Genomic DNA, 57,671 nt, shown 5'->3' with positions numbered 1-57,671 from the left:
AATATATAGGAGTATTGGTGCGATTTATTTGCAAGTATGGTTGTAAAGCGCCACCTGCTTAGGAAACTGGCTCCAATCGGTATGTCCGTTAATGTCAGTAAAAAAGCTGGGGCAATCTTTATAAATCAGTGCCATTTGATCTTTGTACTTTTTGCTTTGCGCCAGAACAGAGTTGGTGCCGCCTTCGGTTAAAATGTAATAGCTCAAATCTTTTCCTCCGATGAGCGTCATACCCCCAAATCCAACACTGGCATCGCTCTTAGCATTGGGGTCTTGATATACTTTTAATTTATTGTTTGCTGCGCCGGGATTTAAGCGTTGCGCTAAGAAGCTTTTATCGGAGTTGGGCATCTTTACGGTTTCATAATAAATCCAATCACAATCAATTACATCACCAATATTTTGCATTTTGCTCATATCGGTGGCAGAACGCACAATTTCAGCAATTTTTTGCATGTTTGAGGGTTTCATTTTAACCTGAATCACTTCATCTGCTTTAAAGCGTTGTTTATCACTACCATCATCCGGTGCAACTGCGAAGGACTTTAAGCGTCCATTCATTTGCATAGCCGATTTTAAGGTTCCTTTTAAAATCGTTCCGTCTGCCTTAGTCACTTCACAAGGTTGGTTTAAGGGCAATTCATTATCCGGAAAAGCCGGCACAAATTGGGCATTTGCTAAAAGGTTTCCAAGCATCATAAATGCTATTAGTGTTATTAGTTTTTTCATAGCTAGAAAATTGATTTGCATAAATGTATGCATTTTTCATTACACCGCTAGGCCTGTTTTTGGGCTATAAGAATTAAATCAATCACCGTTGGAGCATCGGCTGTTTCTATTACTTTTCGATCAAGTTTTAGGAGCTTTAAACTGTTTTTAAGCAGCGCCGCACAAAGGTAGTCGGCTTGGTGATAATGCATAAATAGTTCGTCACCCGAACTTCCCTTTTTCAATCCCGATTTTTCGTAATCGTCCTCCATGGTACTTAAATAAAGCAGGCCTCCTGTGTGAAGTAATTGAGAGGCATCCTGAATAAGCTTCAGTGCTTCAGCTTTTGAAAGATAAGGCAAACAAAAGCCACACATAATTCCATCCTGTTGCTGCGTTAGCTTTGAAATTTCACGCGCATCCAGTAGCTGAAAACGCGCGGATGGGTTATTTTCCTGCGCCAAAGCAAGCATGTTTGGAGCTAAATCAATCCCAAGAAGCGAAAAATCAGGGCGCTTTTGAAGCAGGTATTTTGTAATGTTGCCCGGTCCGCAGGCAATGTCTAAAACGCTCGCATTGGGAGTGGAAATAGTTTCGCAAAAAAAATCGAAGGTGTCGTGATAGAGGCTCACATCCATAAAGCGAGCTTGATATTCGACGGCTAACTTGTTGAAAACGGATACGGCTTTTTCGGATTTATCCATTGGCTTTGCGCTAATTTTTATGCTAAGAAAGGTGTTGAATTTAATACATAAAAGCAGTTTTTATTTCGTAGCGTTTCTCATAAAACCAAAGTACTTTTTGACTTCCAAAAACGCGAAATCCTTCTTGAGGAGCATACCACATTTCTTGAGTGGTGGCATACACAAAATTATCAGCAACTGACTTGCAATGTATTTTAACTACCTCACCCATCACACGCGTAACTTCCAACAATCGAACAGCAATGTGATTTTCTGTTGCGGTATAACGAATAAGTAGTGTACTATCGTGTTTAACAGTATCAATCCTAAAACTGTTTTTCCAGGCAGGTTTGTTGATATCTGCAAGCATTAATAGTGCGAATTCTTTGTGCCAATCTGGCTGAGTTAAAATGGTGCTATTGCGCTGCCCATCAAATAAAGTTGTTTTTTTTAATTGAGCCTTGGAGGCAGATAACTTTTGAGCTTCAGAATCATAAAAACGCTGGAGATCAAAATAGCGCAGGTCTTTATTTACAGGCTCCATTTGGGAACATCCGACCAGCAGAACAATGAATAAGGCTGGCGTTAACAACAAAAAAAAGCGGGGAGTTGAAACCCGCTTTTTTTGATGCATTTTATGATTTTTTGCGCGCAAGTGGTTTATTTAAAAATCAAATTTAATGCCTTGTGCCAAAGGTAAACTTGTGCTGTAATTGATGGTGTTTGTTTGTCGGCGCATGTAAGCTTTCCAAGCATCACTTCCGCTTTCTCTGCCACCACCGGTTTCTTTTTCTCCGCCAAAAGCACCGCCAATTTCGGCACCGGAAGTTCCAATGTTAACGTTGGCAATTCCGCAATCGCTGCCTTGTACCGAAAGAAAATTTTCCATTTCGCGCATGTTGGTAGTGAAAATTGCTGAAGATAAACCTTGTGGAACGCCATTTTGAAGGGCAATAGCTTCGTCCAATGTTTTATATTTCATCACATACAAAATAGGAGCAAAGGTTTCTTCGCACACTTTTTTGATGTTGTTTTTAACTTCAATAATGCATGGATTTACATAGCATCCCGACTCGTATCCGGCACCTTCCATAAGGTTTCCGCCACAGAGCACTTTTCCTCCATCTTTTTTTGCATCTTCAATAGCAGCAGTAAAATCAGCCACAGCTGCTTTGTCGATTAAGGGACCCACGTGATTTTTTTCATCTAAGGGATTGCCCATGCGCAATTGAGAATAAGCCTTTTTAAGCGACTCTAAGGTCTTATCATAAACACTTTCGTGAACAATTAAGCGACGAGTGGAAGTGCAGCGTTGACCGGCAGTTCCCACGGCACCAAACACAACACCAGGAACCAATAATTTCATATCAGCATGTTCCGAAACGATGATGGCATTGTTACCGCCGAGTTCCAAGATTGTTTTTCCAAAACGTTCGGCAACTAGCGAGGATACTCTTCTACCAATTCGCGTGGAGCCTGTAAAGGAAACTAAAGGTACGCGTTTGTCGTTGTTCAATAAATCGCCAACCGCATTGCCAATTAACACACAGCTCACTCCTTCGGGAACGTTATTGTTTTTAAGCACTTCGGCTATAATATTTTGACAAGCAATGGCACAAAGTGGTGTTTTAGAACTAGGCTTCCACACACACACATCGCCACAAACCCAGGCAATAGCTGCATTCCAGCTCCAAACTGCCACAGGGAAGTTAAAAGCAGATATTACACCCACAATTCCAAGCGGATGATATTGCTCGTACATGCGGTGCAAAGGGCGTTCGCTGTGCATTGTTAATCCGTATAGTTGACGTGATAATCCTACCGCAAAATCACAGATGTCAATCATTTCTTGCACTTCGCCTTTACCTTCTTGCAAGCTTTTTCCCATTTCGTAGGAAACCAGTTCGCCCAATTCGTTTTTGTATTTTCGAAATTGCTCGCCCATTTGACGCACCATTTCACCTCTTTTGGGTGCAGGAATCATGCGCCATACCTTAAATGCTTCTTCGGCTGTTTTAAGGGTACGTTCGTAATCTTCGGGGGTTGCTGCATTTACGCTGGCAATTAATTCCCCATTTACAGGAGAGTATGAATCAATTTGTTTTCCTTTTGTATGTACATGATTTAAGCCCGTTGAGGCACCAAAATTAAGGGCTTTGATGCCAAGTGTTTCAAGGCTTTTGGCGATGCCTGATTTTTTTTCTAAAACAGTGTTGCTCATTGGATGTTTATTTATTTTTTTGAGGGTGCAAAGGTAGGAAATAGTATTTACTTTGGAGGCAATGAAGGAAGAATCTAAAAATAGGGAATGGTGGTTTTAATTGAGCTTAAACGGTTTGTATCGAACGCATCGTTTTTTTGTAAATCGGTTTGTAGCATACATGAACTTGTTTGCTGGGTTTTTCAATGCCGCTTGGAAATGGAGTGGAGGCAGAAATGGATTTTTTTATTTTAGGCTTTGCAAACGCATACTTATGGCATCCTCGCTATGCGGCACAATACGAGGACGAGTGCTGGTGCAAAATAAAAATGAAATGTGTAAGATTTGCCAAGTATTAAATAAATTTTAGATTTGTAGTACTGCCTAAAAAAATATCAAACATGAAAAAACTATTCCTATCCCTATGTGTTTATTTTATTTTTGTAAATTTTAGTACTTCACGTGCTCAAGCGCCTACCCGACTTGAAGGGTATAATAGTAAAGATCCTTATTCGGTGCTTTATGCTTGGTACAATCCAACAGCTGAATGGAAAGCATGGTTTGAAAAGACAAATAAAGGCATCCTAGCCACACCCGCCCCAAAAGGATGTAGTGCTACCCATAAAAAATACGTTCATAAAATTGTTTTTTCCTCCGAGCCCATTATTTATGGTAAGGAAGATGAATCTAAATTTACCAACACTTTCGAGTATGCCCAACCCATTTATGCGATGGCTTATCTTTCTAAACCGATTAAGGACCTTGACCCTGCCAAATGGAGACATTTGAATATGGTAAGAAGGTCGCTGCCTGACGGAGAGCCAACCGAAAATGACAAGGGATGGTTCGATTATGACAATTGGGATGAAGCACAGACTTACCTCTCATTTCCCGTTGTAAAATCTACTTCTGATCCTGCAAAGTATATTTTTGCCTTTGATCAAACGACCAAATTTGAGTGGTTTTTTAGTGCAAATGAAAGGTCTCAGGTATTAGCTTCTTTGTATGATGATGAAGCCTTTGGGGTTTTAAATGTGGAGAGTAGGGTTGGTGGTTACAGTAGTACTAACCTGTATAGCATGCGCCGTGCTTGGTATAATCCGAGTGAAAATGATCGTGCTTGGTTTTTCGAATTTAACAATAAATCTCTTGCCGAGAGCGCACCGGAGGGCAGTAGTGCTATGCATAAAAAATACCTCCATCGAATAGTTTACTCCAAAGAGCCTATTATTTATGGTCAAGAGGATGAATCAAAGTTTACACGCGATTTTAAATTTGGAGATAATATATATGCCATGGCGTATTTATCAAAAACAGTTAGGGAACTTGACTCAGGCAATAAATTAGATTTTGTAAAAATACTTAGCCGAGTTTTTCCAAGTGGTGATGAAAAGAAAGGCTATGCATCTGAGAAGTTAACTCTTTACGATGCAGCCACGGAATCAAAGGAAAAAACTTACGTGTCGTTTTACATCATGAAACCATCATCGGATGGGAATAACTATTATTATTCGACTGCTGTATGTAATTATTTTGCAAAATTAGGGACTTATGATAACCTGCAGCTTTTCTCTTCGGTATACAATGACAATGCTACTGGAACTTTTAATTATAATATAACGGGGACAACAGAAAATGATTTTATAGCCCTTCAGAAAGCGTTTGCTAAAGCTGCAGAACCAGCTGAAAAACTTAAAGCCGATGCTGCGCTAAACAGCAAAGAAATGCCAAAGGAATGGACAGAGCAATCAGCTCCGTTAGCAGGAGGTATTACACTGGAACAAATAAAATCAGGGTATATAGCTGCATTTCCGGGTTCAACCGTTGTTAAAATTGTGGTTCATCCTGCTCCTCAACCCTTATGGTCGGTAAATTCCAACGCCTTGGGTATACCTGTTTCTCAATATAATAATCAGGAGATATATGTTTTTTGCAAGGACGCTTCCGGCTGCTGGATGGGAAGTGTTGATTTTTACAAAGATTATTTAGGAGGAGGCACTTACGGAAAAGCATATTTGGTTGCAAAGTCAGTTTATGGCACGGACTATTTGCCTTGTTCGAAGATGAAGTAAAGGCGCAAAACCCTTCATTAACAAAGCGCTATTTCTAATGTATATTCTTCAACACTCCTTTCTCATTTCGGTGATTGCTTTTATGCTCTGCTCCATATTATCTGTTGCACAAACAACGGAACTTGTTTATACTGATAGAGACACAAGTTATATTGACAATCCATTTATGCAGTCATTTGGTATGATAAAACCTCATGCATTCAAAGATGGAAGCTACATCATCTATACGGATGGTAAAAAAAATAATATCCTATTTAAGGGTTTTATAAAGGGAGGAAAAACAAATGGATTTTATTATTCCTATAAAAAAAACAATTCGGATTCGGTTTTAAAAGAAACGAAAACTGTTCTTAAAACAACAGAAGGGAAATTGGATGGCTGGTGCAAATTACTTGCGTTTAATAACAGCACTATTTGTTATCAATATTATTTTTTATTTGACAAAGGGTTACTGCAAAAAATAAAAATTACAGATGCTTCCATAAGCGAAAATGGATTTAATAACACGCCTGATTTGAATTCTACTGCCACGCGTAAATCCACTGATACACTTGTGCTTTCATTTAATAGGCAAAAAATAGAATGTGTTCAATTTTTGCGTTCCGAAAACTCTTTCACCATTAAATCACCCTTAACTAATAACTGTATAAACGACAGTACCGAATTAGAAAGCGCGCTGCCTATTGAACCCATCTATAAGCATAATGGTGCTAATGATTCAATGCAAATTAGCTTTCTGAAACAATATCCAATAAAGACAAAAAACGCATCTGTTGAAGGAAATTTGCTGTTTCAATACGATTCTTTAAAACAGTTTAACCGATTCGTTTTAAATAGTTGGTTTTTTGTCGATTACTCCAACCACATTAATTTTGACCTGTTTGAAGTTCGGTTTAGTAAAAAGTATACTGATTGGATGATAAAATGTACAATTGGTTTTGAACCAATAGAATCATATCCAGAGGATTTAACAAGCAAAGATGAACCGAAGCTTCTCTATATTGATAATTCAAAATATTTTTACCTAAGTTCCAATTGGGTGTTGGATATGAATGACCAATAAATATCCAAATTTGTTTACCATTCACAGAACTTTATAAGCCCTTTGTAGCAATACCATGCTTTAGCGACCAAGGAATGAGCTCTGCTTTTAAACTTTTAGAAAAGCCCGAGGGAACTCCAATTTTTTTACCGTCCCATTTAATCATTTTTACTAACCAAGTATCCTGAATTTTTTCAATTTTGTTGGCCTCAAACACAATACTATTCGGCAATTGAGAAGCAAAATTAACAAGCTCTGTTTCGTTAATTTCCGATGGAAGTTCTCCACTGGTGCTCGGATCGGCCAATGCCTTAATAACATAACCCGAAAGCCCACCAATACTTCTACCGGCACTTTCAAGTAGGGCATTCCCTTTAGAGGAGCACAAAAAGTAAAGCGCGTTATCGGCAATAATTAATTTTCCTAAAAATGTATTTCGCCCGTTTGATAATTTAATAGTGTATGCGTTCATTGTTAAAAAGATTAGGATTGGGATTTTGTTAGAGTGCTAAAAAAAGTAGTCTGAACATAACTTTGACAATAGAATATTGACTTCAGATTATTAAGGATATCTTACAAGCGTAATGACATATGGTAACATTAAAGCATCCATATCTATTTGCGAGTTGGTTGCAACTAAAATTTTAATTTTGGGATAGCCTTCAGCTAAATAAGATACAATTTTTCCGGTAGCAACTGTTTTATTCGCCCGTTCTGTAAATCCGGCTTTTTTTAGTTGATTCATGAAATCTAAGTAATGTGCTGATACCGCTGTTCTAAAACCTGTAGCTACAGAGCCATCCGTATTTATCGATATCATGGCAACATTTTTATAGTTGGCTGTTTTGTCTGTTGGTATCGCAAAACTCTTGCTTGAAAGAAAAGTACAATACTTAAACTTTAAAGTATCCTTCTTTTCATAAAAACTAAATCCCTTTTTTGTTACCAAATCGCTAAAACAATCAAATGTTTTACACTTCGATTTTTCAATTAAGTCGTTTAAACTTACTGTTTGTGCTACTGAAACGGTTGAAAGCAAAACAAACATTATTAGTATTTTTTTCATTCTTTACAATTTAAGTTAGCGCTAGTTACTGATTTAATTTGTGCACCTAATTTTCTCATCAGCAAGATTTTTAATTTATAAAGCTAAGATTAAATCTCATATTCGCTCAAACCCCCGGTGCACTATTTAAGTTTCAAGGTTGTTAAATCGAACAAAGCTCTATAAGTTAGAAACCGCTATTGCAACCGCAAATTAAGAGCATCCGCCATGCGCAAGCGGACGAGTTATGGATGTGGTGAGTGGCCCCTTTATAAAAATTTGTTTGCTTAATTTTTCACTACACCTTTGAAATGAAGTGACAGCAGAAATGGATTTTTTTATTTTATGCGTTGCAAACGCATACTTGTGGCATCCTCGTTATGCTGATCTAAACGAGGATGTGAGTGAGGTTACAGAGGTTTAAAATTTTATGAAAAGGAATAAGAAACAAAAAGAAAAGGAGTAAAAATTCAGAACTAAAATGATAGCTCTCGCCCTCATTTTCGCTCTGAATTTTGTACCCGGGATCGGAATCGAACCGATACGGCCGCAATGGCCACAGGATTTTAAGTCCTTACTTCATTGCTGGAATACCAATAAAACCGCCTGAGCGCACCCTGCATTTTGATGCAAAATGGTGCATTTCCGCACCACATTTCCGCACTCCAAGTGCACCCCGTTTTCCCCCTAAAGTCAATAATTACTAACCTTTAAAAATAACCAAAATGAATAACGCAATTTCAATTGCTTCCGGAAGCCCTATGGACTCAAAACTGGAAGAAATAATCCGAAAAAAGGACGCTAACCTTAAAGAATTAGCAATAAAAAACGCAAAGCATTTTGCCAAGCGCAATCTCCCAGCTGTAGAGGACGACAAACTCGAAAACTATACTGGAGAACTCAAAACGGGCTATGAAATGCTCGCCTCAGATGTACTTCATCACATACAGCCTGGGGCTAATTTCCCTGAAGCTAAAATGGATGCAGATTACTTTAAGGACAGGGACAAGAGTCTCGAAACAGAGATTCTTGAAAAGCAGAGCCAAATCCATAACCATGAATATGAGTTAGGAAACCATAGTGAGGGGAACTTCGCTTCCCGAATCAGATGGGCAGTAATTGCAAGCCTAATGATATTTAGCGGAGAAGTAATCTTCAACAGCAAATCTTTTCAAGTAACAGGAGAAAACTTTCTGTTCTCATTAATTCTTTCCATATCCATCTCCTTTGCAGTGATGGTGTTTTCGCACATGGTTCCTTTTCTCTACAAAGAGGCAAAGAGTACATTGTATAGAAGACTAATCGTTATCGGCTCTCTCCTGACAGTAACATTGGTTTTTTCAGTACTCGCAATTTTCAGGTCAAGTTACTTGGCAAATCACGAAGTACACATTAGCCCTGGGTATTTTATACTGTTTAATCTGTTCTTCTTTATTGTTTCAACCTTGTTTTCATTCTCGATTCTTCCTACATGGACAGAGCTGAAAGAGAATGCCCATAAGATGGGGACTACCAAAGCAATTAAAAAACTGAAAGAGGAGATTCAGGTTTTAAAAGCAGAGCGTGATAGAATCAAACAGAGCATTTTGGAAAACACCAAGCAAAGGGTGCGCATCGGTTACCATGCCAATTATGTAATTGATAGATTACGTAAAATGTATTGGGAGACTTTGGAAATATTCAAATCAACCAACCGAACTTTCCGAACAGACGGTGCAATACCCAACTGCTTTTCTGATGTTTTACCTGACCCGAATATTGAGGATTTCTCCTTTTCTCTTACCACAACTAACACCAAACAATCATGAAAGCTCTTCTCAAAACGTTAGGAATTCTTTTGCTAATTACTTTGTTCGTTGCTTGTGTTTCTGAAAAGAACACAACAACAGAGCTTGTTATAGCAAGAGATGTTACAGATTCTATAATAGCGCAACCAAAAACCGAAGAGATATTTTCTCTCTTCGGTTTAACAGAAAACCCTTTGAATGGAGCCATCTTCAAGTTTCAGAACTTGAGTGATGTTAGCTATAATCAAAGAAGCCAAGTGAAGATTGAGCCTCAAAACAAGTGGCTTTCTAATGAAATGGAAAGAAAAGGTGAAATCAGGAAGTTCAAAATTGCAATTGAATCAAATTTGGCAGAAAGCCCTAATGATACAGTTGAGAAAGAAAACTCTTCCATCTATTTACCCATAGTACGAGAACTTAATCAATTAAGTCAGAGCAAGTCAGATAGAAGAATTTTATTGGTATACAGCGATTTGATGGAGAATACTCAAGAGTTTTCATTCTATCGAAAGGGAGATTTTGAACTTGTGAAAAATCAGCCAGACTCATTACAGAAAAGATTTGAAAAGGAGCTTTTAATAAGTCCGCTAGGTGGTATTGAAATCTATTTCATATATCAACCTAAGGACATTAAAAGCGATGCACGTTTTCAAATCATTTCTGAATTCTACAAGAAGCTACTAGAGAGCAAAGGAGCGAAAGTGACAATTTCTGCGAACCTTAATTTTTAAAACTGGAAAACATGGGCAAATCAATATGGACTTTTCTGAAATTTATAGGGAAGCTAATCTTGCTTGTGTTGTGGGGTTGCTGCCGACTTGCAGAACTCATCTTACAACAAGTCAATGTATTTCTTCAATCATACATTAACAAACACTAATCCCTAAACAAAATGAAAATCATAGAACAACTCCTCATACTCTTTATAAAACTTCTAGAAAGTATTTTCAAAGGAATCTTCGAGTTTATACAATTCGCTTGGACTGCTATTCCTAAAAAGAAGGATAGCTACAATGCAGAATTTGTAAGTGCTAGAACACTGCTATCAAGCAGAGAATATGGCTTCTGCCTCACAGGCAGAAGAAATTTATCAGTTAAAAATTCGTATCAGAATTCGCTCATCATTGGAGGCACTGGTACAGGAAAATCAAGCGTGGTACTCTTTCCCTCACTTTACACTATGAAAGGAAGTTTTGTCATTCACGATCCATCGGGTGAACTTTTTTCAAAAAGTGCAGGATTCTTAAAGCAAAGAGGATATGAAATAAAAGTACTGAACTTTGCTAATCCAAATAATTCTTCTGGTTACAATCCACTTGTCAGAGCGCAAAGCTCATCGGATATTCAGAAGGTTGCTTCACTCTTAATTGAAAATGCATTAGGAGGAAAAAGCAAAGACCCTTTTTGGAATTCTCAAGCGACATCCTTGCTTGCCATGCTTATCACCATCTTGAAAAAACAAGCACCCGAATTTCAAAATCTTTACAATGTAAGGCAACTCTTAAACCGATTAGGTGGAAATCCTGAATCAGTAGATGCTTTGTTTTCAGAATACGCAGATGAAATTCTGTTTGCTGAATACAAATCCTTTATCGCTTATGATGACAAAGTTGTAAGTGGAGTCATTGCAACTTGCAAAGCTGCGCTTCAACTTTTCAATGATGAATCCATTGCAAAAGTTACATCAACTGATAGCCTTGACCTTATCGAATTTAGAAACAAACCAACAGCATTGTTCATACAAAATTCAGTTGCCGACCAAAAATATTATTCTGTCTTAACCTCACTTTTCTTCGAACAATTCTTTGCTTTCCTTCTATCACGCTTTCCTAATGAAAAGGAGAAGGATATTTTCTTGTTAATTGATGAAGCATCATCACTCTACCTTCCAACATTATCACTAGCAGTTGCCAATGTCAGAAAGCACCGCTCAGGAATCATGCTCTTGGTACAAGATTTTAATCAATTGGTAAATCATTATGGAAAGAATAATGCAGATGCTATCAAATCGAACTGTTTTGCAAAAATGTATTTCACTGGAACTTCTCTAGAAACAGCGAAAGAGTTAGAACAAACCTTAGGAAGATATGAATACAAAGATGAAAAGGAAAGAACGGTAGTTCGACCACTCATGACTAATGATGAAATCAGAACAATGAAAGATACCCAAGCTATCTTGATTTGTGGACACCATCAACCCATAATGGCGAGACTTAAACCTTACTACCGACAGTCGAAGTTTAAAGACTTTAGCAACATTCAAGCTCCGGAGATTATCGGGCAACTAGCTTCTGAAAGCATTCCTGTATTACCCCTAAATCAAAAAGTAAATGAGCAAAAGGAACAATAACGGACTATGGGAATATTTAGAAGCTACAGGAGTTCTTGAAAAGGGAACGGATGCGGAAATTAAGGCAGCGAAACTTGCTTACCGCAAGGAGTACCTTTTGAAATACAAGCAGACCCAGCGCAATCATAAACCAGAGTTTACTGTCAACTTTTCAAACAGCAATGGAGAGTTCAGCAAAGTAGAGCATGCAGCGAAAAGGCATAAAATGACAATTACCGCCTTTATTCGCTCTGCGGTGATGTCTTACCTAGACCAAAGCTATATCGTTCCAAATTCAGAACAAATTGTCCATTTAGAGCAAATCCTTTCAGAATGTTTAAATCAGATTCAGAGCATTGTAAAAACGAGGGAGAAATATCATTGGGAGCGAGATCAGAAGTTTGAAAGCATAGAAAAAATCATTATTCGATTAGAAGAAAGAATAAATCTGGTTTTTAGAAACCCACCACTTGCTCAAAATGATTGTCAAAGTAAAATCCTTTAAGCGACCAAGCTTTAAGAAACTACTGGAGTATATGCTCCATGACAATGCTCGACTATTTGATGAAAAGGATAAAAGCTTTGTTCTAACACACAATTTAAAAGGAGATGATATTGAAAAATGGGTAAATCAGTTTAAAGAAAATGAAACCCATCGCTTACGAAAAAGAAAGGATTCAGTAATTCTCACCCATGAGATACTCTCTTGGCACAGAGATGATGCAAAGAACATTTCCTTAGACAAGATGCAGGAAATGGCAAGGGAATACATTCAGAAAAGAAATCCCAAAGGAATGTATGTTGCAGTTCCGCATTTCGACAAAGAACATTATCACATTCATATCTGTGCTTCCGGTGTTGAATATCGAGCAGGAAATGCAATGCGAATGTCCAAATCAGATTTTGGAAAACTCAAGAAGGAAATACAGAATTATCAGATTGAGCATTTTCCGGAATTATTAAAATCAATTGTAGCTCATGGAAAAAGAGAAAGGGGAAAAGCAAGCGACAGGGAATACAACTACAAGCTAAGAACGGGAAGAGATACAGAAAAGGAGCAAGTAATCGGAATGCTTAAAACCTGTTACAAGAAAGCAAATTCAAGAGATACTTTTTATCAATTACTTAATGAGTGCGGGCTAAAAACTTATGATAGAGGTGGTAAAACAACTGGAATAATCTTCGGAAGAAACAAATTTCGTTTTAACCGAATTGGCTTTACAGAAGATAGAATTGAAATGCTAAACATAATGCACAACAAGCAAAGGGAATTAAGGGAATTAAGAGGCAACTCTAAAGACAGAGTGCGAAACATTAATCGTTAATATTTAAAATTATGACTAATACTCAACAAAATCAACCAAACACAACTAAAGATATATATCAAATAGTTACCAATCACATCATAGAAAAACTTGAAAGGAAAATTGTTCCATGGCAACAACCATGGACAGATTCAGGATTACCAAGGAATTTAGTATCAAAGAAGCCATACAAAGGAATTAATGTTTGGCTTTTAAATTCCTTGAATTATTCCCAAAACTATTTCTTGACCTTCAATCAAATCAAGGAATTGGGAGGCTCAGTAAAGAAAGGAGAAAAGTCACAAATGGTGGTTTTTTGGAAGTGGCTTGAAAAGGAAGCTGAGAAAACTAAGGAAGTGAAGAAAACTCCATTACTCAAATACTACACAGTTTTTAATATTGATCAATGCACAGGAATTCCGAAAGAAAAATTGCCAGTTAAGGAAGAAAAACAGAACAATCCAATTGAAGCTTGTGAAAAAGTTATTAATGAAATGCCTAAAAAACCAATCATCAAACACGATGAACAAAGAGCGTTTTACCATACAGGGCAGGATTATGTGAATATGCCTAAGCTTGAAACATTTGTTAATAGTGAAAGATATTACGGAACGCTTTTTCATGAATTGGTTCACGCAACTGGACACAGTGAAAGGCTTAACAGAAAGGAATTGCTGGAACAAAAAGGCCCACAAACAAGAGATTATGCCATAGAAGAACTTACCGCAGAAATGGGAGCTTCATATCTGAAATCTTACACCGGAATCCCACATCAAAATTTTGAAGATAACATCGCTTACATACAACACTGGCTTGAGAAATTAAAGAAGGACAAGAAATTTATTGTTCATGCGAGTGGACAAGCACAGAAGGCTGTGGATTATATTTTAGGCGTAAATATGGAGTTTCCAAATAAATCAATCCCTGAATTGCCAGAAGATAAGGAATTGGAAAGTGATAAAGTTAAAGGGCTAAAATCAATAAGAGAAAAAAGAGCTTCCACTCGCCAAATTGCAATCCACAGCAGACATTAGACATTTACTTGTGTTATGCTAGTATGAAATTTAAAGTTAATCATTTAAAAGATAACAATGGAAGAAAATACAGAAAGAGAAGGTCTTACAAAAAAAGAACTCATATTTCTTAATATGATTCTCTATTTCAGTATCTCTCTCGCCCTGTTTCTAATAACAGCGCTCTTTATGCAACTGTGGTAATCTCACACAGCAATAATACAGGACAATAAATCCTGTATTATTTTTTGCCATCCGGAATTAAATCGATTTCCTCTCGCAATTTTTTTATTTCTTCAATGTCCTCTTCGGCAAAACTAAAAACCTCTAATTCATATTTTCCTCTAGAGGTTGTTTTCGTTACCAAAGTTGAATTGGTTCCTGTTTTTTGGAATTTTAAATCAGGGTTTTGATTGTTGTTTTCAATAGCAGATTTATTCATAGTCGATATTTATTTGGAATGTTCAGGTAATGAAAATTTTTCTTGAAATCTTTTAGTGATATTAAAAATACCCTCTGCGCAACCCATTAATAACGGAGTGTCGCTATCTTCATTAAACACGTTCTCGGCATCACAATCCAAACACAAAAAGCCTAGTAATCCATCCTTTTCTGAGCCATCAAAGCTTGGAATAAAAATAGGAGCAACAATCGCACTTCTATATTTTAAGGGCCAATGCTCTCTTCTTTCTTCAATAGTTAAACTCTTGAGATAATCAACATCGACACCATTATCCTTAAAGCTTTCATTCTCATACCCTTTGTCAATTGCCATGGGTAATGAATTACTAAAAAAATACTTATCCCGTTTTTGATTAATGATTCTATCCCATATATCTCGATAAGCAGTGTTTTTCTTATAGTATCTGGCTTTATTTACATCGTCATATTCATACCTATCGCTTGAGTTCCGGTCTCGAATTAAGGTAAAAACTTTGTTTTCATCGTTGCTTTTTATATCTGCACGACCCAAGTTAGGCTTAATACAAACGGCACACTTCGCATTTGTATTGCCTGTATGCGAAACAATTATCTCTGTAAAGACTTCAGATATATCACCGCAAAATTTCTCAAGTGCCACTAGATATGAAGCCTTTGTGCTTTTTGAAGTAGGCTTTCCATTACTCAGTAAACTACTTAGTTCCATTGAAATAAAGGTGTTCTTAAAAGCCTCATCATCCTTAATTGTTTCATGCAGTTTCTTTAATGCTTCTATAAGTTCCCTAAGGTAATTGTTGTTTTCCTCCATTTCGACCCGTAGTATCTTGTGGGTGTCACTAAAACCTCTGTTAATCTTATGCATGACACGAGCAAACTTTGCGTCACGAGCCATTTTTCTTCTTTCTACACCCCACAACCTTTTCTCCTTAATGTGTGCATACGCATTTACAATGAAAGCCAATACCAGAAAAATAAAAACAGACCAAAAGGCACTTAACTGCCACCAAGAAAGTGTCGATAGTTTTTCAGGAATTAGGTGATGAAACAATAAAGTTAAAGCTGAAATTTCTCCTAATGCACGAAGAGTTGCGCCAATAATGTGCCAGTCCCTGTTGGGTGATAATTTATCAAGTTGCTTACTGATGGAATTTTTAACTTTTTTCAAATTTCAACAGCAGAGTTATACTCTGCACCAATATTATAGATTGTTTTGACAGTATATTCTTAATAACTCTTAATGTTTTCTACATCGATTTGTTTATATCGTTGGCTTCTAATTCAACCAAAATTACTCTATTGCAATGCTTTTACACAATTAATGACACATAGGTTTCGATTTTAATGAAATACTTTTATTATTAAACTACCTCACCACCGCAACCTTGCCTCTATCCACAATTTTGTTACTTAACAATACTGTATAATAATACACTCCGTTTTCGAGTTCTAAATAATTTACCAATAGGGTGTGCATTGCTCCATAAAGATTTCTGCGCAACACTTCTTTACCATAAGCATCATAAAGTACAAACAGGGCAATATCATTAACAGTCAAGTTGTAATTAATGTAAAAATAATCCGAAGCAGGATTAGGATTAATGCGAATAACTTCATTCTGAATTTGGAATTCAGCATTCATAATACCCAATTGTAATGTATCGCAGACACTACCACTATCTGCACCTAGCTCATAATTAGGATGGTTAGGAATTGATCTCCAACCGAAACAAGGTAAATGCAATGCATGTTGCCGCACATCGCAAGTAGGTCCTGCACTATCAGGCTTATTAATATAGTGAAAATCAATTACGCTATTCCCAGAAGTTATATATATTCTTCCATCTTCAGCTAAGTATTGAAGAAAAAAATCTGATTGGAATGGTGGGATAGGTGAATAATAGCCATCATTTACTGCGACAGTGTCAACTGTTGGGCTAATGGCATTTGCATCAATTTGAAAAACATGGGCAACCGTGGAAACATATAAATACCTTGAACTAGAGGAAAAGCAAACACCCCCGGCGGCTTCAAAATTACTTGTTGAAAAAAGATGGTAGTTTGTAATGCTTCCAGAGCACCGATCAAAATCAAATACTCTTACATCAGTAATATAGTGAATTCCACCCGTCATGTCAACGTAACCACTTGAGTATGCGAATTTTTTACCGTCAGGAGAAAAGCAACTTTGTCCCACACTATTTTTATAGTTTAACACCCCTCCCATAGATTGACTGCTGACATTTTGAATACCAAACGGTGTGACTAATACTTTATATATAATGTCAGAATTGTCTTTCACCATAAGTACCCACCAATCTCTACCATTAGCATGTTTTACGGCAGAAATACTCCACATTAAGGTATCATTAAAAGCAATCTGATTTTTTGCAATCACACCCCCTAAGCCTCCATTTAGGTTCATATCTATTACCGTGTAGAAAAGTTCGGTAGCAGATAATGAGGCGTTGTAATTTCCTACTGTGTGAAAAAGAATGTACTTTAATGAGTCACCGGGGTAGGGAATTATTAAATTGGCATTCAATAGATTCAAACAATAACTGTTTGACATAGAATTTACCATCGGCCCCGGGTTTAATCCTGTTCCATTTTGCATGGTGTCACCAAAGGCATCTGCTATCCATACACCATTACTACTAAAGAGCAGATTACCGCTCCTGTCAGATATATTTCCCTCTGTTGCTAAAAAATTTATTTTACGTGTAGTTTGCGGTTGAATTACTGTGCTGCCGGTATTGAATGAAATTTTGGCACGCTCGCAAGTTGTAACCGGGCTAGTACCGGAATTGTAACCAACTAGCCAATTATTCTTTCTACCTTGTCCAAAAGCATTGGAAACAATTAAGGTGAGTATTAGAATTTTTATTTGAATTGCTTTCATAGAATTATAAATCACACTTCCTTAGGTAAGAAAGTGTGATTTAAAAAATGTTATTTAATAATTCCGAATTTACTTTTACCAATTAGGCTTCCGTTGTCCATTACCTTTGCTACATAAAATCCAGCGTCTAAATTTTCCGTTCCAAATGTAAATCGGTTCTGCTTGCAGGGCAGGCTAATTTCTCTAATTAATTTACCTGTCAAATCAGTAATTTGCAATTTACAATCTGTTTCACCCATTGTTGTATAGGCAACTGTTGCATTGGCTTTTGTGGGGTTGGGCCAAATACTAATGTAGGTTGTAATTGCAATTCCATCAGCAGTCTCCTCTACTTGTGGGTTTGCTTTTCTGAAAATCCCTTCTGCAAGGCAAGTAGCTCTATCATCAAAAACAGTATTCGGGTGCAATTTCAAATATTTAATACGCGCTTTATAAACTGCTTCACCGCCTGAATAAGGACATTGCTGTGCAATGGATAATAACTGACTTTCTTGTGTAGCGTTATAAGTATGCAAACCTGAAGCATCGGAGGCTAAATGTATTTCGGTGAGTAATTTTTCGTTTTGCTCAGGTACCATTGAACTCAGGACATTACTGTTGTTTATTTCAGCATATGCCCTTTCACCTGTTCTCATACTTTCTCGTTGTATGCTCATAGTTTTAATTGTGCTGTGTAATACATTTATCCTGTTGTGCAGAGAAAGGGATGCAACATCGAGACTCGAACTGTTACCAGAAGCTTTTCTTAAGCTATCTATTAGTTGAAGACTGTCATTCGCCAATGAAACCAAGCTATCCGCAAGGTGCATCGTGTTTTTAAAATAAGCATCATAGCTGCTCATTTCTTTCACATCCTCTTTCACAATAGTAGATTTACCTACAGGACTGGTAGAATGTGTATTGTAAAAACTTTGCATGACAGCTTCGCTAAGTAAAGCTGGGTTTGCTTTCAGTTTTTCATATAGATAATGCTTTGCCATGTTGCGGCTTTCAGGAGTAAAATCAATGGTATTAATATTTCCATTGGCAATATCCAAATCAAGCATGGTCCGCATTTCAGCCCTCTCTACATCTGAATTTGGTCTTGTACAATCTTCCATTTCAGAACAGTTGACAGGAGAACCAGATTGTTGGCCAAACCAACCTGTACTCGGGTAAACACTTGGAAAATACTCTGGACCAGAAAATGCATTAACATAAAAAGGTGAACTACCAATACCATTATAGTTTGCGTTCACCGCAGCATAAGCAGGTGAACCTCCATTACCAAATGGCCCCTCCCATTTGTTACCCGCCTGTATTTGTGCATCAATTATGGCATAACTATTCAGATGTAAGCCTTCCTGATGCGTATACATTAGATTAGTCTTAAAATCAGTTTCTGGGTTCACTCCGTCAAACTCAATACCCACGTATGTATTATCAGTGCTATTGCAATGAATGCTCATACGCTGGCTAATGCTCTGGTGAATGCCATAAGTATAATAATTATTAGAAGATGATTCGCCTTTAATATCGTTGCAACTAACCCTCATCCCATAACAAGCCTCTAAAACAATTCCAGCAGTTTCATCACCGTTGGCCATTATCGTTGTAATTACATTTTCAAGGATGTGGGACTCTCCATCAATGTTTGTAGCTTTAATTCCTGCATTGTGCTCAATTCCATATATTGAGTTTCCTTGAGCGTAAAACATAGAATTATTGTCAGAGCTTTCTGAAACATCAATTCCAATACCCCCTGAGTGGTCAGTTTTGATATAGTTATTGTCCACCTTCATATAATGACTGCCTGTATTTTCACTTAAAAACACGCCTCTAAAGTTTGCATATATCCCATTGCCTATTACTTCAATTGGAAGGTCGTTAGAAGTGTTGGTTACTACAACCCCTTTTCCAACATCCACCATTTTACAATCATGAACATTAACAGCAATATGGCTAGTAACCACTCCGTTGTCACAATTATAAACGGTAGGATTTGCTAATGTTTGATTTTCGCAGGGAGCAACATCTACTGAAAAATATCCTTCATCACCCGCTGTAGCCATTACTGCACCGCCCAGTGGTCCATAATTTTCATCATCTTCAGAATGTATCTCCTTAAAATCGTTGTTCTGAATCATAATGTTGCAATTACGCATCATAATTCCTGCATTCATTTGAGAAAAATGATTGGTCATATAACCGTAATTTCCAATAGTTCCAAGCATGTTATTGAATTCAATACCTGCCTTCGAATAAATACCATGTGCTGGTTGACCATTGTAATCGGTTTTGAAATTACCAGTGGATGTGAATGTATTACCAAGAAGAGAATAGTCAAGATTATAATACGAATTGTCAGGATTTTCGGGTGCATAAATTCCAACAATATTGTCTGTAAAATCGCAATCTGTAATACTTAAGTAACCATTGGGATGGGGAACAGTAATCCCAGTCTGAGCATCACTAATTGAGCTACCGATGTCAGAAATAATTTTGCAGTCGTTACCAGCAATTATTCCTTGCCACATTCCTGTGCAACCCAAAAAATGAGTATTATTGAAGAAAAACTCAACGCCATCATTCATATGTATTACTGAACCGGGAGCCGCAATGACATTACAATCGGCTAAATAAAAAGATTGGTCAATGTCGAGTGTCCCATTTAGAAAAATAATTTGATTTGAAAGGCCTGATCCAAAATCAGAAGATTTTGCATACTCATTGATGGTAATATCCGGATTCATTTCACAGCAAGAAGGCCCAATGTTGACGAATTGTGAATCAACCCCAAATACACCATTATCATCAATAATGTGCTTTATTTTAAAGGTATAATTCCCATAAGGTGGCGGAGCTTGAGTAACTCCAGAGTTATCATTATGTGGTGCATAGTAATCCCACATATAGCTCTCAGCCCCATTTATTGGTGTACTTCTAAAATCACCAAACTGCCAAATGTGTACTGCTGTTGGAGAGGTATTTGTTGCTGAAACAGTTACTTGTCCTGGATTTGCACATGACTGCTGTCCAATTAAAAAGGCTTTATCAATGTTTTGAGCGTCAGGACAACCATGAAAAAATACATGAAAGCCTTGGGTCCAATAATTTAAAACTGCACCACCTTGAATATTAAGTGTTGTTCGATAAGTTGCGGCATGAAGAAGGAAACTATTAAATCCTAATGGTCTCACATATCCAAGAGAGTTTGAGTTATCAAAAACCAAATTAAAAAACCAATATGGACCATTATTTACTGACACTGGGCTAACGAATTCAACGTGTATTTGTCTTTTTAAATATTGAACAGGATTTGTGCCTGAATTAGAAATATAAGCGTTAGTAGCGGGGCCAAGGTAAGTTGATGCACTGTAATCTACAGCAAATGGGCTAGTTAATGTGGAAGAAGTTAAAGATAATGGTGGGGTTATAAAGCCAGGGTAAACAATCATCAAATCAATTGATTTAACATTGCTAACTTGGGTGTGAATGCCTAATGTAATATTTGCAGTAGTCGCATTACAGTCCGCATTTCCATAGGTTATCATTGGACAACCTCTTTTGACATCAACACAGGCCGAAGCATCATCTAAGAAAATGGAATTGCTAGCATCTCTTAATGTAACAGTGTTAACATGTGATAAACAATTCCCCAGATTTGTAAAATATCCACTATATGTAAGTATATTATTACATCCCGGTTCTAGGTGAATTAATCCGTCAATTGTTGATGGATGTGTAATGACTCCACCTAAATTTAAGGTAATAGAAGCACTTTGTAAAATAAAATCAGGAGGAGCAACATCCGTAAGAAAAACATCAGCGGAAGAGGCTGTGTTATTGCACATAGTAATTGTAAAGGTTTCAGCCATACCAGCGTAGGTAATTGAATGTTTGACCGTTTTGTTGATTATAAAGCAGTCTCCACTTGGTACTACATTAACAGTAGCTGATGCTTGTTGGGTGCACCCACCTTGATTGCTAGTAACTGTGTAAGTGGTTGTAACATTGGGATTAACTGTTATCGAGGTGCTAGTTGCTGCCCCTGGTGTCCATGAATATGTTCCTCCTCCGGTAGCGGTTAAGGATACTGTTTGAGTCTGAGGGTTACACAGTGAGGGGGCAGATGCTGTAATAGATATTGTTGAGGGTGTAGTAACATTAACGACCGCAGGATTTGAAATGCTTTCACACTGATTGTTCCTAGCAATGGCAAAGAAAATTCCAGAGTTTACTACTGATATTGATGAAGATGTTGCAAAATTGCTCCACATAAAAGGTGTCGGTGTTGAAGATAAAGTGACTGCGCTCCCAATGCAAATTGAGGAAGTTCCAGGAGTAACAACGGGTGCTGTTGGTGAACTTGTGGATAAAAGCATCGTATTAGTTACATTCTTGGAAACAAGACTTGTACACCCATTTGCATGTGAAACCAAAACAGAATAAAGAGCAGCGTCACAAACACTAATACTGCTTGTAGATGCTCCTGTTGACCAAAGATAAGTTTCAGGACCTGAGTAACCTCCAAATCCAATATTGGGATAAACCGTTAAAGCAACATTATTTCCATTACTACAAGAGCCATTTCCACATGAAGCTACAATAAATCTATCAGGATTTGTCAGGTAAGAAATTTGAATAGTATTACTGCTCCCTGAACAACTTACATTACTGATCTGACACGAATAGTTCCCACTAGATGATATTGATAACTCATAAGCATTTGGAGCGCCAGGAATAGGTATACCGTTATTTAGCCAAGTATAATTTGCTCCTGGAATATTCCAATTGGCTTGCAACCAAATTGAATTACCTCCGCAAACATTTGATATTGGACCAGTTGCATTAGATTGATTTAAAGCTGTAATTTTTAAAGTTCCATCAATAATAATTGTCTGTGCATAAGAATAACTGCAGCCACCAGGATATGTTAAAAGTAACGTTGCAGTGTATGTATCTGGTGGTAAATTGTAAGTTAAAGCATTTACACCTGTTGCACCTGAAATGGGCCCAACAACAGGGTAATTAACTGTTCCAGATGGATTACCGGTCGAAGGAATAAAAGATGTACCTGAAGAATTTACCATAGAATAAGAATATCCATTTCCGACCTCAATGGGTCCTTGATAATTTAATTGCACGGTGTGCAAATTTCCACCATTAGGAGGACAACCATCAACTTTTGAAAGAAAAGTAATTGGTTTACCTAAAGTCTTTTGCATGTATGATTGAGCAAACCATTGGCATGCTCCAGGTAAGACTCTGTTCCCCAAATTTGCATCATGAAGTATACCACTACAAAAATTGTCATTTGCAAAATCCTCGTAAAAATCCCGTTCTGCAGTAAAAATATTTCTATTAGACGCTAATGGAAAATAAGTTCCTAAAAAATTAGAACCTAGTGGGGGACCTCCTGTGCTAGGTGATTCAGCACTAAATATTGGATGATAATCAGTATTATCAACAGTATTTAAAGTGTTACATAAATTTATACCTGTTACGCAGGTCGACACATTCGCATTGCCGAATGTACGAAAACGTTGACGATACAAAGGTTGAGCGTTTATATTTGGAATGGGAAAATCATTATAAATATTTGTTGGGTCATTACTGTAATAGTGTGCTAGAATCCTATCTATTCGTCTTCTTGCTGTGCTACCAGATGGGATATGACTTAAAAGGGGGTCTAATCCGTCAATAAATTCACCTATTTCACAATGTGTTCTTGGAAGATGTGAATTTGCTCCTGTAGGAATATTTGCATCTACCAATATTCCAAGATAGGATTCAATAAAGAGGGGGTGAGGATGACTAAATCGAATATTGTCGAGTTGATTAATTAATCCAATGTAGTCCGCCTGATGAGGAGGGGTGTTTCCATCATCATAAAATAAACCACTTGAACTATTCCAGAACTCATATTCAGAAGTTATAATATCAATATAATTGTAATTACAATTAGCCACATTATTAACTCCTGTATAAAGTGGATTATCAATAAAGGCAAGCCGAATGGCTTGTTTCAATATTTCTGATTGTATTAATTTTGGAATGTAATCGGGGTCATCACTTGGTATTTCGTATTGTAAATAAAGCAACCCAGCGTAGTTGGGGTCATTGAGTTGAGGTGGATACAGTGTTATCGGTGCTGTTTTAAGACTACCAATGTTTGGCAAATTTGAATTGTAGTTTTCGCCAATTGTTGCACCAACATATTGAATGCAATACTGACTCCTTGCCTTGCAAATAAATTCTTGCAGCGCAGGCACAAGTGTAGTTTGATTGCTAGTAGTTCTGAATATTTTATATGTATCATAGAGAAGCAAATAGGTAATGTGATTATCCATGCAATAATTGAGCAATGCATCTTCGGCAGGTATATTGCCAAGAATGCTTAAAGCTTGGACATAATCGTTGTTTAAATCTGTTGTAATAAACCTGTTAACATACATTCCTCTTTGCTCACCGGTTACCCCTGTCTGTTGGGCAATAGAGTAAATACTTTGAGACAAAAACATTAGCAAAAATGCTAACGAAAAAAGCATATTTTTCTTATTGTTTAAAATGGAGTGCTTTAGTTTTTTCATGAAGGTTAATATTTAGTATATAATAATTTTCTTTCTGAAAATTCCATAATTAGTATTTACTTCTAATGCATAGAATCCAGGAGTTAATTTGGAAACATCAATAGTTGAGAGTCTGCCCATTGTTTTAAATACAAGTTCACCAGAAAGGGAATAAAGGCAGACTTTTTGGGGAATAATCGAATTATCGATGAAAAATAGTTTAATGAAAGAATGAGCTGGGTTAGGATACGTATACATTGCATATTCTCCCAAAACATCTAATGAGGGAGCAGATAAAATATGATCCATATTAAGTTTTACCAAAATAAGCGAATCTTGGAAGTGCCCCAAATTTGGATCGTAACTATATCCATATAAATAATAGTTTGACCTTTGGAATAAAAGTGAATAAAAGGTATAGTTGTGACCTGCAAATAAAGAGCATGTCCAAACAGTATCTCCGTTTACCTGATTACATAAGGAAATCAATGTAGGTAAACCACCTGTTGCTGCACCGTTGCTTAGTATACCTAATGTATCATTGTACAACTGCCCAGTTCCTCCAGATTTTAATGTGGTATCCTGAAACATCCAGTTAATGCTACCATTAATTGGGTTAAGATTGATTACTAAACTTGTTACTATATTATTACTTCCTGTCAAAGTACCTTTGCAAAATAGTTCGTTTTTTGAATTTATCAACACATTTGAAATATCTTCACCAGAGTAGGAAGGTGGATTACCTACAAAAGGGAAAAGCCATTTTTTATTTCCAGCACTATCAATTTTGGCGATACCACCATCATAGCCTGAAGGCGAAAAACTGTAGGAAATAGATGCAAGAAGGTAGCAATTTGCGGAATCATCGATAACAATGCCTCCACCATATCCATAATTGTATAGAGTATCTATCAGAACATGTTCCCATTGCCTTGTTCCATCAGGTCGATACTTTTCCAAGCGCATCCTATAAGTTGGAGGGCAGCAGCTAGTAGTTCCTACTGCATAAATATTTCCAGATTTATCTGCTTCAATCTGAGAAATATAATTTTCAGTTGTTGAGGAATCAACATGCACCCACTGTACATTTCCACTGCTATCATACTTCATTAAAAGCGAATGCGGGTCTCCGGTTGAAATTGGGTTCGCATAACCACTTATATAAATATCTTTGTTGTTTAGAAGCTTCATGGAGTTAAAGGACGCAGCAAATCCAGCTGAATTTCCCCAACTCCTTTTCCATTCAAAAACACCTTGTTCGTTATATTTAATTAAGACGCCTTGGGAATTTGTAAAAGTAAAATCATACGGAAGATTTGTAACCCCTGCAACATAAACATTATTGAAAGTATCGATTGCTAAGGCCATGCACCTGTCCAACCCATTAAATAATGTGTCGTCATAAGTAGCAGACCATATCTCAGTTCCTAGAGAGTCGTATTTGATTGTAATGATATCGCTCCAATTAGGAGAAGAATTGCCATAAGTACCACAAGCAATAATATTTCCTGATTTGTCAAAACTTATTAGTCTGCCTATAGTATGTGGTTTTTTCTGAATCCAATCTACTGTAATATTTTGAGCATAATTAGAAAGTGAAATAAACAGAAAATAAAACCAAAAAGAAATGAGAAAGGGAATAAATATGCTGGCTTTCATTAAAGTTGTATTTGGCAATCAACCCTTCTTACTTATTTTAAGAAAATAAATCAGTATTCAAATTATTAGCGAAGTAAATAAAATAATCTAAATATACAACCACCTATTCGATTAATTTTCAAAGGGGTCCGGGGAAATGTGTTCCCCGCAAGATTGCGTATGGCGGAAAACGAAAGTTGACCGTCCATACGCAATCTTGCTATGCAGGTAGTGAAGCCTGAATTAAGTTTCTTATATCCGTAAGCTTATACTCAAATAGATATTTTGGTTAACTACACAATAACGTAGGGACGAATAGCAGGTTCTGGAAATTTTAAAGATTCGATCCTTCAAAGCTTGCACGAAAGGCCCAAAGTATTCCCTACTCCCCAGTATTGTCGCTACCAGAAGTGTTTTCTGTCTGTGGAGGCGGTGGAGGCGGTGTAGGAGTAAATTTGAAATCAGGAAGTTTGCTTTCATTTAAAGCTCCTGAGTATTGTCCTTTTTCTACTACCACATTTTTCTCCGGTTGTGGTTGGGTTTTATCCTTTTCTCCTGACATTTTATATAGATTTATTTGTTAATATTTATGGCTATACCATAGTTATTCTTTAAAAAGGTCTTCATTCGCTCGTTAGCCCTTTTTTCAATCTTACTTTTCACTTCAAAAATAATATCGTCTCCAAAGTTAAATATTTCAGTTGACTGTCTGCGAAGATCAAAGTAAATTTCAACAGCTTGCTCATTAGTAACCTTCTTATGCTGAAGTTTATACCACAATCGTTCAAATTCAATATTTAAAAGGTCAACCTTAAGGCTTTTTGTATTAAGCTCTTTCACATATTTGAAATACGGAATGTAGGGTTTTATTGCGGTAAGTACTTGCGAAAAAGCAATGATAGCAGCCCAAACCATAGGATTGACTTTCCATATAGCCCAAGCTGCGATACTTGTAGATGATGCAATTGCAAGAAAAATATTTATATTCCTATCCCACTTTTGAAACTTGTCAACTAAAAAGCCGAGACAATAACCTTTATATTTTGTATCATTTAGTGATGCCCAAATTTGATCCCTCATTGCTTTTAGCTGTTTACAGTTAAATATTTTGGATTATCAAGAAAGTAAAATAAAGCAAAATAAATGTTAATGGCAACATTCTAAAAGAAAGAAGAAATGGAAAATTCAAAGGCGTAAACACCTAAACAAAAATTCCTAAAGAATTTTTCACTCAAAAAAAGCAAACCAAAGATAGTTTTTCTGAAATTCATTTCAACCTTAACGAACAAGGTGAGTAAGCCATTTGCGGAAAGAATTTTTCTCTTTTGAAGCGGTTGTGTTTTAATCAAACAAGGAAATTCCGGATAGAGGGCAGCAATTCAAAAAAAGGGAAACGACCAATAAAGTCTTTAAAGTCTTACAACAACCCTTCATCAGCAAACGAATAATAGCCGTCATTTGAAAGAATGATGTGGTCAAACAAAGTTATATCTAAAAGCTTTCCTGCTTCTTTGATTTTTCGTGTAAGTGCAATGTCAGTTTCACTTGGCTTTAAATTTCCAGATGGGTGATTGTGAGCCACAATAATTCCAGTGGCAATACACTTAAGCGTAATTGAAAATATAATTCGAATATCAGCAACAGTGCTGTCTAAACCACCTTGTGAAATACAATGCCAACCAATTACTTTGTTTGCTCTGTTTAGAAGCAACAAGTAAAATTCTTCGCGCAATTCAAGATTAGGACTCCAAATATTACGAAGCACGGATTCGCAATCTTTGGATGAAGTAATTTTTTGCATGTCTTTGAATTTTACCTTAGTAGAATAAGCTACCTTTATTTCTGCTAGATTGGATGTAATTAATGTTTCTTGCATGGGACGAGTTTATTATTGTTGCTCGTTTGCTTACAAGCTGCAAAAATGAAATTCCAAAAGGAAATTGGAATACCGGAAACAAGGTTGAGGATATGCCGAGAAATCTTTTGGAATCCCGACAGGGTTAATAATTCACTTTTTGTGGCTGTACTTTTGCATACAATAAAAAACCGATTGCAAGAATTTTACACAACTGCTGAATGAATCTCATTCAATTACAGGAAAATCAAAAAATGCGGAATTGATGTAACCATTGAAACACAGACAAACACCAAACGCGTAAACACCCAATCAAAATTCTTCCGCTGTTTGTCAACGGTTTTTGGGAAAAGAATTTTTACAGCTTAAAAGTGTTATCTAAAAATTGTTTTTCCGAAATACACTTAAACCTTTACAAACAAGAGTGGGCAAGCCATTAGCCTCAGAATTTTAATCTTTTGAAGCGGTTGTGTTTTCGTCAAACAAACTATCCCCTATGAGAAGGAAAGGCAAGTGTAACGAAATATAAATTAGTGTTGGCAAGGGATTCAAAGCTTGAATAGCAAAATCTTGAATAAGGGCACTTTGGTAATTTATATTTCGTTTCTCTTGTGTGCGTTGCTTGCGGTTAGTGAAATGAATGCCGTGCGTAACAGAATTAATGAACTTACTGCAAGCAAATAAATTATCATATCCTCAAAATTTAATTCCATCGCTTAAAATTAGCTTTCATGTTAAAGGATAAAAGTAGGAGTTTTTAGACTTTCATTTTTTTGATGAATTCTTACGTCGTATTTATTAAATCTGACAACAAATTTTTGAGTTTAAAACAGTTAAAATTATAAAAAATTCAGCAAACCATTGCCAGTATTGAATTTTTACAATAATGAAATTTTTGAATTTATCGTAGAAATACGAATTGATTTTTCAATTTATTTTATATTGCTTTATCGCAAACTAAAAGTTGCTTAATCTGGAAATTATTTCACTGCATAAAAATGAAAAAAAATAACAAACAAAACTTAATTGTAAATTTTTATAATTGGGATTACAAATAATTAGGATGAAAGAAGAATTGCATTACAGATTTTTAGATATGAAATAACAAATATGGGACAAATCCTGTTACTTGTGTTGCAGAGTAAGATTTTTTTAAAGATTTATTTTAATGAAGAAGGCTAATTAAAAGAATTTAAACAGAAAAAATACATAAATCAATAAGGCAATTTTTGTTACCTTTACTTAAATGAACAATATAAAAGCAATTATATACCAAAGTGAATTAGATTTCATCGCAAGATGTGTGCTTGATTACCCAGATATAGAGACTGGTGGAGATTTTTTTGGCTTTTGGACAAAGGAAGGAAATCCGGTTGTTCAATATGTTATCGGTCCTGGTAAAAAAACTACACGCACTTCAACCTCTTTTTATCAAGATATTGATTATTTAAAGGAATGCGGAAAATTTTTAAACGGAAAATATGGATTTGAACATATCGGTGGTTGGCATTCTCACCATCGTCTCTCACTTGCACATCCAAGCGGGGGTGATGTTAATACAATGAGAAATGCATTAAGAGGAGGAAACATAGAAAAATTTCTTATTTCAATTTCTAATATTGAAGGAAATTCAAATGTTACAATAAATGGTTTTTTGTTTAGTCGAAACAATCCCAATGATTACAGTATATGTAATTGGCAAGTTCTTGATGGAATTAGTCCATATCGGGTCGATATAAATAAAATGAATCTAGACTTATTTTTAGACCTTAATACAAATAGAATATCTTATAATTCAAATCTACAAGAAGTAAATAATAGAAACGATAAAAAAGGAAGTATCGAAAAGCCGGAAATGCCTAAAAGTTCATTTTGGAAAACCGACAAGGGCAAGGAAACTATAAAAAAAATGTATGAGGCTCTTAATAATAGAAAAGATATTACACAATTCGAGATGATTCAAAAGGATGATGGACGATTAGCTTTTAGATTCATATATAAAAATCATGAAAATGAAATTATTTTACCACATGAATACCCTGAAAAACAGATTGAGGTAAAAAGAAAATTGCCAAACGATTTGTTTACTAATATTGAATTTCCTCATCATAGGAATAAATCTATTTGGTCGGACTTTGATTTAACTTTAAGGTATATTGAATCAAAATTTAGAAGAAATATTAAAGATTAGTTTTATGGCTTGGACTACTGAGCAAAATAATAGATTAATAAAGGAAAAGGAGATATTAAAAAAGTATTTCCCGAATTTTGAGTTTAAATACTACGGTACAATACTTTGTCTTGAAGGTTGGATGTACACAAACAAAAAGACTGGATATCACATAAGGCTTTATGTCCCTCCTGATGTCCCAAATTCTGTTCCAGAAGTAGTCATAATTTCACCTTTTCCAGTAAATGATTATTTCGGAAAATCACTGGTAAGTTATGGTACAAGTTCCACAATGCATTTACTAGCTCCTAGAGATAACTGCCCGAAAATATGCACATATAAAGCAACATATTGGAATCCGAATAGGACATTTTACAATGTGCTTATAAAAGTAAGGTTATGGTTGGAAGCTTTAGATGGACATAAAACAACTGGCAAACCTTTAGACACCTATTTACCCCATCAAGTTTAAAAATACAGAAAATGGCAAACGAGAATAATCCACAAAAAGTACAAGAAGAACTTCAGAAAAAGAATCTCAATCAGTCTGAAAAAAAATTGACATTCGACCCTACAACAGGGGAGCTTGTTGTTAAAAATTTTACTGATGCACAGAAAGCGGATGAAGTTGTAGTTGATCAAATATACAAAGACGGTTTTTTTATATAAGCCCCTATGAACCCACTATTGTATTTACTTGAAGAGCAAATAAATTCACACCTTAATTCCACGGAGAATATTAAAAAAATTATAGATGGAGTTGCTTATAGCATGGATGGAAATACTGTTTTTCATGCCTATGTTAACTCTCCTAAAGTTATTCCTGCAAGTAGGGTTATCTCCTGTAAATTTCATTTTTTCAAATCCATTGAAGAATCCAATGAAGCAACAAAAAACCTTATTAAAGATTTGTCGGAAAACAAAACCCCACCGCTTCAAATTTTTATTTATGAGGTTGAAAACACCATCGAATGCAAATCATTTTTTATCGAATTTAATAATGTTTTTGAGTGCGAAATAAAAATAGTTCCTGAAAAGTCAGAACTATATTCAAGAAGTAAAGGGCTTTTAGAAACTGATTCTCTTTCTAAAAAAACTGTTGGGATTGTTGGGCTCGGAAGCGGAGGCTCACCTATAGCTGTTGAATTAGCAAAAGCAGGAATTGGAAAGTTTGTTCTGATTGATTTTGACAGAATAGAACTTTCAAATGTATCGAGACATATTTGCGGAACAAATGATTTAGGGCGGTTAAAAACTTACGCTGTTCGGGATGCCATTCTGCAAAAAAACCCCTATGCAGAAATTACAACTTTGGAAATAGATGTAAATAAATTCCCCACTGAGTGTTCAGAAGCACTTTCAAATGTTGATTTAATAATGTGCGCATCAGATAATGATAGGAGTAGATTTTTTCTTAATGAAATTGCTCTGAAATATAAAATACCTGCCATTTTTGGAAGGGCGATTACAAGGGCGATTGGCGGTGATGTTTTAAGAGTAAGACCCTTTGAAGGCCCCTGTTATAGTTGTCTTTATTCTCAAAACATTAGGTCGGAAGGCGGAGACGATGAGGAGGTATCACAAGAACAACAAGCAAAAAAACTATTGCCTGATTACACCAGTGATAAAGAGATAAAAACAGTAATTCAAGTTGGGCTAGCTTCTGATATTGCCCCTATTTCAAACTTTATGGTTAAGCTTGCATTAGTTGAATTATCCAAAGGATTAGATACAGGAATAAAAAGCTTGGAAGAAGATTTTATATCTGATTTTTACATTTGGGCTAATCGAAGAGAAAACATTTACGAAAGTTGGAGTAAGTTAGAATTCAATTTTAATAAACCATCTATTTTAAGATGGTATGGGGCTAAAGTTTCAAAAGACCCTAATTGCATGGTTTGTGGATAGTAATAAATTAGATTCAGTGGAATGAAAGTAACAAGAATTCACATAAAGGATTATTTGAATTTCAAAAATGAATTTGAAATTGATCTAAGATATCCTTCAGATCACCCTGATAGAAGTAAGGCCGGCAAACCCTTAGAAAAAATTTGTTTCATAGGACCAAGTGGTACGGGAAAAACAACCCTTCTGAATATTATCAAATTTTTCTCTTTTGAAAACAAAATTAATCCTGATTGTTTAAATCAAGACCAATTAAAAGATGGAAATGTAGGTGTCCATTTTTTGATTGGGAATAGTTATAAGTGCTCAAAATGGTCGATTGGGTTTAAAGGAAACGAAAAAGAAAAAATAGAAGCGCAACCAGATGTCGAGCTCAATTATATTGGGGAAAATGGATTAGATAGCAAAGATTGCAAGAAATATATTGAACAACATTTTTTTAAGAGTAGCAATGTGAAATTGGTTTCATTTCCCTACGATGCTATTAGGAATTTTTACAGCCTAACAGATTTGTCAAATTCAAACTATCTTTCTGGAATAACAAAACCAGAGGACGAAAAAAAAGATGTGAATTTGATTCGGCAAGAATATTTAGAAAAGAAAGTTTGGGATTTTAGTAATGATAATATTAATTGGATTTGGAAAATATTTGAAGACATTGTAGAAGAGTATAAGCCCAATTATTTAAGAGAATTAAATAAGTTTCTCTCTAAATCAAAGGAAGATGACAAAAACCATCAGAAATATTTTGATGATTTTAAAGAATGGGAAATACAAAATAAAAACCCATTGGATGAGCATTCACAAAAGCTAGATGTTGTATTAAATAAATTTAATTTAAAAGTTGACACTACAATTGTACAAGAAAAGGTTGAGAAGAAATTTCCAATTATTAGACAAGTAAATAACAAAGATGAAGTTCCAAAATCATTTTTAAGTACAGGCACAGTTCAATTATTGGTAACAACTCTTCCTTTAAGTGTTCTCAATATTGACAAAGCCATAATATTAATTGATGAGCCAGAAAGATCTTTATATCCTGATACCCAACTTGGACTTATTTCATTATACACCTCTTACGCAAAAGACAGTCAAGTTTTTTTTGCCACTCATTCTCCCATTATCGCATCTGCCTTTGACCCTTCAGAAAGAATAATTCTTTATTTTAATGATGAAGGTAAAATAGATTTTAAAAGAGGGGATTCACCAGAAGGTGATGATCCTAATGATTTATTGTATAGGGATTTTGGAATGCATAATATTTTTGAAAAAAAAGGAGAAGATGCCTATAAAAGATATATTGAATTGAAAACTTTAATTCATTCGGAAAAGAATAAAGAAAAACAAGAAGAACTTATGGTTGAGTATTTAGAAATAGCAAGAATTTATCGATTTGGCAAATCAAATGAAAAGAATACTTAGATCTGGCACTTCACCAATAGTTAGCAATTCTTATAGGTATCCCACACATAGCGTTTTGATTCTTGCTGAATTGGATAAGGAACAGGATTTGTATTGTGCATACACAGAAGAAAATTATCGAATCTCTTGCTATACAAGGGAAGTTGAACATTTTAACCCTACATTAAAAAACACTTCTAGTGATGGCTACAATAATTGGTTTTCCGCCTCAGGTCGTTTAAATAGGAAAAAAGGGAGTAAAGAAAGATGGAAAATTCATCAGCCCATACTTCATCCAACGAATGCAAATTTGGAAACTCGTTTAATATATAAAGATGGGTATTATATTCATTCAGATCCATCATATCAGGATGCAAAAAATTTAAAAGATTTCCTTATGCTTAATGAATTTGGTCTACCTGATGCCAGAATTGCTTATATAAATTCACTTAAAGATATGTTGCTAGTATTTGGTGATGTAAATAGTTTGGAAAATTTTCTAATTAGACATCCAATTCAAGTCCATTATAGAACTGCGATTAAAGCAGAGTTCGGAATCACAGTTTAATGTTTTATTTTTTATAAATAAAAACACTTAATTGTTCGCTGAAGGTTTTTAATGTTTCGTTTACCTCCTTCATTGATTTTATTAATTCTTTAAAATCTCTGTATTTTTTCTGAATCACCTGTGGTGAAATACTTTTATTTTCATCCTTTAATATCTCAACTGCATACCATCTTTTAAAGTCAGCTTGATATTTTGTAAGATGGGGGCGCAATCCTTTATTGAGTATTTCAATTGTCAACTGTATTAATTCTCTAGCACTGCTATTGGAAGCAATACTCTCACCTGGAATGGTTTTTATTTCTTCACGAATTACTTTAAACAAAGTGTACCAAGAGTTATAAACTTCTTCAATAACATCAGTGTTCTCATCTATAGGCAATGCTGCTTTTCGGGTAATTAATTCAATGTAAATTCTGTTTGCAATATGAATGTTTTCATAGCTTCTTTTTATTGGAAAATCAAAGCTTACCAAAACTGTTTTAACAGATATTTTTGAATTATTTGGAAAGGAATTATGCAGTTTTCGTAAAGTTTTTTTACCAAAAAACAAAAGCAAAAGAATAATAATTACAACCAATATTACAATTAGCCATAATGGCAATGTGTTACTATTATCAATTGGTTTAGCGCATTTACAACAAGTTTGGCAACAAATTAAAATTGAAGCGATACAATTTAGTTCCACTGTTCACCAGATCTATTATTTGTAAAGGAATCTCTTGAGTTATCAGGAAGAATTGTTTTTCTATCAAGAAAGGCTTTATGAATCCACTTTTGAACAAACACAGGGTCATCTGACCAACGGTACAATTTAGCATATCCACACTCAAAATTATCATATAGTCGAGGCGGAATTGTGTATTTACTTATTACAGGACTACCTTGAGTGTCAAGTGTGATTGGATAGGTTGGTAGAAAAATTCCCAATAAACCATTTCTTGGGTTATACATAGTATCTCTAATACTCGAAGCGATTTCCCAGTCAACATGTTTGCGTTGCCAAGTATATTTACCTATTAAAACAATAGTTACAGTAGCATCAGCAATATACTCATCACGTATTTTTTGTCTTATAGTTTCTGTTTTTAAACTGGTATCAATATCTCCTATCTTAACAGATTTATTTACTATAATTTCATGATGGTTTTCAAATAATGCTTCAAAGTGATTCCTGTAATATTCATCCCCATCTGTATGATGATAGCTAATAAAAACTCTATGTGATGTTGTACCCATAATTACTAAAAAGTAAAATTGAGTATAAAACTACAATTTATTATTTCTAATATAAAACAAGGAAGTAATAAACAGCAATCTATAATTTAATGAAAGCAAGTTACGATAGGAATAATATTTATACTGTTTTTCTCGTGAAGTCATGGCTTAAAAAAATGCCATAATTATAAAAATGAATTGAGTTTAAGTAAAAGGATAAAATGTATTCAAAATCTAATTAATATTCAAACTCAAAGAATTCCTTTACATGAACATCAAATTCTCTAGCAATAGCATGCAAAATATCAATGCTTACATTTTGATAACCCAATTCAATCCGATACACTTCTTCTCGGCTTATCCCACAGTTATAAGCTAACTGGTCTTGAGAGAGCTTATGCTCTTTCCTTAATTCACGAATCCGCTTACCAAGTTTCTTCCTAAAAGATTTTGAGCTAATGGCTTTCATTAACTGTAAAAATCCTTATAAGCAAAAAAATAAATGAGCATTATAATGCTCATTTAAAAAATATTTATTATCCTTGTTTTAAGATAACTACTTAAAACTAAACCCAATGAAAAAAATCTACGCACTTTCCATTTTGAATTTATTTCTAATTATATTTTTTATTTCAGCATGCTCAAAGCATGTTGCAAGAATAAGTAGGACAGAGAATATCTATCCAGATACACACAGAAAATCTGAAAACACTACTGTGAGTTATACATTACCTATAATTAAGTCAACGGGAAAAACAGAACAAACACAATCGAAAGGTGGCGTCACAATTTCTGCAGAAATAACTCCTTTCACTGCTACTAGGGAAGTAAAACAGGATAGAAAAATTAGCTATGCGGATAATTCACAAACCGGATATGACATTTATGAAGTATCAAATACACCTGAATATCAAGTCGCTCCAGAGGATATTAATTTTAAGATACGAATTCGAAATAATGAAGCCGTTCCTTTAAAATTAAGCGAAGTTGGTTTTGCAATAATTATTGATGGTACACAATGGTCATTCCCATCAGGATATTTGGATGATTGGAATAAAGGATTAATCCTGACAGGATTTGAAAAGGAGTACATGATTAAAGGACCACAATTACAAGGATTGTATAATGCGCAAGTGGTATATATATTTTTAAATGGTGTTCCAACATCATATGATGAAGCTGGAACAGTTACTAAGAAAAGTAATTTCGAATGGTATTTTGAATGTAAATCTGCAACAGTAGAAAAGCAAGAACAGATTACGTACACATACGAATCAGAACCAATTGAATCTAGACAATGTGCAAAATGCGGAGGAACAGGAACTGACCCGCAAGCTTATAAATGTCCTGATTGCAATGGAACAGGACGACATTACAATCCTTATGATAAGAAAACTTATCAATGTAGTAAATGTAATGGAGGAGGAGTAGTGAGATATAAATGTCCAGAATGCAAAGGCAGAGGCTCAATTTCATATCCTAAATCTAGACTACCAAACCCTATATCAAGTGTAACGTGGAACGGCTGGTACGTTACAGTAGTAACTAACCCTAAGGGTGCAGATATTAAATTCATTGATACAAGTACAGGAGAATATAGAGATGCATCATGTTCTAGTCCTTGCAAAATTCCATGGTATTGTACAAGTGGAAAATCTTGCCCAGTAATTATTGAGTACGGAGGAAAGAGTGTGAAAGTTTTGCCATACAAATCTGATGAAAGCCAATCTCCTAAAATTGTTGTCGATTTTACTGGAGGCTCTCCTTACGTGAAAACAGGGAAGGAAGCGAATTAAATTTCAAACATTTTAAATGCAATTGAAAAATGAAAAAACTGATTCAAATAATTGTCATAGCAATATCTGTAAATACAGCAAATGCTCAATGGTCACAATTTGGTACAGGTCCTGTAATAAATACTATGTTAGTTACAGGAACCTATCCATCAAACATGATATATTTAGGGCTAAACAATGATGGAGTGGTATACTCAGCCAATTATGGTACGTCTTGGACAGGCACAAGTATGAATAATTATTGGTTACCAACAACTGCATCTGCATTTTCAATAGTCCAAAGTGGATCAAAAATAATTGCAGGAACTGATTTTGGAATTTTTGTTTCAGGAGGCCCAACTTGCTCCTACTGGACAAAGATTTATGCTGGAGGTGTTAGTGGAACAGAAATATACTCTTTAGCTGCAAGTGGTTCGAAAGTCTTTGCAGGAACTGAATATGGGATATATGTATCAAATAGTAATGGGGTTAATTGGTCAAGTTGTTTATCATTCTCACCGCCTAATATTGTCAACTGCATAGTTATAGATGGTATTAATATTTATGCAGGAACTACAGATGGATTTTACTGCTCAATTGATAATGGAATAAATTGGACTCTTAGCACAGGAGTAAATAATGTGAGGTCAATTGTGACAATTGATTCCCTGATATTAGTCGCTACCCCCAATGGAATATATCGTTCCGTAAATAATGGAGTTACATGGTCAGGTTCAAATACTGGAATATCTAATGCATATGTCACATCATTGGCAATTAATGGACAAAACATATATGCAGGATCATTAGGTTATGGTGCATTTGCTTCGGTTGATAGCGGAAATACTTGGTCGCCATTTAATAATGGATTATCAACTTCAGCATTGTATATACCTATTATTGTTTCCGAAGGTCAATGGCTTTATGCAGGAACAGGAGATGGAGTTTGGCGAACAAGTGCTTATATTGGAATAAATGAGTTAGGGAATAGAAATTTAGGTGTGTCTATATATCCCAATCCAAGCACAAATAAAATCTATTTCAAAAACCTTAAAATCGACAACAGCACTGCCTTAACAATAGAAAATATTTATGGAGAAAAAATTATATTTACCGAATTAACAGCTCCAGAAATAAATATTTCAAATTTACCTCCATCAATCTACCTAGTAAAAATCCAAAACAAGGACGGACTTTCTCTTTTAAAATTCTTAAAAGAGTGAGTCCCCCTCTTACTTTAAAAGGGTAGTGAAATGAAAATAGAGAAGAAACGAGGAATAAAGTAGTGTTGTAAAACAACGTTCTTTATGAACGAATGATGAGCGTTTGAATGAACTTTCCTTTTAAATATTTTCAAATTAGGCTACGCTAAAATCCTCTATTGACAACAAAACTGGCATACGATATACTTAAACCATTACAATTTAATAAAGAACCGTTGCCCCTTAAATGGGCCCTCCTTTACCGGAGCGAAACGAACAATGGTCTCTTAACGTAAATTACTTGCATTCCTAGATTATAGTGCTAGAATGCTCCAGTATAAGGTTTATTCGTAAACCTTATAAATATACGCATAAGACCCGCTTGGTTCGTTTCCAGCGGGTCTTATGCATTATATGAAAGAAAAAATAAAGGAATATTTGGAGTGGAAGGGGACTTATGCTAAAAGAGCAAGCGTAAATTATCGAATTTGGCTTGAGCGACTATTAGAAGTTTATGGGGAGGAAAAAGGCTTAGAAGATTATACAATTTCAGATTATATAAAATTCAAATGTTGGTTGGAAACTCGCTATAATTCTTATTCATTGCAATTTGCAACAATTGTAATCAAGAATTTTTTTCAATATTGTAAGTATCAAAATTACCCATGTAACATTTCGCCAACATTAATAAAATTACCTCGAATCATTGCAAAATCACATAGAGCAATTACTGAAGAAGAATTCGAAAAAATAACTTCCGGAATTTCATGCAAAGATTTCTTAGGATTAAGAGATTTAATATTGATCCAAATGCTTTGGGATACTGGTGTGCGTGTTTCTGAACTCTGTGATTTGGATTTATCTCAGATTAATGAAAAGAATAATAAAGCAGTCATCTCAACAAAGAAAACAGGAAAGAAAAGAATTATCGTATGGTCAAGTCACACTCATACCTTGCTTTTGAGGTACATGCAAAAGAGATTAATACTTAAAAATGCAAGAAATAATACTGCTTTATTTGTAGGCAAAAACAATGGTAAAGGATGGAGCAATCGAATAACTTCTAGAACTGTTCAAAGAATCATAAAGGAATACGTAAAAAATGCCGGTATAAAAGAGAGAATAACACCCCACAGCTTCAGACATGGTTGGGCGCATAAGCGGAGAGATAAGAACGCTCCTTTATCATTTATTCAAAGGGGATTGGGGCACTTAAATCCAGTATCAACTTTTATTTACGAGCAATACAATGATGTTGACTTTGAAAAAACAGCTACAGATTACCTTAAAGCTGCTTAACAAATGAGTTGAGATTTAATATTAGAAATTGGAGAAGTTTATCCACACATTCTAGACTTGCATACAAAAGTAATATTTGCTAAACTCTCATTGAGTTTGAAAGGTTCATTAAAACAGCAAGTTCATAGATTATCTGATGTTTTATCTGGGCAATTTGCCCATTAATTTTATCTGATCCTGTGTCGTAAAGAATAGTTATACGACCTTAAATTTCCTTATTTGTCAAGCACTATTTAAGTTTTGTAACAGTTTAAAATTTAAAAGCAAGAAAAACATCAGAGAAATCTGGTGTTTGTTATACCAAGCGGTCTGTGGAGTTCACCCCAAGAAATCAGAAAATTTCTAAGCTTAGATTGGCATTGCCCGTAAGGGCCTTACGATAGCATTCGTAGGAAACGAACAATGCGAATTTAGGAGTGAATCCGAAATGTTGTAGTCTGCAAGACTCCATAGACCGCTGTGTATGCGCATGCTCAGCAATGGTCGTTATTACTAGCAATAAAGAAAACACTCATGAAATTATACGATGTCTGCACTCGCAAATTCTACGAAAAGATGGAGAGAAAAAGTAAAATGGTATCGAGCAGGAATGATGAAGACTACTGACAAGGGTTCTACCTATGTCAGATTATTTAATCAGCCGCAAACTGATTTTTTGTTTTGAAAAGGAAGAGACACCAACTCTTCCAGAAATTCAAATCGAAAAATAGTCGAATGAAAATTACAAGTTAATTATTTAAAATTGATGCAAACCAGCACCACGCCTGTTCCCAATTTGTTCTTTGACATATTTTGAAAGAATTGAAATTAGCTGAATTGAAAGTTCTGCTAATCATTATTCGACAAACCCTTGGTTGGGCTGACAAGCGTGGAAGATCTGGTAGAAAAGAAATAGATTGGATTTCCAGTAGTCAACTCTGTCAGAAAACAGGATGTTCCAAACGCAGTATTACTTCCGCAACAGATGTTCTTGTTAGAAGAAATCTCATCACGATTTTTGATGAATGCAATAACATTCTGAACTCTCCCGAAAAAAGACAAGGTAAAACTAAACTCTATTACCGCCTTTCCAATCCTGTGGAATACACTGTGGAAAACCATATGAAAAGCTCATCAACTTCTGCAATTCTTGCCGAGGACATCATCAAAAATACACATCACTTCTGCAAAAAATGCAGATAACAAAAGAAACTCTACAAAATTAAATCCTACAAAAAATTATTATTAAAGAATACAAACCCAAAATGACCACCAAAACCTATCCGTACACCTATGACCAACTGAGATTCTTCCGAAACGAAATTAAGAAAGCTGGAGGAATTGATGAGTTAATGATTTTGAAAGAAGCTTTAAAAAAGGATGGAACGACGACCTTTATCTTAACTCAAGTAGATATTGAAAAGTATAAGAAAAAACATATTGTTGGAGTTTATGAATCTTTGCAGAACAACTACAATACCACCGTGCCTTATGTGTTTTGGAGTAAACTTTATGAGTTGGTAAGTAGGTTTAATGGGAAGGAAATATAAAGCTTATTTTAAGTTATGTTTGATTTCAAAAAGCAAGAGAAAATTTCTGATAAGTTTAACTTTTGTCACCTTACAATAAAAGTTTTAGACTTACAGCGTTCGATATTAATCTGGCCACTTGCGCTATAAGTCTGAGGAGTTGCACTTGACCCATCAGCTCTTGTCACAATATTATAACTCGCATTCATTCCCCTTGGCTCACTAACAAAATAATTTTTGGAGCCTTCAGCAATATTATAGAAACATTGCGTCTGATTAGCTCCAAGAGTCAATGTAGATGCTGCATATGCGTCATAATAAACATCAACAACTAGATTTTTAGACGTTTTATTTGTAAAACAATAATCACCAGTTTTATTTACCTCGCATTCCTTATTAACAGTTTCTGGGTTATTATAGTTTTCATTTGAGTTAAGAGGGACATTATTAAATCCTCTATTACTGTTATTCGGATCGGATGAGCCGTCTGAAAAGGATGTATTTATTCCCAACAATGCACCAGCATCATTATCTAGAGGCAAATCTTTCATTGCTGCTGATATTACAAAACCCGTCATTGCATCCAAAGCTTTTGTTGTTAATTTCATTGTTCTACTCAATATTGTGTAATTGCCAATTATAATTGCATCAACCTCAATAATTTACCCAATTCTTTTGTTTTGTCAACATCAATATAACCTTCGGAAATTAACTTGTTTGCCTCTGTTATGCTATTCAAATTTTCTCTATCAAAAACTTGAAAATTACCGGGATCATTTACAATATTTATAGAGATAATATTTGCAAGATATTTTCCAGCAATAGTAGGCTGTTTGTTGATGTCTGTAATGAATAAAACGACAACCCTTTTTTTTGCTTTGGTGTTAAGTTTAGCAGAAATGTCTGAACTGATATCAAGGAGCGCTTTATCAAAAGCACTTTGTGAAAAGGAATTGAATACAACCAATAAAGGAAAGATTAATAAGAGATTTTTTTTCATAATTTAATGAATTTTATAGTGAAGAATATTGGTTCGAATAAGTATAAAGTAATTTTTGAATTGCTTTTTCTTTTGCCTGTGACTCGGTAACTCCATTTCCGTTTATGTCTGGAATCGAAATATTTTTCACAACACTCACGTTTTGGATATTGATAATGTTTATCGAAAAAGTAGCAGTACAAACTATCGTTCCGCTTTCCAAAGTTCCATTACGCATAGTGAATTTAATTTCTCCCAAAGCCAAGTAGTCCGTATTATTTACAAGTATAAGTTTTTTAATAATATCAGAATTGCCCTCCATCAATCCTTTAAATTCTGGATTATGAATAAACGAATTTTTTATCAATCCCGTTGTTGCATTATATCCAATCTTACGGTAAATGTTTGCAATATTGGATGAAAAGGATGGTGAAAAACTCCCACTTTCATCCATAATTCCAACTGAAATATCTGTATTGCCGGTATTTAGGATTGAAGAATTAACATAGGAAGAAAAATCTTCTTGCTTGGATTCATTTGTTTTGGAGGAGTGCTTATCCTGATATTTGTCAATTGGAACTTGATTTTGATTAATATTCTCCTTGGCAATTTTGGAGTTATCGATGTTTGAAGTATTTGAATTATTGTGGTCACTTTTCGGAGGCTGATATTTTGGATTATTCAAAATGGCAGTCGTGTCTTTCTAACATTTGTTCTTTTTCTCTTGGATAGTAAAACAAATAATAAAACAGGGTAAAAAAACTTCCGACAAGAGCAAATATTAAGAAGCTCCTCAAGATTTTTTTCCTACTTGAAATTAGTTGTTTAGGTACCAATGTTTCATTATTTTTTTTTGAGATTGGTCTGTTGTCTCTAAGGGATGTTATAGCAGAAAGCAATTCAGCATCATTCATATATTCAGCAATGCTCTTCATGCGAATCCATGCCAAATCTTTTTCATCATTCGTCAATTTATCAAATGTAAAATGAGATGTTAGGTTTCGAACATTAGCAATTTCATTAAACCAAGTTGGCAAATGAAATCTATCATCTTTAAAAATGGGTTTCAAAAACTCTTTTTTATTGCTTGCAAATAGCTCCAAATACTGAAAATCAATAAAGTCGACCGATACAATATTATCGTTCTGCCTAACGGATTTATCCCAATTTTTTTGTTTGTGATTAGGTGGGGGGCATTGCAAAGCATTTCTGAATTCTGTAGCCCAATTATCTGGATAAACTTTTTCAAGTTCGGAGACAATAAATATCCTAAAGCGCTTGATAAATATGTCAATTGCCTTAAAAATATTGACTTGTTCTTCAGACATTATAGGTAGTTCGTCTTCAGCCATTCATAAACATATTTTAGGTACTATTTGCAAAAGTAATTGGAATATGCGAAGATATAAATATGAATTTGGAACAACTAACAATTCCTTTTTGACAAGGAAAAATTTAAAAAAGAAGATAGAAGTATTGATTGAAAAGTATGCCTTTGCTGTAGAAAATCAAATTCATAATTACCATAGTGGCGAGGATAAGGATTATGGAGATGAACAAAAAACGATGCAGAATGACATGGAAAATGTGAAAATGAGCTTGTTAAAGCTGTTGTAATAGAGTTAAAAACAAAAAAAAATTACAAGGAAATCTTAGATGTTCTATCTGAGGTGTTTTTTGATAAGAGCTCAGAAAGGGGCAATTTATATGATGAGGATGATGTAATAAATGATGGAACAGAAGCACACTTTTTAAAAAGGATTATAATAGAGGCACTTGATAATAGGTGAACTTTTACAAAACAGCCAGTGATTTTGTAAGGTATAAATAATTTTATATTTTTGTTGTAAGTAAAGCAATCGATTTTGAATTGCTGTTGCGTGTCTGCATCCGAAAAAACTATGCAACACAGCAGATGCAAAAGAACTTTACTAACATAAACTCATATAATTTTTTAATTTCAATCCTTCAAAAAGTTTTGAAGGAAGATTGTTTATTTGAAAAGCTTACTGAAGAAAAAATTCGCCATATAGCAAGGAGGGAAATTTCAAAGATGATTTCTGTTTCATTGCCAAATGAAGCGCTCTTTCATCTATCCACAAAAGATAAAATCTTTCTTCCATATGCAAAATGGAAGGATAAATCTCTGCTTGCAAAATTCTATACTAATTTTACGATTGATGGATTTTTTGAGCACATTGCAAATGATTTTACTAAACCCCAATTTGTTCAATTAGATTCAGGCTTGGAGGCACTTGTTTGGACAAGATCGAGTATTGAGTTGGTTTATACTTTTGATAGGCTAATTTATCAATATTCAGCAATTCCTATCTCTCACTCCTTATATGTTCAGCTTTCAGATAATTTTCTTCTCAAGAAAAGAAATTCTAAAAAAACAAAATCGCCCAATCCTTTTAGCCTGGAAACATTTCACTCCAGAATAAGAAAAAACAAGATATCATACCCTGATATTGATGATGCTTTAAAAAGTGTATTTGAACAATAGAAGTTTGCTAAAAGTTGACCGAAAGTTGGTCTATAGTTAATCAAACAGTCAAATTGTAGTCAACAAATATCTGATTAGTTCTTCTTGCCGTTTTGACCTTTGTTCGAGAAAAAATCAAATCTTTTTTTGAATGACGACAGAACGAATATTACTTACCGAAATCCTTTTCAAACTATCCTACAAAGACAGACGCTCAGTAATCCGCTGGTGTTCAAAAAATGGAGTTAACCTTTTTAAAGACAAGGGAACTAACAGATGGTTTGCACTAAAAATGAATTTGAAAAGGCGTTTGCTCCAAATAGAAATTCTTTTGATGTTCTGAATTCAACAATGAGTTTTTTTCAAATTACCATCAAACACAAAGTGTAAAGCACCTAGAATATAGACCTCAAGGCAAAATTGAAAAACAGTTTTGTCAATATTGCAATCCGTAAAATCCGCGCTATGATTCAGCTAGTGAGCCATAAACCGTTAGTAATTCCACAATCGAAAAAGTTTAAAGGATTGTTTGTGGCATGTGGAAAATGTCGGTCAAATGTTTCTGATACGTGTAAGGAATTGAATAAACCAATTCACAAGTGTCAACACCCTGACCGTCATTATTTTAAAGCTGTAGTTTCAGTTGCAGGAACTACAAATGAAAGGAAGACGAAAAACTTAAAAACTCGGGATTATGATGAGGCTGTAAAAGAAACTATAGATTTCTCAAGAGAAGTAAAGGAGAACAGAAAAGGAGGACAAAAGAAAAATGACACAAAGGAAATTATTAGACCGAAAGAACAAAGCAAACCCAATTTACTTGTCCATGCTATGGCAAGATATATTAGTTGGTTAAATAATGAAGGTGTTCCTGCGCACTTGAAAAAGAAAGAAGCAAAGAACACATTAAGGATGTAGAGCGAGCTTTTAAACTTTTGTTAATTGTTTGCAGGAAAAAGGATACAACCTTGGGTTGTTTACGATGGATGAAATCAACGATGACATAGTTGGGCACATATTCTCCCATTTAGAAAAAAAAAGAGCAATCAAATCGCACTTTTAATAAAATCTTTTCGTTTTTGACATCATGGTTTAAATGGTATTCAGATGAATACAATCTAGCAATGAGAAATTGGTTCGAAAAAGTGAAACGAAAAAAACTGAATCCCAAACCTCAATCAATTACGAAAAATGAATTTGAAGCACTTTTAAAACAGATAACTGCGGAAAATGGTGTGCGGTACTATGATGGTGTAAAAGACAAAAGAACTTTTTATAGAGAATGGCTAAAGAACGCATTCCTAATTGCATTGCTTACAGGAAGGAGAAGAGAAGAAATCAGCAACTTGTCTTGGAATCTTGTTGACATGAAAGAAGGCATAATAACAATTGAAGATTTCAAGGTTAATAGAATTCAGAAAAGAGTTTCGAATGATGAAAAAAAATTAATTCATATACCCATTACGCAAGAATTAGAAGACTTGCTGTATAAACTTGGTTATGAAGAAAAAAAGGACACCAACCAATATCTTTTAGCGAATGAAGTAAAAATAAGTAGGAAGAAAGTAATGGGAGATATTTTGAGTAGGGGATTTAGCCATTATTACAATCAGCTTAAGACAGGCAGAAAATTAACTTTTAAGAGCTTAAGGAAAACATACATCACAAGCTTGCAGCTTCAAATGGGCGCTAATACCAAAATGATAACTGGGCATCCTGATAATGGAGTAATAGAACGAAATTATATCGATAAAATTAAAATTGCAAAAGCGGCAAGAAATACCAGTGTGTTTCAAGAAGAGTCTGAACGTGAAATGGAATTAAATAAGCTTAGAAAAGCTTCAAATGGCAATCAAAAGAATAAAGACCTAAATATTTAAAAATGAAGAAAATTAAAATTCCGCACCACATTTCCGCACCACACTGCACTACATTTTTTAATTTGGTATTTACTGGAAGGCATGAAAAAACGCTACAAAGCATGTTTATCAAACTTTGTAGCGTTGTACCCGGATCGGAATCGAACCGATACAGCCGCAATGGCTACAGGATTTTAAGTCCTGCGTGTCTACCAGTTCCACCACCCGGGCAATCTCTAATTTTTGGATTCCAATAGATGTCTATCACTTATGGAATCGCTAATAAAAAGAACTTAATCTAAGAGCGAAAGACGAGGTTCGAACTCGCGACCTCGACCTTGGCAAGGTCGCGCTCTACCAACTGAGCTACTTTCGCATTTGAGGACTGCAAAAGTAAATAAATTTTAAATCCTCAAAAAAATTATCCTCCTGTAAGTTTTTTGATTTCATTCAGGCGCATCAAGGCTTCCACGGGGGTAAGGGTGTTGATATCCGTTTTTTCGAGCTGTTCGCGTATCTGCTCCAGCACCGGATCGTTGAGCTGAAAGAAGCTTAATTGAAAATCTTCCTTACTTGATTTCACCTTTGCTGAATTGCTTTTGGCGTTGTTGTGTTCCCGCCCTCTATCCTGCTCCAACTGGGCCAAAATTTCGTTGGCGCGTTGCAATACTTTTTTAGGCATACCCGCCATGCGAGCCACGTGTATCCCAAAGCTATGAGCGCTTCCACCCGGACTTAGCTTGCGCAGAAAGAGTATTTTATTATCGATTTCCTTCACCGAAACATTGAAGTTTTTTATGCGCTTCAGTGTTTTTTCCATCTCGTTTAACTCGTGGTAATGCGTGGCAAATAAGGTTTTTGCTTTCGCAGAAGGGTGTTCGTGCAAGTATTCGGTAATGGCCCAGGCAATGGAAATACCGTCGTAGGTGCTGGTTCCGCGGCCTATCTCATCCAATAAAATCAAACTGCGGTCGGAAACATTGTTGAGGATACTCGCCGTTTCATTCATCTCCACCATAAAAGTGGATTCTCCCGAAGAGATGTTATCCGAAGCTCCTACACGCGTAAAAAATCTTATCCACTAAGCCAATACTGGCATGTGTAGCCGGCACAAAACTCCCCATTTGCGCCATCAGTACAATGAGCGCCGTTTGCCGCAACAGCGCTGATTTACCGCTCATGTTGGGACCGGTTATGATGATGATTTGTTGCTGCTCATCGTCCAAATACACATCGTTGGCCACATACTCTTCGCCAAGGGGCAATTGCTTTTCAATTACCGGATGCCGCCCGTTTTTAATGTCCAAAATCTTCCCATCGTTGAGTTGAGGGCGCACATAATTGTTCTTTTGAGCAATCAAGGCAAAGGACAACAAGCAGTCCAATCGGGCAATGAGGGAGCCATTTAACTGCAAGGGCACAATATAGTCACTTAACGCCAGCAGTAAATCCGAAAACAATTTGGTTTCAATGGCCAATATTTTTTCTTCGGCACCGAGTATTTTTTCTTCGTATTCTTTTAGTTCCGGGGTAATGTATCGCTCTGCATTAACAAGGGTTTGCTTGCGAATCCAATCTACAGGTACCTTACTCTTGTGTACATTGGTAACTTCCAAAAATAGCCAAACACATTGTTATAGGCCACTTTCAGCGAAGAAATCCCGGTGCGTTCACTCTCTGCTTGCTGAATTTGCAAAAGGTAATCCTTACCTGAGAAAGCTATTTTGCGCAAATCGTCTAGTTCTTTATTCCACACCATTGGCAATCACATTGCCCTTATTGAGCAGTAATGGGGGTTCTTCCTTTTCGATGCGTTCAGCTATGAGGGCGCAGGCATTGAGTTGCTCTGCAATTTTATTCAGGGTTTCGTTGGATGCCGCAGCGGTTAAGGCTTTTATTGGAGAGATGGCTTTAAGTGCCCGCAACAAAGCCAACACTTCACGCGGCGTGATGCGTCCAACGGCAATTTTGGAAGTGATACGTTCCAAATCGCCCACCAGGCGAATTTCTTCCTTTATTTTATCGGCAAATTCGGCTTGGTTTAAAAATAATTTACCACTTCCAGCCGGTCTTCAATGGGCTGCTTATCCTTAAGCGGAAGCGAAACCCAGCGCCTGAGCAAGCGCGAGCCCATGGGTGAAATGGTTTTATCGATGATGTCGATGAGCGTTTTAGCATTGTCGTTGGCCGAGGAAAACAATTCCAGGTTACGAATGGTAAAGCGGTCGAGCCATACGTATTTTTCTTCTTCAATGCGCGATACATTGGTAATGTGCAAGACCTTGTCGTGCTGGGTATCGGCTAAATAATGCAGCGCCGCACCGGCAGCAATAACCGCTTCGGGCATGCCTTCAATACCAAAACCCTTGAGCGATACGGTGCCAAAATGCTTGATGAGTAATTCATTGGCATAATCGGTGGCAAATATCCATTCCTCCAGCCCATAGCTGTAAAAGCGTTCGCCAAATTGCTCGGTAAAAAATTTCTTAAATTTTTTGGGATATAAAATTTCGCTGGGGCGGAAGCTTTGAATGAGTTTATCTACGTAATCAAAACTACCCTGCGCCACCAAAAACTCGCCCGTGCTCACATCCAAAAAGGAAAGGCCCAAAACGGTATTTTTAATTTCCTGCGGGTTATTCACTAGGTGTAAGGCCGCTAAAAAGTTATTGCTTTTATGGTCTAAGGTTTTTTCGTTGTAACTCAATCCCGGCGTAACTAACTCGGTAACCCCTCTTTTTACAATGGTTTTGGTGAGTTTAGGATCTTCGAGTTGGTCGCAGATGGCTACACGGTGACCGGCACGCACCAGCTTGGGCAAATAGGTATCGAGTGCATGGTGCGGAAAACCGGCCAGTTCGATATAGGCCGCAGCCCCATTGGCTCTTCGGGTTAACACAATACCCAATATGGCAGCCGTTTTAACCGCATCCTCGCTAAATGTTTCGTAAAAATCGCCCACCCGAAAAGCAACAAGGCATCCGGATATTTTGCCTTGATGCTGTTGTATTGCTTCATGAGCGGGGTTTCCGCTATGTCGTCTTTTTTTTTGGTGACGGTTTTACTCACTATCTTTTTTATTGAGGGATTCAAAAATACAATTCTGTCGTGAGGCTTTTGCGAATTGTTAGCAATTTTACTTTTGATGTGCTGATTCGCTAATTAGCTGATTAGCCGATTAGCCGATTAGCCGATGACGATGAGATAAGTGTTGCTCTTTAAAATAGCACACTTTCCTTGAGTGGGGTGGTGAGCTCATTTGAATATTGCGAATGGATGCAGGTATGATTTTATATGGATGTTCCATTTTGCGCGGAAATTCTGTATTTTCGTTTTTCTAGGATGAAAAAAATTGCTGCCCTTTTTCTTTGTTTTTGATTTCGCTTTTTCGTTTGGGCAAAATGGCTTGACTTGCTATACCATTCCTCAGACCTTATTACCGACAGGTACCGTAGTAAATTCAAGCCAAGTAGCATTAGATACTTCAGGCAAATTTCTTTTTTCCACCAATGGTGCAGGATTGATACAATTTGACGGAGTAAATTACACGAATTATACAACAAGCAACTCTGGCATAAAATCAAATTTCATTAACGTGGTTGCTGTAGACACCTCCTCAAACAACTATTATCTTGCCACAAAAAGCAAAGGCTTATCCTTGTTTAATGGAACAAGTTGGACGAACTATGATAGTTTGAACTCCAATCTCATTTGCAATAGAATTTCATGCATTGCCCCATTTAATAATGGCGCTTTTATTGGTACAAATTATGGGCTTTCTGTATTTCAAAATGGTGTTTTTACTACATACAACCATTCAAATTCGGGATTAGGAAATGATACTATTTACACGATCATTATTGACAGCACAGGGAATGCATGGATTGGCACAAAACGAGGCTTATTTCAATTTGATGGAACTAGTTTTACAGGAGTGCCAACACTTTCAAACAATTCAATTTACTCTTTGTGTTTTGCAGAGAAGTATCTTTGGATTGCAGCACCTAACTTGCTTCGATTAAGAAATACTACAGTCGAAGTTCTTTCTGATATTTTTTATGGACCTGCATTAGTATCTTATGCTATACCAAAATTGACAATTGGCCCTAACGGAGGGGTGCTCTTTTGGATTCAAAATAGGTTTTGTGAAATTGTGCACGACACCCAAAAAATTTTATCCCTTTTTAAATGTTAGCCCATGCACAGGGTTTATTACTGCGTATGCTTTAAACAAATCTGGCGATAAAATTATAGTTAAGTACTATGGAAAAAGTTTTGCTCTTTTTGACTTTACTCAATCAAGCCCATTTTATGATTATTGGTATAACTCCTCCTGTTATAACAACAGTCGCTTTCTCGATATTAATAATGTAAAGGCAGCAATTACCAATCGTTCTTCTCAATTTTATGTTCAAGGAAATCATAAATATGAAATCCCAAAAGGAAGTGGGAAGAACACTATCTTGGCAAATAGTATTTGGATTGGAGGCAAAGATAGTTTGCGTCAACTGCACCTAGCCGCACAGGATTACGGAGATCGATATCATGGTCTGGATTTTTGGCCAGGGCCTCTAGATACCATTTCCGGCCAAATAGATACAACTACAGCCATGAAATACGACCGTTTATGGCTCATCAATCGATATGACATTGAGCAATTCAAACACTACTATCAAACGGGTGCAGTTCAAATGGAAATTTTATTCCTGCCAAAGATATTTTAGAATGGCCGGCCCATGGAACAGGAAATTATACCCGCAACATGGCTCCTTTTTGTAGATGTAAATCAAGATGGAATTTATAATCCACTTGCGGGTGGTGATTACCCTTTGATAAAGGTGACCAAATGGCCTATTGGATCTTTAATGATAACTTAGAATTTCATGCAGCTTCGTTTGGGTCACAGCCCATGAAAATTGAAATTCATGCAAGTGCTTATTCTTATGCTTGTCCTAACATTCTAAACAGAGATTCCATAATCAATTATACCACTTTCTATAACTATAAGATTTTTAATCGGAACAATATAAATTACGATAGCTGCTATATTGCCAATTGGTCTGATTTTGATATTGGATATGAATTTGATGATGGACTTGCTAGCGCCCCACAAAACAACTTTATTTACGCGTATAATTTTGACTCGCTAGATCATAATTATTCCTTTCCAACTAATTCTTATGAGCTCAACCCGCCTATAATTAGTGATGTAGTTTTGAGTGGCCCATTGGCTTATTTGAATGACACTATAGACAATGATAATGATGGCCTTGTGGATGAACTTGGTGAGAAAAATTTGCTTACCGGATCATTAAGTTATCATGATGATTTTGCCTTAAGTATGGGCAACCCAAGCGCACCAATTCATTTTTACAACTTTATGCAATCCAGGTGGAGAAATGGGAGACAAATGACTACTCAAGGCTGGGGCGATATTGGTACAATCGTAACAAAATATGCATTTCCAAATTTCCCTTCCGATTCGGGTGTTTGGCATTGCCCGTTAGCAACAGATGGATCATTTATCGCCTCCTCCGGCCCCTTCCTTTTCCCTGCCGGCAGCTCTTTTGATTATGATTTTGCTTTTGTGTTTTCGCGGGATACTACCTTAACTTATAATTCAGCGGCCTATTATCAAATGGCTGTAAGCGATGTGCAACGCGTAAAGTATTGGTTCGATAACAACAATGCGCCTTCTTGCCTTGTGTTTCCGGGCATTTCTGAAACTGCAATGCCTAAAAACAATCTGTTGCTTTTTCCTAATCCAACGCACACCTTGCTGAATATTCAATTGCTGAATGGCGCGACAATCCAAGCTGCTACAGTGTTTGACCTAGTTGGCAAACAAGTGAATTTAAACCAACAAAAAAATGTTGGAACTTGCCAACTACAATTGGACATAAATGCCATTTCGCCTGGTATTTTTTTGATATCCATACAAGACAAAGCCGGAAAATATCACTATTCAAAATTTGTAAAAGAATAGCTTTTATATGTGCGGATGTTACACGCATTCCCATCGCAAAAAGGGATGATTTTTAGCGCTAATACTAGCATTCCGCCAAATACTTTTGTAGTTTCGGGTTTCTAAAAAATTAGAACATGAAAAAATCACTTACGCTTTTGCTTCTTGTTAGCTTTATTCAAGGCTTTGCCTACAACGGTGCCGAGCGCCACGATATTCCTTCAAGCCTACAAAGCGGGGTTTTTACTACAAGCAAAAGCCGTTTGGCCATCGACAGTGCCCATAAATTACTGATTACCAGCATCGGCGCAGGACTAATTGTATTTGACGGCACAAATTACAGTAATTTTAATACCCTTAATTCGGGAATTGCTAGCGATACTACCAATGATGTTGCTGTAGACATGAACAACCAGTATTTTGTTGCAAGTGAAAGCGGAATGAGCGTTTATAATGGCGCTGCCTGGTTGAATTATACTCCCTCCAATTCAAGTTTAATTAGCAAGCAATTAAAAACCATTTTTGCACACAACAACACGGTGTATGTTGGCGGATACAAGGGATTTTCAATTTTCACCAATGGGGTTTTTAGCAATTTTTCAACTTCCAACTCTCCGCTTCCCAACGATACCATTAATGCCTTTGCGGTGGATGCGAACAGCGATGTTTGGATTGCTACCAACAATGGGCTTTGCAAATGGAATGGCAGCACTTTAAGTGTATTTACTACCTCCAATTCGGCATTACCCTTTAATCGTGTAAATTCCCTGTTGACAGAAGGAACAAATGTATGGTTGCTGAACCAAAACGCAGGTATTACTCGCATGCAAAACGCATCCTTTTCTGCATTAACTACTTTAGCCAACACGCCACTTACTTTTAGTTATTCGACTCGGTTAAGCCGCGGACCCAAAGGCGGACTGCTCTTTATCAACTATAGTAAAAATCAGATTTGTGAATATTTTGAGGGTAGAATCTATACTTATTTTTTACGAACCAGTTTCATATTCACGCCATTGTGTGCGCAGGTTTTTGATTCAACCGGCAATAAACTTTGGATGAGTTCCTTGGGCAGACAAATTGTTTCACTTGATTTCAACAGTTATCAAAATACCCTATCCTCTTTAAATACATCTCCTCCGGGAGTTCCGCCCATAACTGCCGAAAATTGCCAATCGTTGGATATAAATCAGGTCAACTCAGCTATCTTAAACCTTGGGGATATGTGTTGGGATGGCAACGATGTAAAATTTGAAGTGCCCAAGGAAGTGGCAAGCACGCCATTTTGCAAACAGCTTGTGGATAGGAGGCCTTACCGGTAACGGGAATTTAAGAGTTGCTGCACAAACCTACCGACAAAGTGGAATTGATTTTGGCCTGGTCCCTTAGATACTTTGACCGCTAGCACTGATACAGCGAAAGCAGCTCAGTACAATAGAATTTGGAAAATCAACCGACAGGAAATAGAAGATTTTAAAACAAATTTTATGAATGGTACAGTTCAAAATGGGAGTTTCATACCGGCTGAAGCAATTTTGACTTGGCCGACATCCGATACCGGAAATTATTCCCGAAAAATGGCTCCCTTTGTGGATGCAAATAGCGATGGAATTTACAATCCAATAACGGGTGGAGATTATCCACTCATTCGAGGTGACCAAATGTTGTATTGGGTATTTAACGATAACTTGGGGATACACACCGAATCGGATGGCGCCCAAATGAAAGTGGAGGTGCACGCATCTGCTTATGCATTCAACAATCCTTGGCTAACTACAAGTGACTCCCTTTTAAATTACACCACTTTTTATCATTATGAAATTTTTAATCGCAGCAGCGATGCACTCGACAGTTGCTACTTGGCCAACTGGACCGATTTTGATTTGGGGAATCCCAACGACGATTTTTTTGGTACCAATGTGCCACGCAATACGGTTTATTGTTACAATTCCGATTCGGTGGATGAAGGCAATGGTGCCAATCACTATGGCGCACATCCTCCCATCATAAGCTCCATTATACTTAACGGGCCTTTAGCTTATTTAAATGATGGTATAGATAACAACAACAATGGCCTTATTGACGAAACCGGCGAAAACAATCGAATGACCCGCTCCATTTTTTATAAGAATGATTTTTCGCTCAGCGGAAATCCTGTTAACACCAATCATTACTACAACTATACTGCTGCGCATTGGAAAGATAATTCACCGCTCACCTACGGAGGAAACGGATTTGGTGGAGCAAGCCCCCGAAAATTTATCTGGCCCGATTATCCTACTGTGCCTGCAGGCTGGCACCAGAGTAATGCAAGCGATGGACGCATGGTGCAGAGTTGTGGCCCCTTTCATTTCGCGGCAGGTGCAAAAGTAGACTACGATTTTGCATTTATTTTTTCGCAAGATACCTCACTTACTTATAATTCGGCGGCCTATTATAATCGCGCTGCCAATGATGCGCTAACGGTGGAGAATTGGTTTAAACAAAATTCATTTCCCTCCACTGCGGTGGGTCAAACCGAAATTAAAGCAAGTATATATATGGAAAGCAAATTGCTGCTTTTTCCAAATCCCACGAAAGCATTCCTCGATCTTTCCTTGCGCAATTCTTCCGGCTTGGATAAAGTGATAGTACTTGATATACTAGGAAATTGCTTGCTTACGCTTGATTTAAGCGGTGTACAAAAACAGACCGTTCGACTTAATCTGCAAAGCTATGCTCCCGGAATTTATTTTATTGAGGCACAGGATAAAGACGGTAAATCCTATTGCGCCAAATTTGTGAAAGACGTGAATTGAGCTTTGCTATTTTACAATCAACAACTTTTTTGTTTCAAAAGAACCGCCTTTTCGTTGAAAGCAAAGCGAATAATAACCTGCTGTCAAATTTGGCAGCGCAATACGCAAATCAAGGCTTTGCATTAAATTTATTGCACTTTCATAAATGGGCACTCCTGCGCTGTTTCGTATACTCATGCTTCTTATCGCAAGTGGGGTTTCACAGTGAAGCTGCACCATATCTTTGGCAGGATTTGGATACAGCATTATCGCGGAAGCCTCTGCCATCAAAGGCTCTTGAGAAGTAACGATATGGTAATAATACACCGTGCTGTCGGCATACATGATGTCCGGACTTATACCGTTGGCGGCTTTGTAAGTTAAACTTTTTAAACTCAAGCTGGATAATAGGTATACTCAAAGCCCACCATAAAAGCCAGGATCCGCTTGACCAAAGTTGAAAAGTATGTTCTTTTTAGCTGATTGTTTGCCGTATAGGTGTATACATCCCTCCAGTAGTTTGCCCAGTTGGTAAAACTGCAAAATATTAAAGTTAAATCTGTTTGTAAATTTCCATTCGCATCATAGCTGTATACATGCTTTAGCACGTTTTCCCAGATGGTTCCATTCCAATCTTGCACTATTTTAGTGCTCAATTGATGCGCAGCATTGTAACTAAATATTTCTTTTTGCTCATTCGTCCACACCCCGAAACTCCAGAATTGCCTCACATGAATTAGTTTGTTGTGCAGGGCATCATAGGTGTTGGTATCAAGCATGGTGTATCGCCAATCTATTGCATTCACATCCCAATTATAATCTGTTTCACAAATCAAATTTCCCAAGGAATCGCTTTGGGTTTTAATTTTTGAAGAATTTACCCAAGCCAGTCCATCCCAGGTTTGATTCACCTGTGTTTTAATATGCTGAATGCTGTCGTAATAGAAACTCGTTTTGTATTGATTCTCCCATGTACCGGCGCTATAGAAATAACTAATAATGGTAATTGGTCTTCCGGCTGAATCGTAACTAAAGCCATATAGACTATTATTTTGATACGTACTTCCATCCCAAACCGCCCGCAGTTCGAGTATTTTATGGTAATTGCTGTCGTAATTCAACACTGTGTTTTTTACTTGAGGAATTGCTTCCCAAGCCATTGATGCAGTATCAAAATAGTAGGCGAAGGAACTGTCGAGCAGGGATATGAGGCTTGCGTTTTTTTGGGATGAATGCTTGAATTCCCTCATTTCTGCGGCAGCTGCAGCTTCTTTCTGTAAGGAACTGATCTTACTTTGTAGCAATGGAACAGCACTAAATTGCTGCTGTGCTTTGCACACGAAGCATGAAATAAGAATTGCAGTAAGTAATAGTATTCCTTTGTAATTCATACTTGTAAATGTAAACAAATTTTGACTTTGGGTTCATTAAACAGAAATCGATTTATGCTACTTCTAAACAAATTAGAGATACAAAAATGTGCATGCTTTGTTTTAACCACAAAAAGGCTCGCAGAGACGGCGAAAAGCACGCAGAGAGTAACGTTGGAGAAGAGAAATTAAATGTGTTTTACCCCTATCCTAACTTAAATCTTTTGAGGATAAAGTATTCTTTTCTTACGTGTAATGCCTGAGCGAGATAGGATACCTATTGAGTCAAATTAAATTGCAGCTTGCTGTTAATTAGGTTAAAAAAGAAATTCTCTTCAAGCCTTCGTTTATAAGTTTCTGCTTTCCATTTTAAAAAGCAAAGTCTGTTCAATTATCTTCGCAACGCTTTTTAAATTTCTGCGATGAAACGCCTTGTTTTGGCACTACTATTATTTGTTGCACTCCCGCGCATTTCGCAGGCACAGCTTTACGATTCGTTGAAAGCGAGTTTGCATTTAAAGCGCACCATCCACTTTAAATTTGATTCGCGTAATTCATTTATTTCCTCACGCAGGGCGCAAGTATGGGGTGTAAAGCTGGGGGCTGATTTTGGGAAAAAACTGCGCTTGGGTTTTGGTTACAATTTCTTGAACAGCAATTTTACCAATACCCTATATAACCTGTCGCCGTTTGGATTAGATACCTTGGAACGCAGGCTAAAAATCCGTTATGGATGTGCCTACATCGAGTATGTTTTTTACCGCCAAGGACATTGGGAGTTTTCGGTGCCGGTGCAGTTTAGTGTGGGAAGTATTTGGTACAACTATTCGTTTAAGGGTATTGAAGATTTGCGGAGCCGAAAACATTTATTGGTGATGTATGAACCTACGCTATCCGGACAATATAAAGTGTTTGATTGGTTTGGGCTGGGGGCCGATTTAGGGTTTCGATATGCCCTCATTAAAAGCCGAAAAATCGACGATAAACTCACCTCTCCGGTGTATGTTTTTAAAGTGTTGATTTATTGGGGGGTATTGTACAAAAAGGCTTTTCCCAATCATCCGATTGAGGAGGTGAAAAAGAAATTATTTTAGTTTTCAGAATGTAGTGGTGAACCACCCCCTGCCCCCGCCAGCGGGGGATAATTTTCATTGTTGTTTTTCATAATAGGAGCTGTTAACCACCCCCAACCCCCGCCAGCGGGGGATATTTTGTTTTTGGGGGATAAAATATGCCCCGCTGGCGGGGCCAGCTTGATTGTGTCAACAATCGAGCTGGGGGTGGTGAGCAGATAGTTTTTTTGGGGCAAAATATGCCCCATTGCTGGGGATGAACTTTTAATTTTTAAATATTATAAGGGATGATTAGTGGGTGATTTTTACTAAGAAATGCAGGATGTAATCTTGATTGCACTTAGGTTTGTAGCCTTCAATTTAGCTAAAGTGTTGTGCCATTTTTTGCTTGAAATGATGAAAGCATCCAAATCAAACTTTTATGCTTATAACACGCAACTTCAACCTTTTGCCAATGAGTTGCGCCATAATATGACTAAAGCGGAAGTGTGCCTTTGGAAATTTGTGTTGAGCAAAAAACAGCTAAAGGGCTATACTTTTCGGAGGCAGAGAC

The 57,671-nt window shown here is 36.2% G+C and carries 54 protein-coding genes, 2 tRNA genes and 1 pseudogene (1 of these 57 only partly in view); 31 read left to right on the top strand and 26 right to left on the bottom strand.

Annotation, left to right across the window (positions count from 1 at the left end; translation table 11 throughout):
• Positions 1 to 24 precede the first annotated feature (24 nt).
• The 4 genes from IPP32_03335 to IPP32_03320 are packed head-to-tail and all read right to left on the bottom strand — an operon-like array spanning position 25 to position 3,612.
• Positions 25 to 729: a hypothetical protein gene (locus tag IPP32_03335; protein MBL0047112.1), complete on the bottom strand. Its 705-nt coding sequence runs from the start codon at positions 727 to 729 to the stop codon at positions 25 to 27.
• 47 nt (positions 730 to 776) lie between these two features.
• Entirely contained in the window at positions 777 to 1,412 is a 636-nt protein-coding gene (locus IPP32_03330; GenBank protein MBL0047111.1) for a class I SAM-dependent methyltransferase, read from the bottom strand.
• A gap of 40 nt (positions 1,413 to 1,452) precedes the next feature.
• Positions 1,453 to 2,025, bottom strand: coding sequence for a hypothetical protein (locus tag IPP32_03325; protein ID MBL0047110.1), 573 nt, complete (start codon positions 2,023 to 2,025; stop codon positions 1,453 to 1,455).
• Positions 2,026 to 2,055: 30 nt separating this feature from the next.
• Entirely contained in the window at positions 2,056 to 3,612 is a 1,557-nt protein-coding gene (locus IPP32_03320) for an aldehyde dehydrogenase family protein (protein MBL0047109.1), read from the bottom strand.
• A gap of 380 nt (positions 3,613 to 3,992) precedes the next feature.
• Between IPP32_03320 and IPP32_03315 the strand changes: the two genes are divergently transcribed.
• Positions 3,993 to 5,663, top strand: coding sequence for a hypothetical protein (locus IPP32_03315; GenBank protein MBL0047108.1), 1,671 nt, complete (start codon positions 3,993 to 3,995; stop codon positions 5,661 to 5,663).
• A 37-nt stretch (positions 5,664 to 5,700) separates the two neighbouring features.
• A complete protein-coding gene (locus IPP32_03310; protein MBL0047107.1) occupies positions 5,701 to 6,726 on the top strand; it encodes a hypothetical protein in 1,026 nt (341 codons plus the stop codon).
• 31 nt (positions 6,727 to 6,757) lie between these two features.
• On the opposite strand, the gene IPP32_03305 is transcribed toward IPP32_03310, so the two are convergent.
• Positions 6,758 to 7,177, bottom strand: a complete 420-nt coding sequence (locus IPP32_03305) for a hypothetical protein (protein ID MBL0047106.1) — start codon at positions 7,175 to 7,177, stop codon at positions 6,758 to 6,760.
• 90 nt (positions 7,178 to 7,267) lie between these two features.
• Positions 7,268 to 7,771 carry a hypothetical protein gene (locus IPP32_03300; protein MBL0047105.1) on the bottom strand — a complete coding sequence of 168 codons (504 nt, stop codon included), beginning with the start codon at positions 7,769 to 7,771 and terminating at the stop codon, positions 7,268 to 7,270.
• Between the two features lie 704 nt (positions 7,772 to 8,475).
• On the opposite strand from IPP32_03300, the gene IPP32_03295 reads away from it, so the two are divergent.
• The 6 genes from IPP32_03295 (at position 8,476) to IPP32_03270 (ending at position 14,204) form a co-directional block, all read left to right on the top strand.
• Positions 8,476 to 9,558 carry a hypothetical protein gene (locus IPP32_03295; GenBank protein MBL0047104.1) on the top strand — a complete coding sequence of 361 codons (1,083 nt, stop codon included), beginning with the start codon at positions 8,476 to 8,478 and terminating at the stop codon, positions 9,556 to 9,558.
• Positions 9,555 to 10,268, top strand: a complete 714-nt coding sequence (locus tag IPP32_03290; protein ID MBL0047103.1) for a hypothetical protein — start codon at positions 9,555 to 9,557, stop codon at positions 10,266 to 10,268. Before IPP32_03295 ends, IPP32_03290 begins: the two co-directional genes overlap by 4 nt.
• A 161-nt stretch (positions 10,269 to 10,429) precedes the next feature.
• On the top strand, positions 10,430 to 11,887 hold the full coding sequence (locus IPP32_03285; GenBank protein ID MBL0047102.1) for a type IV secretory system conjugative DNA transfer family protein: 1,458 nt from the start codon (positions 10,430 to 10,432) through the stop codon (positions 11,885 to 11,887).
• Complete coding sequence (locus tag IPP32_03280) at positions 11,868 to 12,371, top strand: hypothetical protein (GenBank protein MBL0047101.1); 504 nt, start codon at positions 11,868 to 11,870, stop codon at positions 12,369 to 12,371. Before IPP32_03285 ends, IPP32_03280 begins: the two co-directional genes overlap by 20 nt.
• Entirely contained in the window at positions 12,346 to 13,191 is an 846-nt protein-coding gene (locus IPP32_03275) for a relaxase/mobilization nuclease domain-containing protein (GenBank protein MBL0047100.1), read from the top strand. Before IPP32_03280 ends, IPP32_03275 begins: the two co-directional genes overlap by 26 nt.
• An 11-nt stretch (positions 13,192 to 13,202) precedes the next feature.
• Positions 13,203 to 14,204: a DUF1738 domain-containing protein gene (locus tag IPP32_03270; protein MBL0047099.1), complete on the top strand. Its 1,002-nt coding sequence runs from the start codon at positions 13,203 to 13,205 to the stop codon at positions 14,202 to 14,204.
• 220 nt (positions 14,205 to 14,424) lie between these two features.
• Here IPP32_03270 and IPP32_03265 read toward each other — a convergent pair whose 3' ends face one another.
• The 8 genes from IPP32_03265 to IPP32_03230 all read right to left on the bottom strand — a co-directional run bounded on the left by IPP32_03265 (position 14,425) and on the right by IPP32_03230 (position 27,588).
• A complete protein-coding gene (locus tag IPP32_03265) occupies positions 14,425 to 14,625 on the bottom strand; it encodes a hypothetical protein (protein ID MBL0047098.1) in 201 nt (66 codons plus the stop codon).
• A gap of 9 nt (positions 14,626 to 14,634) precedes the next feature.
• Positions 14,635 to 15,789 (bottom strand): hypothetical protein, encoded by a 1,155-nt coding sequence (locus tag IPP32_03260; GenBank protein ID MBL0047097.1) that lies wholly within the window; start codon positions 15,787 to 15,789, stop codon positions 14,635 to 14,637.
• Between the two features lie 198 nt (positions 15,790 to 15,987).
• On the bottom strand, positions 15,988 to 17,523 hold the full coding sequence (locus IPP32_03255; protein ID MBL0047096.1) for a T9SS type A sorting domain-containing protein: 1,536 nt from the start codon (positions 17,521 to 17,523) through the stop codon (positions 15,988 to 15,990).
• 50 nt (positions 17,524 to 17,573) lie between these two features.
• Complete coding sequence (locus IPP32_03250) at positions 17,574 to 24,095, bottom strand: T9SS type A sorting domain-containing protein (protein ID MBL0047095.1); 6,522 nt, start codon at positions 24,093 to 24,095, stop codon at positions 17,574 to 17,576.
• A 12-nt stretch (positions 24,096 to 24,107) separates the two neighbouring features.
• The gene (locus tag IPP32_03245) at positions 24,108 to 25,733 is read right to left on the bottom strand and encodes a T9SS type A sorting domain-containing protein (protein ID MBL0047094.1); all 1,626 of its coding nucleotides are present in this window, start codon (positions 25,731 to 25,733) and stop codon (positions 24,108 to 24,110) included.
• Between the two features lie 361 nt (positions 25,734 to 26,094).
• Positions 26,095 to 26,274: a hypothetical protein gene (locus tag IPP32_03240; protein ID MBL0047093.1), complete on the bottom strand. Its 180-nt coding sequence runs from the start codon at positions 26,272 to 26,274 to the stop codon at positions 26,095 to 26,097.
• Between the two features lie 11 nt (positions 26,275 to 26,285).
• Complete coding sequence (locus IPP32_03235) at positions 26,286 to 26,792, bottom strand: hypothetical protein (protein MBL0047092.1); 507 nt, start codon at positions 26,790 to 26,792, stop codon at positions 26,286 to 26,288.
• A gap of 337 nt (positions 26,793 to 27,129) precedes the next feature.
• Entirely contained in the window at positions 27,130 to 27,588 is a 459-nt protein-coding gene (locus tag IPP32_03230; GenBank protein ID MBL0047091.1) for a JAB domain-containing protein, read from the bottom strand.
• Positions 27,589 to 28,813: 1,225 nt separating this feature from the next.
• Here IPP32_03230 and IPP32_03225 point away from each other — a divergent pair.
• From IPP32_03225 to IPP32_03200, 6 genes are read left to right on the top strand one after another with little or no spacing between them, the layout of a single operon-like run.
• On the top strand, positions 28,814 to 29,758 hold the full coding sequence (locus tag IPP32_03225) for a hypothetical protein (GenBank protein MBL0047090.1): 945 nt from the start codon (positions 28,814 to 28,816) through the stop codon (positions 29,756 to 29,758).
• Between the two features lie 4 nt (positions 29,759 to 29,762).
• Complete coding sequence (locus IPP32_03220) at positions 29,763 to 30,209, top strand: hypothetical protein (GenBank protein MBL0047089.1); 447 nt, start codon at positions 29,763 to 29,765, stop codon at positions 30,207 to 30,209.
• A gap of 11 nt (positions 30,210 to 30,220) precedes the next feature.
• On the top strand, positions 30,221 to 30,406 hold the full coding sequence (locus IPP32_03215; GenBank protein ID MBL0047088.1) for a hypothetical protein: 186 nt from the start codon (positions 30,221 to 30,223) through the stop codon (positions 30,404 to 30,406).
• 6 nt (positions 30,407 to 30,412) lie between these two features.
• A complete protein-coding gene (locus IPP32_03210) occupies positions 30,413 to 31,645 on the top strand; it encodes a ThiF family adenylyltransferase (protein ID MBL0047087.1) in 1,233 nt (410 codons plus the stop codon).
• Positions 31,646 to 31,666: 21 nt separating this feature from the next.
• A complete protein-coding gene (locus IPP32_03205) occupies positions 31,667 to 33,064 on the top strand; it encodes an AAA family ATPase (GenBank protein ID MBL0047086.1) in 1,398 nt (465 codons plus the stop codon).
• The gene (locus tag IPP32_03200; protein MBL0047085.1) at positions 33,048 to 33,611 is read left to right on the top strand and encodes a hypothetical protein; all 564 of its coding nucleotides are present in this window, start codon (positions 33,048 to 33,050) and stop codon (positions 33,609 to 33,611) included. The genes IPP32_03205 and IPP32_03200 overlap by 17 nt, the downstream gene beginning before the upstream one ends.
• A gap of 4 nt (positions 33,612 to 33,615) precedes the next feature.
• Here IPP32_03200 and IPP32_03195 read toward each other — a convergent pair whose 3' ends face one another.
• From IPP32_03195 to IPP32_03185, 3 genes are all read right to left on the bottom strand, one after another.
• On the bottom strand, positions 33,616 to 34,212 hold the full coding sequence (locus IPP32_03195; GenBank protein MBL0047084.1) for a hypothetical protein: 597 nt from the start codon (positions 34,210 to 34,212) through the stop codon (positions 33,616 to 33,618).
• Between the two features lie 74 nt (positions 34,213 to 34,286).
• Positions 34,287 to 34,847 carry a TIR domain-containing protein gene (locus IPP32_03190; GenBank protein ID MBL0047083.1) on the bottom strand — a complete coding sequence of 187 codons (561 nt, stop codon included), beginning with the start codon at positions 34,845 to 34,847 and terminating at the stop codon, positions 34,287 to 34,289.
• A gap of 217 nt (positions 34,848 to 35,064) precedes the next feature.
• On the bottom strand, positions 35,065 to 35,295 hold the full coding sequence (locus IPP32_03185) for a helix-turn-helix transcriptional regulator (protein MBL0047082.1): 231 nt from the start codon (positions 35,293 to 35,295) through the stop codon (positions 35,065 to 35,067).
• Positions 35,296 to 35,401: 106 nt separating this feature from the next.
• On the opposite strand from IPP32_03185, the gene IPP32_03180 reads away from it, so the two are divergent.
• From IPP32_03180 to IPP32_03160, 5 genes are all read left to right on the top strand, one after another.
• Complete coding sequence (locus tag IPP32_03180) at positions 35,402 to 36,622, top strand: zinc finger-like domain-containing protein (protein ID MBL0047081.1); 1,221 nt, start codon at positions 35,402 to 35,404, stop codon at positions 36,620 to 36,622.
• Positions 36,623 to 36,651: 29 nt separating this feature from the next.
• Complete coding sequence (locus tag IPP32_03175; protein MBL0047080.1) at positions 36,652 to 37,824, top strand: T9SS type A sorting domain-containing protein; 1,173 nt, start codon at positions 36,652 to 36,654, stop codon at positions 37,822 to 37,824.
• A 393-nt stretch (positions 37,825 to 38,217) separates the two neighbouring features.
• A complete protein-coding gene (locus IPP32_03170) occupies positions 38,218 to 39,102 on the top strand; it encodes a tyrosine-type recombinase/integrase (GenBank protein MBL0047079.1) in 885 nt (294 codons plus the stop codon).
• A gap of 792 nt (positions 39,103 to 39,894) precedes the next feature.
• Complete coding sequence (locus IPP32_03165; GenBank protein MBL0047078.1) at positions 39,895 to 40,284, top strand: replication protein; 390 nt, start codon at positions 39,895 to 39,897, stop codon at positions 40,282 to 40,284.
• Between the two features lie 62 nt (positions 40,285 to 40,346).
• Positions 40,347 to 40,631 carry a hypothetical protein gene (locus IPP32_03160; protein ID MBL0047077.1) on the top strand — a complete coding sequence of 95 codons (285 nt, stop codon included), beginning with the start codon at positions 40,347 to 40,349 and terminating at the stop codon, positions 40,629 to 40,631.
• Between the two features lie 65 nt (positions 40,632 to 40,696).
• Here the strand turns inward: IPP32_03160 and IPP32_03155 are convergent, their stop codons facing one another.
• The 4 genes from IPP32_03155 to IPP32_03140 are packed head-to-tail and all read right to left on the bottom strand — an operon-like array spanning position 40,697 to position 42,941.
• Positions 40,697 to 41,218 (bottom strand): hypothetical protein, encoded by a 522-nt coding sequence (locus IPP32_03155; GenBank protein ID MBL0047076.1) that lies wholly within the window; start codon positions 41,216 to 41,218, stop codon positions 40,697 to 40,699.
• A gap of 29 nt (positions 41,219 to 41,247) precedes the next feature.
• Complete coding sequence (locus IPP32_03150) at positions 41,248 to 41,610, bottom strand: hypothetical protein (GenBank protein MBL0047075.1); 363 nt, start codon at positions 41,608 to 41,610, stop codon at positions 41,248 to 41,250.
• A gap of 13 nt (positions 41,611 to 41,623) precedes the next feature.
• On the bottom strand, positions 41,624 to 42,274 hold the full coding sequence (locus IPP32_03145) for a hypothetical protein (GenBank protein ID MBL0047074.1): 651 nt from the start codon (positions 42,272 to 42,274) through the stop codon (positions 41,624 to 41,626).
• Positions 42,267 to 42,941, bottom strand: coding sequence for a hypothetical protein (locus IPP32_03140; protein MBL0047073.1), 675 nt, complete (start codon positions 42,939 to 42,941; stop codon positions 42,267 to 42,269). Before IPP32_03140 ends, IPP32_03145 begins: the two co-directional genes overlap by 8 nt.
• Positions 42,942 to 42,984: 43 nt before the next feature.
• Here IPP32_03140 and IPP32_03135 point away from each other — a divergent pair, with 43 nt between their 5' ends.
• The 4 genes from IPP32_03135 to IPP32_03120 all read left to right on the top strand — a co-directional run bounded on the left by IPP32_03135 (position 42,985) and on the right by IPP32_03120 (position 45,954).
• Positions 42,985 to 43,206 carry a hypothetical protein gene (locus tag IPP32_03135; protein ID MBL0047072.1) on the top strand — a complete coding sequence of 74 codons (222 nt, stop codon included), beginning with the start codon at positions 42,985 to 42,987 and terminating at the stop codon, positions 43,204 to 43,206.
• 298 nt (positions 43,207 to 43,504) lie between these two features.
• The gene (locus IPP32_03130; protein ID MBL0047071.1) at positions 43,505 to 44,095 is read left to right on the top strand and encodes a hypothetical protein; all 591 of its coding nucleotides are present in this window, start codon (positions 43,505 to 43,507) and stop codon (positions 44,093 to 44,095) included.
• A gap of 399 nt (positions 44,096 to 44,494) precedes the next feature.
• Positions 44,495 to 44,992: a hypothetical protein gene (locus IPP32_03125; protein MBL0047070.1), complete on the top strand. Its 498-nt coding sequence runs from the start codon at positions 44,495 to 44,497 to the stop codon at positions 44,990 to 44,992.
• 161 nt (positions 44,993 to 45,153) lie between these two features.
• On the top strand, positions 45,154 to 45,954 hold the full coding sequence (locus IPP32_03120) for a tyrosine-type recombinase/integrase (protein ID MBL0047069.1): 801 nt from the start codon (positions 45,154 to 45,156) through the stop codon (positions 45,952 to 45,954).
• Positions 45,955 to 46,079: 125 nt separating this feature from the next.
• On the opposite strand, the gene IPP32_03115 is transcribed toward IPP32_03120, so the two are convergent.
• The 3 genes and pseudogenes from IPP32_03115 to mutS form a co-directional block, all read right to left on the bottom strand.
• A tRNA-Leu gene (locus tag IPP32_03115) sits at positions 46,080 to 46,165 on the bottom strand.
• 71 nt (positions 46,166 to 46,236) lie between these two features.
• Positions 46,237 to 46,309, bottom strand: a tRNA-Gly gene (locus IPP32_03110).
• Between the two features lie 45 nt (positions 46,310 to 46,354).
• Positions 46,355 to 48,951 (bottom strand): annotated as a pseudogene (gene mutS, locus IPP32_03105) (DNA mismatch repair protein MutS).
• A 334-nt stretch (positions 48,952 to 49,285) separates the two neighbouring features.
• Between mutS and IPP32_03100 the strand changes: the two are divergent.
• From IPP32_03100 to IPP32_03075, 6 genes are all read left to right on the top strand, one after another.
• Entirely contained in the window at positions 49,286 to 50,128 is an 843-nt protein-coding gene (locus IPP32_03100; GenBank protein ID MBL0047068.1) for a hypothetical protein, read from the top strand.
• Positions 50,079 to 50,657, top strand: a complete 579-nt coding sequence (locus IPP32_03095; protein ID MBL0047067.1) for a hypothetical protein — start codon at positions 50,079 to 50,081, stop codon at positions 50,655 to 50,657. The genes IPP32_03100 and IPP32_03095 overlap by 50 nt, the downstream gene beginning before the upstream one ends.
• A gap of 12 nt (positions 50,658 to 50,669) precedes the next feature.
• Positions 50,670 to 50,810: a hypothetical protein gene (locus tag IPP32_03090; protein ID MBL0047066.1), complete on the top strand. Its 141-nt coding sequence runs from the start codon at positions 50,670 to 50,672 to the stop codon at positions 50,808 to 50,810.
• Positions 50,780 to 51,919, top strand: a complete 1,140-nt coding sequence (locus IPP32_03085) for a T9SS type A sorting domain-containing protein (GenBank protein ID MBL0047065.1) — start codon at positions 50,780 to 50,782, stop codon at positions 51,917 to 51,919. Before IPP32_03090 ends, IPP32_03085 begins: the two co-directional genes overlap by 31 nt.
• A 116-nt stretch (positions 51,920 to 52,035) precedes the next feature.
• Positions 52,036 to 53,220 carry a hypothetical protein gene (locus tag IPP32_03080; GenBank protein ID MBL0047064.1) on the top strand — a complete coding sequence of 395 codons (1,185 nt, stop codon included), beginning with the start codon at positions 52,036 to 52,038 and terminating at the stop codon, positions 53,218 to 53,220.
• Between the two features lie 72 nt (positions 53,221 to 53,292).
• Positions 53,293 to 54,696: a T9SS type A sorting domain-containing protein gene (locus IPP32_03075; protein MBL0047063.1), complete on the top strand. Its 1,404-nt coding sequence runs from the start codon at positions 53,293 to 53,295 to the stop codon at positions 54,694 to 54,696.
• A 6-nt stretch (positions 54,697 to 54,702) separates the two neighbouring features.
• On the opposite strand, the gene IPP32_03070 is transcribed toward IPP32_03075, so the two are convergent.
• Together IPP32_03070 and IPP32_03065 are read right to left on the bottom strand one after the other, a co-directional pair.
• Complete coding sequence (locus IPP32_03070; GenBank protein ID MBL0047062.1) at positions 54,703 to 55,074, bottom strand: T9SS type A sorting domain-containing protein; 372 nt, start codon at positions 55,072 to 55,074, stop codon at positions 54,703 to 54,705.
• Positions 55,071 to 56,066 (bottom strand): hypothetical protein, encoded by a 996-nt coding sequence (locus tag IPP32_03065; protein ID MBL0047061.1) that lies wholly within the window; start codon positions 56,064 to 56,066, stop codon positions 55,071 to 55,073. The genes IPP32_03070 and IPP32_03065 overlap by 4 nt, the downstream gene beginning before the upstream one ends.
• 401 nt (positions 56,067 to 56,467) lie before the next feature.
• On the opposite strand from IPP32_03065, the gene IPP32_03060 reads away from it, so the two are divergent.
• Positions 56,468 to 57,139, top strand: a complete 672-nt coding sequence (locus tag IPP32_03060) for a hypothetical protein (GenBank protein ID MBL0047060.1) — start codon at positions 56,468 to 56,470, stop codon at positions 57,137 to 57,139.
• A gap of 375 nt (positions 57,140 to 57,514) precedes the next feature.
• A protein-coding gene (locus IPP32_03055; GenBank protein MBL0047059.1) for an endonuclease domain-containing protein crosses the window boundary here: on the top strand, positions 57,515 to 57,671 show its start. Its footprint extends 308 nt past the window's final position; the window shows 157 of its 465 coding nt (coding positions 1–157); it begins with the start codon at positions 57,515 to 57,517; its stop codon lies off the right edge, out of view.

This window comes from Bacteroidota bacterium, assembly GCA_016721765.1.
Taxonomy (GTDB): domain Bacteria; phylum Bacteroidota; class Bacteroidia; order UBA4408; family UBA4408; genus UBA4408.
This window is presented reverse-complemented; position numbering and strand designations above follow the sequence as displayed.

Bases quoted from the DNA above. Each gene is read 5' to 3' on its own strand.
- IPP32_03305 (MBL0047106.1), bottom strand. From the start codon at position 7,177: ATGAACGCATACACTATTAAATTATCAAACGGGCGAAATACATTTTTA.
- IPP32_03275 (MBL0047100.1), top strand. From the start codon at position 12,346: ATGATTGTCAAAGTAAAATCCTTTAAGCGACCAAGCTTTAAGAAACTA.
- IPP32_03325 (MBL0047110.1), bottom strand. From the start codon at position 2,025: ATGCATCAAAAAAAGCGGGTTTCAACTCCCCGCTTTTTTTTGTTGTTA.
- IPP32_03315 (MBL0047108.1), top strand. From the start codon at position 3,993: ATGAAAAAACTATTCCTATCCCTATGTGTTTATTTTATTTTTGTAAAT.
- IPP32_03265 (MBL0047098.1), bottom strand. From the start codon at position 14,625: ATGAATAAATCTGCTATTGAAAACAACAATCAAAACCCTGATTTAAAA.
- IPP32_03185 (MBL0047082.1), bottom strand. From the start codon at position 35,295: ATGAAAGCCATTAGCTCAAAATCTTTTAGGAAGAAACTTGGTAAGCGG.
- IPP32_03285 (MBL0047102.1), top strand. From the start codon at position 10,430: ATGAAAATCATAGAACAACTCCTCATACTCTTTATAAAACTTCTAGAA.
- IPP32_03235 (MBL0047092.1), bottom strand. From the start codon at position 26,792: ATGAGGGATCAAATTTGGGCATCACTAAATGATACAAAATATAAAGGT.
- IPP32_03280 (MBL0047101.1), top strand. From the start codon at position 11,868: ATGAGCAAAAGGAACAATAACGGACTATGGGAATATTTAGAAGCTACA.
- IPP32_03090 (MBL0047066.1), top strand. From the start codon at position 50,670: ATGGAACAGGAAATTATACCCGCAACATGGCTCCTTTTTGTAGATGTA.
- IPP32_03255 (MBL0047096.1), bottom strand. From the start codon at position 17,523: ATGAAAGCAATTCAAATAAAAATTCTAATACTCACCTTAATTGTTTCC.
- IPP32_03170 (MBL0047079.1), top strand. From the start codon at position 38,218: ATGAAAGAAAAAATAAAGGAATATTTGGAGTGGAAGGGGACTTATGCT.
- IPP32_03160 (MBL0047077.1), top strand. From the start codon at position 40,347: ATGACCACCAAAACCTATCCGTACACCTATGACCAACTGAGATTCTTC.
- IPP32_03335 (MBL0047112.1), bottom strand. From the start codon at position 729: ATGAAAAAACTAATAACACTAATAGCATTTATGATGCTTGGAAACCTT.
- IPP32_03220 (MBL0047089.1), top strand. From the start codon at position 29,763: ATGGCTTGGACTACTGAGCAAAATAATAGATTAATAAAGGAAAAGGAG.
- IPP32_03230 (MBL0047091.1), bottom strand. From the start codon at position 27,588: ATGCAAGAAACATTAATTACATCCAATCTAGCAGAAATAAAGGTAGCT.
- IPP32_03270 (MBL0047099.1), top strand. From the start codon at position 13,203: ATGACTAATACTCAACAAAATCAACCAAACACAACTAAAGATATATAT.
- IPP32_03140 (MBL0047073.1), bottom strand. From the start codon at position 42,941: ATGGCTGAAGACGAACTACCTATAATGTCTGAAGAACAAGTCAATATT.
- IPP32_03085 (MBL0047065.1), top strand. From the start codon at position 50,780: ATGGCCTATTGGATCTTTAATGATAACTTAGAATTTCATGCAGCTTCG.
- IPP32_03310 (MBL0047107.1), top strand. From the start codon at position 5,701: ATGTATATTCTTCAACACTCCTTTCTCATTTCGGTGATTGCTTTTATG.
- IPP32_03150 (MBL0047075.1), bottom strand. From the start codon at position 41,610: ATGAAAAAAAATCTCTTATTAATCTTTCCTTTATTGGTTGTATTCAAT.
- IPP32_03250 (MBL0047095.1), bottom strand. From the start codon at position 24,095: ATGAAAAAACTAAAGCACTCCATTTTAAACAATAAGAAAAATATGCTT.
- IPP32_03200 (MBL0047085.1), top strand. From the start codon at position 33,048: ATGAAAAGAATACTTAGATCTGGCACTTCACCAATAGTTAGCAATTCT.
- IPP32_03205 (MBL0047086.1), top strand. From the start codon at position 31,667: ATGAAAGTAACAAGAATTCACATAAAGGATTATTTGAATTTCAAAAAT.
- IPP32_03210 (MBL0047087.1), top strand. From the start codon at position 30,413: ATGAACCCACTATTGTATTTACTTGAAGAGCAAATAAATTCACACCTT.
- IPP32_03175 (MBL0047080.1), top strand. From the start codon at position 36,652: ATGAAAAAACTGATTCAAATAATTGTCATAGCAATATCTGTAAATACA.
- IPP32_03180 (MBL0047081.1), top strand. From the start codon at position 35,402: ATGAAAAAAATCTACGCACTTTCCATTTTGAATTTATTTCTAATTATA.
- IPP32_03290 (MBL0047103.1), top strand. From the start codon at position 9,555: ATGAAAGCTCTTCTCAAAACGTTAGGAATTCTTTTGCTAATTACTTTG.
- IPP32_03320 (MBL0047109.1), bottom strand. From the start codon at position 3,612: ATGAGCAACACTGTTTTAGAAAAAAAATCAGGCATCGCCAAAAGCCTT.
- IPP32_03240 (MBL0047093.1), bottom strand. From the start codon at position 26,274: ATGTCAGGAGAAAAGGATAAAACCCAACCACAACCGGAGAAAAATGTG.
- IPP32_03215 (MBL0047088.1), top strand. From the start codon at position 30,221: ATGGCAAACGAGAATAATCCACAAAAAGTACAAGAAGAACTTCAGAAA.
- IPP32_03130 (MBL0047071.1), top strand. From the start codon at position 43,505: ATGCAAAAGAACTTTACTAACATAAACTCATATAATTTTTTAATTTCA.
- IPP32_03245 (MBL0047094.1), bottom strand. From the start codon at position 25,733: ATGAAAGCCAGCATATTTATTCCCTTTCTCATTTCTTTTTGGTTTTAT.
- IPP32_03190 (MBL0047083.1), bottom strand. From the start codon at position 34,847: ATGGGTACAACATCACATAGAGTTTTTATTAGCTATCATCATACAGAT.
- IPP32_03065 (MBL0047061.1), bottom strand. From the start codon at position 56,066: ATGAATTACAAAGGAATACTATTACTTACTGCAATTCTTATTTCATGC.
- IPP32_03330 (MBL0047111.1), bottom strand. From the start codon at position 1,412: ATGGATAAATCCGAAAAAGCCGTATCCGTTTTCAACAAGTTAGCCGTC.
- IPP32_03300 (MBL0047105.1), bottom strand. From the start codon at position 7,771: ATGAAAAAAATACTAATAATGTTTGTTTTGCTTTCAACCGTTTCAGTA.
- IPP32_03155 (MBL0047076.1), bottom strand. From the start codon at position 41,218: ATGAAATTAACAACAAAAGCTTTGGATGCAATGACGGGTTTTGTAATA.
- IPP32_03060 (MBL0047060.1), top strand. From the start codon at position 56,468: ATGAAACGCCTTGTTTTGGCACTACTATTATTTGTTGCACTCCCGCGC.
- IPP32_03295 (MBL0047104.1), top strand. From the start codon at position 8,476: ATGAATAACGCAATTTCAATTGCTTCCGGAAGCCCTATGGACTCAAAA.
- IPP32_03225 (MBL0047090.1), top strand. From the start codon at position 28,814: ATGAACAATATAAAAGCAATTATATACCAAAGTGAATTAGATTTCATC.
- IPP32_03080 (MBL0047064.1), top strand. From the start codon at position 52,036: ATGAAAAAATCACTTACGCTTTTGCTTCTTGTTAGCTTTATTCAAGGC.
- IPP32_03135 (MBL0047072.1), top strand. From the start codon at position 42,985: ATGCGAAGATATAAATATGAATTTGGAACAACTAACAATTCCTTTTTG.